The organism is Dokdonella immobilis (genome assembly GCF_900115085.1).
GTDB classification, from domain to species: domain Bacteria; phylum Pseudomonadota; class Gammaproteobacteria; order Xanthomonadales; family Rhodanobacteraceae; genus Dokdonella; species Dokdonella immobilis.
Genome location: NZ_FOVF01000006.1, coordinates 173014 through 220835, shown reverse-complemented (window position 1 = coordinate 220835; position 47822 = coordinate 173014). Strand labels below are relative to the sequence as shown.

General features: G+C 65.4%; 34 protein-coding genes. 23 read left to right on the top strand and 11 right to left on the bottom strand.

The features are described 5' to 3' along the window. Window positions 1-417: 417 nt before the first annotated feature. Window positions 418-1401, bottom strand: a complete 984-nt coding sequence (locus BM125_RS07100) for a transposase (protein WP_092406339.1) — start codon at window positions 1399-1401, stop codon at window positions 418-420. 227 nt (window positions 1402-1628) lie between these two features. On the opposite strand from BM125_RS07100, the gene BM125_RS07095 reads away from it, so the two are divergent. Further along, window positions 1629-3071 carry a hypothetical protein gene (locus BM125_RS07095; RefSeq protein WP_092406337.1) on the top strand — a complete coding sequence of 481 codons (1443 nt, stop codon included), beginning with the start codon at window positions 1629-1631 and terminating at the stop codon, window positions 3069-3071. A gap of 386 nt (window positions 3072-3457) precedes the next feature. Here BM125_RS07095 and BM125_RS07090 read toward each other — a convergent pair whose 3' ends face one another. Together BM125_RS07090 and BM125_RS07085 are read right to left on the bottom strand one after the other, a co-directional pair. Continuing rightward, entirely contained in the window at window positions 3458-6583 is a 3126-nt protein-coding gene (locus BM125_RS07090) for a WD40/YVTN/BNR-like repeat-containing protein (protein WP_217647820.1), read from the bottom strand. A 195-nt stretch (window positions 6584-6778) separates the two neighbouring features. After that, window positions 6779-7909 (bottom strand): dipeptidase, encoded by a 1131-nt coding sequence (locus BM125_RS07085; protein ID WP_175497947.1) that lies wholly within the window; start codon window positions 7907-7909, stop codon window positions 6779-6781. A gap of 323 nt (window positions 7910-8232) precedes the next feature. Between BM125_RS07085 and BM125_RS07080 the strand changes: the two genes are divergently transcribed. Continuing rightward, window positions 8233-9867, top strand: coding sequence for an FG-GAP-like repeat-containing protein (locus tag BM125_RS07080; RefSeq protein WP_092406331.1), 1635 nt, complete (start codon window positions 8233-8235; stop codon window positions 9865-9867). A 337-nt stretch (window positions 9868-10204) separates the two neighbouring features. Beyond that, complete coding sequence (locus BM125_RS07075; protein ID WP_092406385.1) at window positions 10205-10594, top strand: VOC family protein; 390 nt, start codon at window positions 10205-10207, stop codon at window positions 10592-10594. A 162-nt stretch (window positions 10595-10756) separates the two neighbouring features. Here the strand turns inward: BM125_RS07075 and BM125_RS07070 are convergent, their stop codons facing one another. The 3 genes from BM125_RS07070 to BM125_RS07060 all read right to left on the bottom strand — a co-directional run bounded on the left by BM125_RS07070 (window position 10757) and on the right by BM125_RS07060 (window position 15229). After that, window positions 10757-13258, bottom strand: a complete 2502-nt coding sequence (locus tag BM125_RS07070; protein WP_092406329.1) for a serine/threonine-protein kinase — start codon at window positions 13256-13258, stop codon at window positions 10757-10759. Further along, complete coding sequence (locus BM125_RS07065; RefSeq protein ID WP_175497946.1) at window positions 13255-13845, bottom strand: ECF-type sigma factor; 591 nt, start codon at window positions 13843-13845, stop codon at window positions 13255-13257. The genes BM125_RS07070 and BM125_RS07065 overlap by 4 nt, the downstream gene beginning before the upstream one ends. A gap of 109 nt (window positions 13846-13954) precedes the next feature. Beyond that, window positions 13955-15229, bottom strand: coding sequence for a right-handed parallel beta-helix repeat-containing protein (locus tag BM125_RS07060; RefSeq protein ID WP_092406325.1), 1275 nt, complete (start codon window positions 15227-15229; stop codon window positions 13955-13957). 158 nt (window positions 15230-15387) lie between these two features. On the opposite strand from BM125_RS07060, the gene BM125_RS07055 reads away from it, so the two are divergent. The 9 genes from BM125_RS07055 to BM125_RS07015 all read left to right on the top strand — a co-directional run bounded on the left by BM125_RS07055 (window position 15388) and on the right by BM125_RS07015 (window position 29575). Next, on the top strand, window positions 15388-16602 hold the full coding sequence (locus BM125_RS07055; RefSeq protein ID WP_092406383.1) for an MFS transporter: 1215 nt from the start codon (window positions 15388-15390) through the stop codon (window positions 16600-16602). 86 nt (window positions 16603-16688) lie between these two features. Beyond that, complete coding sequence (gene fdhD / locus BM125_RS07050; protein ID WP_092406323.1) at window positions 16689-17531, top strand: formate dehydrogenase accessory sulfurtransferase FdhD; 843 nt, start codon at window positions 16689-16691, stop codon at window positions 17529-17531. A gap of 4 nt (window positions 17532-17535) precedes the next feature. Next, window positions 17536-17751, top strand: coding sequence for a formate dehydrogenase subunit delta (locus BM125_RS07045; protein ID WP_092406321.1), 216 nt, complete (start codon window positions 17536-17538; stop codon window positions 17749-17751). A gap of 95 nt (window positions 17752-17846) precedes the next feature. Then, window positions 17847-18728 (top strand): hypothetical protein, encoded by an 882-nt coding sequence (locus tag BM125_RS07040; protein ID WP_139224891.1) that lies wholly within the window; start codon window positions 17847-17849, stop codon window positions 18726-18728. A gap of 173 nt (window positions 18729-18901) precedes the next feature. Further along, window positions 18902-20092: an efflux RND transporter periplasmic adaptor subunit gene (locus BM125_RS07035; RefSeq protein WP_092406381.1), complete on the top strand. Its 1191-nt coding sequence runs from the start codon at window positions 18902-18904 to the stop codon at window positions 20090-20092. A gap of 92 nt (window positions 20093-20184) precedes the next feature. Beyond that, complete coding sequence (locus tag BM125_RS07030) at window positions 20185-23415, top strand: efflux RND transporter permease subunit (RefSeq protein ID WP_092406317.1); 3231 nt, start codon at window positions 20185-20187, stop codon at window positions 23413-23415. A gap of 1198 nt (window positions 23416-24613) precedes the next feature. Beyond that, on the top strand, window positions 24614-27742 hold the full coding sequence (locus BM125_RS07025) for an efflux RND transporter permease subunit (RefSeq protein ID WP_092406315.1): 3129 nt from the start codon (window positions 24614-24616) through the stop codon (window positions 27740-27742). A gap of 123 nt (window positions 27743-27865) precedes the next feature. After that, the gene (locus tag BM125_RS07020; protein WP_092406380.1) at window positions 27866-28393 is read left to right on the top strand and encodes a DUF1190 domain-containing protein; all 528 of its coding nucleotides are present in this window, start codon (window positions 27866-27868) and stop codon (window positions 28391-28393) included. Further along, window positions 28394-29575, top strand: coding sequence for a glutathionylspermidine synthase family protein (locus BM125_RS07015; protein ID WP_092406313.1), 1182 nt, complete (start codon window positions 28394-28396; stop codon window positions 29573-29575). A 119-nt stretch (window positions 29576-29694) separates the two neighbouring features. Here the strand turns inward: BM125_RS07015 and BM125_RS07010 are convergent, their stop codons facing one another. The 3 genes from BM125_RS07010 to putA all read right to left on the bottom strand — a co-directional run bounded on the left by BM125_RS07010 (window position 29695) and on the right by putA (window position 34421). After that, entirely contained in the window at window positions 29695-30087 is a 393-nt protein-coding gene (locus BM125_RS07010; protein WP_092406311.1) for a hypothetical protein, read from the bottom strand. Window positions 30088-30424: 337 nt separating this feature from the next. Continuing rightward, window positions 30425-31231, bottom strand: a complete 807-nt coding sequence (locus BM125_RS20155; protein WP_092406309.1) for an SGNH/GDSL hydrolase family protein — start codon at window positions 31229-31231, stop codon at window positions 30425-30427. Between the two features lie 37 nt (window positions 31232-31268). Continuing rightward, complete coding sequence (gene putA, locus BM125_RS07000; RefSeq protein WP_092406307.1) at window positions 31269-34421, bottom strand: bifunctional proline dehydrogenase/L-glutamate gamma-semialdehyde dehydrogenase PutA; 3153 nt, start codon at window positions 34419-34421, stop codon at window positions 31269-31271. Window positions 34422-34942: 521 nt separating this feature from the next. Here putA and coxB point away from each other — a divergent pair. The 4 genes from coxB (at window position 34943) to BM125_RS06980 (ending at window position 39131) form a co-directional block, all read left to right on the top strand. Further along, on the top strand, window positions 34943-35827 hold the full coding sequence (coxB, locus tag BM125_RS06995) for a cytochrome c oxidase subunit II (RefSeq protein WP_245778832.1): 885 nt from the start codon (window positions 34943-34945) through the stop codon (window positions 35825-35827). A gap of 30 nt (window positions 35828-35857) precedes the next feature. After that, the gene (gene ctaD, locus BM125_RS06990; protein WP_092406305.1) at window positions 35858-37480 is read left to right on the top strand and encodes a cytochrome c oxidase subunit I; all 1623 of its coding nucleotides are present in this window, start codon (window positions 35858-35860) and stop codon (window positions 37478-37480) included. 122 nt (window positions 37481-37602) lie between these two features. Next, the gene (locus tag BM125_RS06985; protein WP_092406303.1) at window positions 37603-38229 is read left to right on the top strand and encodes a cytochrome c oxidase assembly protein; all 627 of its coding nucleotides are present in this window, start codon (window positions 37603-37605) and stop codon (window positions 38227-38229) included. Window positions 38230-38258: 29 nt separating this feature from the next. Continuing rightward, window positions 38259-39131 carry a cytochrome c oxidase subunit 3 gene (locus BM125_RS06980; protein ID WP_092406301.1) on the top strand — a complete coding sequence of 291 codons (873 nt, stop codon included), beginning with the start codon at window positions 38259-38261 and terminating at the stop codon, window positions 39129-39131. A 108-nt stretch (window positions 39132-39239) separates the two neighbouring features. On the opposite strand, the gene BM125_RS06975 is transcribed toward BM125_RS06980, so the two are convergent. Continuing rightward, window positions 39240-39443: a twin transmembrane helix small protein gene (locus BM125_RS06975; protein ID WP_092406299.1), complete on the bottom strand. Its 204-nt coding sequence runs from the start codon at window positions 39441-39443 to the stop codon at window positions 39240-39242. Window positions 39444-39463: 20 nt separating this feature from the next. Here BM125_RS06975 and BM125_RS06970 point away from each other — a divergent pair, with 20 nt between their 5' ends. From BM125_RS06970 to BM125_RS06955, 4 genes are read left to right on the top strand one after another with little or no spacing between them, the layout of a single operon-like run. Beyond that, window positions 39464-40213 (top strand): SURF1 family protein, encoded by a 750-nt coding sequence (locus BM125_RS06970; protein WP_092406297.1) that lies wholly within the window; start codon window positions 39464-39466, stop codon window positions 40211-40213. Continuing rightward, window positions 40213-40761 carry a hypothetical protein gene (locus BM125_RS06965; RefSeq protein ID WP_092406295.1) on the top strand — a complete coding sequence of 183 codons (549 nt, stop codon included), beginning with the start codon at window positions 40213-40215 and terminating at the stop codon, window positions 40759-40761. The genes BM125_RS06970 and BM125_RS06965 overlap by 1 nt, the downstream gene beginning before the upstream one ends. Then, window positions 40761-41909, top strand: coding sequence for a COX15/CtaA family protein (locus tag BM125_RS06960; RefSeq protein WP_092406293.1), 1149 nt, complete (start codon window positions 40761-40763; stop codon window positions 41907-41909). The genes BM125_RS06965 and BM125_RS06960 overlap by 1 nt, the downstream gene beginning before the upstream one ends. Further along, entirely contained in the window at window positions 41810-42865 is a 1056-nt protein-coding gene (locus tag BM125_RS06955) for a heme o synthase (RefSeq protein ID WP_281243933.1), read from the top strand. Before BM125_RS06960 ends, BM125_RS06955 begins: the two co-directional genes overlap by 100 nt. A 166-nt stretch (window positions 42866-43031) precedes the next feature. Here the strand turns inward: BM125_RS06955 and BM125_RS06950 are convergent, their stop codons facing one another. Continuing rightward, the gene (locus tag BM125_RS06950) at window positions 43032-44033 is read right to left on the bottom strand and encodes a bile acid:sodium symporter family protein (RefSeq protein ID WP_092406377.1); all 1002 of its coding nucleotides are present in this window, start codon (window positions 44031-44033) and stop codon (window positions 43032-43034) included. Window positions 44034-44196: 163 nt separating this feature from the next. On the opposite strand from BM125_RS06950, the gene BM125_RS06945 reads away from it, so the two are divergent. The 3 genes from BM125_RS06945 to BM125_RS06935 all read left to right on the top strand — a co-directional run bounded on the left by BM125_RS06945 (window position 44197) and on the right by BM125_RS06935 (window position 47631). Then, complete coding sequence (locus BM125_RS06945) at window positions 44197-45504, top strand: MFS transporter (protein WP_092406289.1); 1308 nt, start codon at window positions 44197-44199, stop codon at window positions 45502-45504. 7 nt (window positions 45505-45511) lie between these two features. Continuing rightward, window positions 45512-47113 carry a phytoene desaturase family protein gene (locus BM125_RS06940; RefSeq protein WP_092406287.1) on the top strand — a complete coding sequence of 534 codons (1602 nt, stop codon included), beginning with the start codon at window positions 45512-45514 and terminating at the stop codon, window positions 47111-47113. Window positions 47114-47229: 116 nt separating this feature from the next. Continuing rightward, window positions 47230-47631, top strand: a complete 402-nt coding sequence (locus BM125_RS06935; protein ID WP_139224890.1) for a hypothetical protein — start codon at window positions 47230-47232, stop codon at window positions 47629-47631. Window positions 47632-47822: the final 191 nt, after the last annotated feature.

The window sequence follows — 47822 nt, the reverse complement described above, 5'->3', positions numbered from 1 at the left end:
TCGATCGCGAACTCGCTGGCCATTACGATGACGGCAGAGCAACTCGGGGCACAGCCATACCAGGAATGAGCAGGGGGAGGGGGTGGGCCAATTTCGGCCCCCTCCAGATTTCCCGGGCTTTCGAGCCGGATTTCATTTCCGCCCGAGACTCGAACAACCGTGATCGAAAAGGAAACAACCGGGACACGCACAACTCCAAGAAACAACCGGGACACGCACAACTCCAAGGTGATGGTTTGAAGAAGGCGAGCTGACGATCCGCGCCGCAGAGGCGAAGGGCTTCAGGCGTTGGAGGCGGGTGGGAAGTACGAGGAACGGCGACGTCGAGGCGTTATTCCTCGGATTGTAGGTGCGGTCCCGCATCCGCGGCCACGTTCAACCCCGGCCCGCGTGGCATCCAGTTTCTGGCAGATGCGATCAGGCGGTTCGATTTCGCATCAGCAGCTGGGCGCCGCCGATGCCTCTCAGCCAGGACTGTCCAATGGCTGCGGCCTTCTCCATCAGCGAGCGGGCTGAGCCGATCGCTCGCCAGTAGCGGGCTTCCGTGCCCAGCGTCTGCTGGTGCCACTGATGCTCGCTCAGGCCGAGGTTGCGAAGGATGGGCGGTTCGCTCATGTCAATGCGGCCGCTCTTGTCACCGCGGGTCAGTCTGGCAGTCCAGTCGATCAGGTCGAGATACGCTTCGGCCGTGATTGGCAGAGTGCCGGGGGCGGTCGTGTTGTTGATCGACGCCAATGGCCATTGGGCCGTGGCCGGCTCCGATCGAAGGTTTTTGATGCGTTGCACGGCGCTGGTATGGGCCGAAGTCTCGAGATTCTCCGCAATCCCAGCGCGAATCGGATTCAGGTCGACATAGCTCATGCAGGTGAGTACGGCAGTATCGTCGAGCAGGGCTTGGCACTTGTAGCGGCCCTCCCAGAATCGTCCGGTGCAGGCATCTTCCCGGTTGGCCCGACGCGCGATTGGTTCGTTGAGCGCCTTCATGAACCAGGCCAGACTGCCGAGGCGCTGGCGACACGAACTGAGCCGATCTGGATTGCCGAGCAGGGTCTGTTCCTTCAGACGACACGCCGCAGTGTCAGTCTCACCAGCCACGGTCGCCGGAAACAACCGCACCCAGCGCAGCGCCACTTCCGCATCGGACCACTTGGCCGCCGCCGTCGGATCGATGCGCAGCACGACATGTACATGGTTGCTCATTACCGCATAGGCATAGATGCCGACGGCGAAGATCTGGGCCAGCTCCAACAAGCGCTGCTCGACCCAGGCCCGGCGATGCTCGTAGGACTTTCCATCGTAAGGATCGACTCCGCATAGCCAGGCCCGCCGGACGCACCGTGAGATGCAGTGGTAGAAGCCTGGATTTTCAGGATCGACGAGCAGGTGGCGTGCCGTAGTCATGCCGCCAGCGTGCCGGGATCAGGCCGTGCTGTCTGTAGGAAAACATCGATTCGTGACGTAGGATCTTGAGGGCTTTTTGGATGTCCCGATTCGCCCTGCGATTCGCCCTTCGATCCAGGCGTCCGGTTCCCGCGTTTTCGGTGTCCAGATCCACGTAGTTCCGACTTTTCCCGGCCTCTCTCCAGTATCGGAGCTGCCAGGGTCCCGTTACGCGAGGCGATTACGCGATGCCGCTACCCAATGCCGAGAACTTCAGTTTCCGAGACGCTGCGCTGCGCATCGCTGGTCTGAAGGCCCGGATGTGGCTGGCGCGCCTGATTGGCCTCCCCTTCGCCGTGGTCGGCGGGATCATGTTGGCGTTCGCGTGGAGCGCCGTGCAGCCGTGGATCTCGGCCCTGCACGGACGCCTGGTCGCGGCGAACTCGACACAAGCCCGGATCGTCGAGTCGCGCTTCGTTTGCGAATCGTCGCAGGCGCGCCAGCTCGCGCTGACCGGCCTGGAACACGTGGTTCCGGGTGAGGCTGGCTGCGGAATGCGCGAGCAGGCGCTGCTGCGCTTCCTCGACGCCTCGGGTACACCGCATACGGTGCTGGCGACCGATCCCTCCGATCACTTCGTCGCACAGGGGCTCTCGCCCTCGTTTGCGGGTGACAAGTTTCAGCGTACCTTCGCGTTGGTCGGCCCGAAAATATATGCCGAACCGGGTGTGGAGGATTTGCTCAGGCAACTGCAGACGGATCTTCCCGATGATCTTTCGTTCGGCAGTGATTCGGCAATCAGCGCCTGGACCCAGGTCGATGCCTTGCGTTCACGCATGAACGATCCGCTGGTGAACGCGGCGTTCGCCTGGGTGCGGCCGTCGGCGTCGAGCGCGATCGAATTGCGCTATTCCGCTTCCGATCCCGAGCATGCCTGGATCGGTGCATTTCTCGACGATCCTGATGGCTGGAACCGGGTGCCCCTGATGCTCGCACTGCTGCTGGGTCCGATGGGAATCTTCGTGACGTATAAAGTAGCGCAGCTCTTCGTGGGACATTGGCATCGCCATGCACCCGTGCTCGCGACGATCTCGATCGTGCTTGGCATGCCGCTGTGGGTGCCGCACCTGTTCGACGTGATGGATCGCTTCGCCACCCGCGCTGAAGTCGTGGCGACCTTGCGCGAGGACTTCGGCATCCTTGTGCTGAGCAACGATGGTCGTGTCGAACCGCCGCCGGTCGAAACCCTGCAGGCGCTGGAGCCCGATGCGGTGACCGGGCCCCTCTACGCGCGTCTGCTCGATGGCTTGATTCCGGAGCCGCCACCGCGACCCTACAAGACCATGGGTGCGGCCTTCGACGCACTCTGCGCGGGCGTGGCCGAGCGGTTCTCGGTGCTGCCCGCAGCCGAGCGTGACGAGCGCTACCCATGGGTGTCGAAGCTGCAGGCGCGTGGCATCAGCACGCCGGGTGCCTGCCTGTTGCCGGTCGCGATCCGTGGACTTGACGAAGCGTTCGCGACCGGGGCCCCGCGCCCCTCACCCGAATACGGATTCCTCATGGCATACGTCTTTCAACCGAGGTTCGGCAGCTCCTTCGTTGCCGACTACACCCGCGCGCACGAACTGGCCGAGACTGCGAAAGAAGCCCTGAACCGCGAGATGGAGCGCAGGAAACCACTAGAGCAGTAATGCCGTCACGCCGTTTGCCCCCGAGCAACAGCAGGCAGAGAGGAAAGGCACTGAAGCCAGCGCGTCATCCCCGCGACGCCGGGGATCCAGCGACTTTCAAGGCTTTTGGAAGTGCGGAGTTCACTTGACTCCTGCCTTCGCAGGAATGACAAAAAGTGGGAATTCAGTGACAGTGCGGAACGGTTTGCTTGCGCACGGCCTGGCGCCAGTCTTCAACCATGGACTCCTGCCTCAAGCAAGCTGGAAGTTCGCAGCGCCTGGCCCATGAGCACTCTTTCGCTCACTGAAAGGAATGCGCGCGCATAACCGGCTGATGGAAATGAGTCGAGCAATGGGTTCGGGCCCCAAGGCTCGAACCCATTGCTTGCAGTCAGTCTGCCGCCTGCCTATTGCCAGATGGCGCCGTAGCCTGCCTTCCAGAGCGTGCTGTTCAGGGCCGGAACATCCTTGTCGAGCAGTTCGTCGGAGCGGGCCTTGAGCGTGGCCCATTGTGCGTCGAGCCGCTGCAGTTCTTCGAGTGTCGAAGCATTGATCTGCGGAAGATTGCTTTCGGTCTGGTTGATCAGGAACAGGTAGCTGGCGGTGAACTTGTTCGGGAAATTCTCGACATCGTCGTAGGCCTTCGAGCGGCGTTGGACCATGTCTTCGTCCCAGGCCTTGAGCTTGGCCTGCAGCGCCTCGCCCGCGGCCTTGAGCGCATTCGCCTTGTCGTCGCCGGGAAACTTGCCGAGCAGGGCCTCGAGCTGGGTCTGCTTGTCGTGCAGCTCGTTGACGCGCTGGTGCATCGCGCTGAGCGCCGCTTCCATGCGCGACATCAGCGCGTGATAGGCCTGGTAGCCGGCTGCATCGGTGCTGTAGAGCGGATTGGCGAGGATTTCGGCCTCCGTCGAAAGGGTCTGATCGCCCGACTTGAGGGTGAACCGGTATTTGCCCGGCATCGCCTTGTGGCCGGCATAGCTGGCTTCGAAATAGACGTCGGGGACGCCGGTCATGGTCGGGTAGCGCATATCCCAGACGAAGCGATTCAGGCCTTTGGCCTTGGGCAGCAGCGGGTCGGGTTTCGGACCGCCGTCCCATTTCTTCTGATCGGGCACGGCCTTCGATGAGAAGCTGCGGATGACGTGGCCGTCGGCATCGGCAACCTCCAGCGTGATGTCATCGGTCTTCTGCAGCTCCGGCAGCTGGTAGTAGACGACGATGCCAGTCGCCGGATTGACGCCATTGAAGGTGTCCGCGCCCTTGAATTCGGCATTGTCCTCGGCGTCGTGCTGGTCGAGTTCGCTGCTGCCGTTGACCAGGTAGGCATTGCCGGGCTTGTACAGCGCGAAGGCGGACCGGTCTTTCGTGTATTGGCGGATCAGGCTGAGGTCGTCGAGTATCCAGAACGATCGGCCCGAGGTCGCGGCAATGAGGTTGCCCTGGTGCACGCGCAGGTCGGTGATCGGGGTCACCGGCAGGTTCAGCTGGAACGGCGTCCAGTCCTTGCCGCCGTTCCACGACAAATAGATGCCGCGCTCGGTGCCGGCGTAAAGCAGGTCGCGGCGCACATTGTCTTCACGGACCACGCGGGTGAATGCGCCGTCCGGAATGCCCTTGTCGATCTTCGTCCAGCTCGCGCCGTAGTTGGTGGTCTTGTACAGCCCCGGTGTGTGGTCGTTGAACTTGTAGCGCGTGGTCGCGATGTAGGCCGTGCCGGGATCGAACGGCGACACCTCGATCGCGTTGATCAGGCACTCGGCCAGGCGCGGTGGTGTCACGTTCTTCCAGGTTGCGCCGCCATCGCGGGTCAGCTGCACGAGGCCATCGTCGCTGCCGGTCCAGATCACGCCCTTTTCGTGCGGTGATTCGACCACGTAGGCCAGGGTACCGTAGTTCTCGGCGCCGACCGCCTCGTTGGTGAACGGACCCCCGGGCGTGCCCTGTTTGTCCTTCTCGTTGCGGGTCAGATCGGGCGAGATTTCCTTCCAGGTCTTGCCGCGGTCGGTGCTCTTGAGCAGGTACTGAGAGCCGTGGAAGAAGGTGTCGGGTTCGTAGCGGCTCCAGACGATTGGCGCGTTCCAGTTGTAGCGGTACTTCATGTCCTTGGCGTCCATGCCGAGGTACTGGATCGGTGCGGGCATGACATTGGTGCCGGCCTTGGCCTTGGTGTCGATGACCTCGATCGTGCCCTGGTAGCTGCCGCCCATCACGTAGCGCGGGTTGTCGGGGTCGAAGGCCAGGAACGCGCTCTCGCCGCCGGCGGAAGCGACCCAGCTGTCCGGTCCGATGTGATCGCTGGCGAGTTCGCGGCTGGCGATCGAAACCGAGCTGTTGTCCTGCTGGCCGGCATAGATCCGGTAAGGGAACTGGTTGTCGACGTTGATGCGATAGAACTGGGCGGTCGGCATGTTGTTCTGCGTGCTCCAGCTTTGCCCACGATCGAAGCTGATCGACGCGCCGCCGTCGTTGGAGATGATGAAGTTGTCGGCATCGTCCGGGTTGATCCACAGATCGTGGAAGTCGCCATGCGGCGCCGACAGCCTGGCCCAGGTCTTGCCGCCATCGTCGGAGCGCAGTGCCGGCGCACTCATCACATACACGGTGTTTTCGTTCTTCGGGTCGGCGAACAGCTCGATGTAGTACCAGGCGCGCTGCACCAGCTGCGGTTCGCTGCTGACCTTGGTCCAGCGCTTGCCGGCATTGCTGGACATGTACAGGCCGCGCTCGTCCTTGATTGAGTCGGTCTCGATCAGGGCGTAGACCTTGTCCGGGTTGGCCGGGCTGACCGCGATCGCCATCTTGCCCATCTCTTCGGGCAGGCCCTCGGTCATGCGGTCCCAGGTCTCGCCGCTGTCGGTCGATTTGTAAAGGCCGCTGCCGGGGCCGCCGCTGATGACCTTCCATGGCAGCCGGCCGTGTTCCCACATGGCCGCGTAGAGAATCCGCGGGTTGCTCGCGTCCATCGACAGTTCCGCAGCGCCGGTGCGTTCGTTCACGAACAGCACCTTCTTCCACGTCGTGCCGCCGTCACTGGACTTGTAAACGCCGCGCTCTGCCGAGGGCGCAAAGGTCACCCCTTGCGCGGCGACGTAGACGAGATCGGGATCGCGCGGATCGATGACGATGCGGGCGATGTGCTGGGTCAGCTCGAGGCCGACCCGCTTCCAGGTCTTGCCGGCATCGGTGGATCGATAGACGCCATCGCCGTCATGGCTCATGACCCCGCGCATGGCATGTTCGCCGGTGCCGACGTAGATGACATTCGGATCGCTCGCGGCGACCGCGACGGCGCCGATCGTCGCCGTATTGAAATAGCCGTCCGAAACGTTGTGCCAGCTCAGGCCCATGTCCTCGGTCTTCCAGAGGCCGCCGCCGGTGGTGCCCATGTAGTAGGTTCGAGGGTCGCCGACCACGCCGGTGCTCGCATTCGAGCGCCCGCCGCGGAACGGGCCGATCGAACGCCACTGGACCGGCTTGAAATAGGTATCGAGATCGTCGTTCTGCGACGGTGCCGCGTACGCCGGAAGCTGCAATGCGAGTAAACCCAGGACAACCAGCGCAAGAAACCGTCTGCACATGTCGGACACCCCTGTTGGCACGGAAGCACCCGATTCTACACGCGTGCCGTGCGCTCCCGGTGCCATCCAACGGGACTTGCCAAGACGCAAGATCACGTGTCGGGCCATCGAGCCCGACCCGCGAGGCTCCGCCGCCCCGATGCGGCGGGTCTAGCGCCAGACCTCGGCGAAAACGCGCGCGAAGTTGCCGCCGAGGATCTTCTCGATGCGCGCATCCTTGTGCCCACGCCGGGCGAGCATGCCGGCGAGCAGCTCGAAGCGGTTGGCGACATTGAGGTCGGGGATGAACATGTAGAGATCGGCGGGTCGACCGTGCTCGAAGATGCCGTCCCCGACCATCGCCTTGACGTTCTCGCGATTGGACGCCTCGAATTGCGGCGTGCGCGCAACGGGGGCGATGCCGCCATCGGTGCCGATGCCGACATGGTCCTCGCCACAGACATCGATGGCGTGCTCGATATGGCGGACCACGTCGATCGCCATCGGCTGGGTGTCGGTGCGCAGGTACGGCCAGAAGATGATGCCGGCGACGCCGCCGCGTTCGGCCATGGCGCGCAGCTCGGCATCGCCGGTGTTGCGCGGCAGGTCGGCGAGCGCGCGGCAGCCGGTGTGGCTGATCAGCACGGGCGCCCTGGACGCCGCGATGCCTTCGGCCATCGTCCGCTGCGAGCCATGCGCCAGGTCGACGACGACGCGTTCGTGATTGAGCCGCTCGATCAGCGCATGGCCGAAATTGCTGAGGCCTGCATTGCCGGGCTCGGTCGAACCGTCACCGGCGAGGTTGCGACGGTTATGGGTGATCTGCACGACGCGGATGCCGAGCGTGCGGAACAGCGCCACGCGATCGAGGTCCTCTCCGATCGGTTCGCTGCCCTGGAAGCGCGGTATCAGGCCGAGTTGATGATCGGCGTGTGCACGTTGCAGGTCGGCCGCCGTGTCGATCAGGCGGAACGCGTCCGGACGGGCGGAAACAATGCCGCGCACGCGAGCCAGCTGCGCCTTCATCTTTTCGAATTGCGCGTCGTTGTTCCAGTAACGCCCATTCGGGCCGATCGACAAGAGCACGGCGCTGAGGCCCGAGGCGCGCGCAGCCGCGAGCTCGGCGGGGGTCTCCGTCGGGTCGGCATCGGATCCGAACAGGAAGAGTCCGCTCTCGCCATCGATCGCGATCGTATTGCGGTACGGCGGCCATGCCGGGACGTCGGCTGCATGCAAGCGGGCGGTCAGCGATGCGGCCGTCGCGGCTCCCGCGGCGATCAGAAACTCTCGGCGGTCAAGCATGGCATTTCTCGAGATGGGCGGGCGAACGAAGCAAGGCTTCTTGGTTGGCCAGGCCTTGTCAAGGTACCGGCCGGCGGGGAAGCCGAGCCTCGCTGGGCACTCTCCTGCGCCTCGATATTGGCCATCGCATGGGCAAGGCGCAAGCGGGCGCATCTGCGCCATTTCGGCGTGGCGGCCTGAACCGTTTCGAAACCTGCCGACCCATTTGGCCGAAAAAAGAACGAAGCCTAAACCGGGTGACGGGAGGGGGCTGTTTCGTTAATTGCGGCTCATGAAGTGCCAATCAGTATCGGGAGCACTCAACGAGGGCGAGGTAGAAGTGCATGAACACGCAGACGGAAATCAGTCGCAAATCGGTACCCCGGTCTTCTCACGTTCGCCGGCGCGCGCTCGTGATCCTTGCATCGATGCTGCTCGCCGGCGGCGCCGCCGGCCAACAGGCGTTCGCGCAATCCTATCCATCGGTATTGGCATTGGGCAGCCTGGATGGAAGCAACGGGTTGCGCCTCGACGGCGGCAAGCCCGGGGATTTTGCCGGCTTCTCGGTCAGTTCCGCGGGTGACGTCAATCACGATGGCATCGAGGATCTGATCATCGGCGCGCCCGGCTATAGCGAAGATGCAGGTAGCACCTACGTGGTGTTTGGCCGAGATACCGGGTTCACTTCACCCATCAGACTCGACGACCTCGTGGATTCCGGTTTTGCGCGCGGATTCCGCATCGACGGCAATGCCCATTCCTATCTGGGCTATTCCGTCGCCGCGGGCGGCGACCTGAACGGCGACGGAGTCGATGACCTGCTCGCCAGTGCCACCAACGAACGGGCGGCCGGCTCCGCCAGCGCCGGCAGCACCTATGTGATCTACGGAAAGCAGTGCGCCCGCGCCGCATGTTCGTTCCCGACCAGCGCGAGCCTCGTTGCCGACAGCACGGGACTTCGCATCGACGGCGCCACGGCGAACGACAACTCCGGAATCGAAGTCGACGGTGCCGGTGACATCAATGGTGATGGCGTGGGGGACCTCATCATTGGCGCGAATTTTTCGCAACCGGGTGGAATCTTCAATGCGGGAAGCAGCTTCGTCGTCTACGGACGTCCCGATCTTGCGAAGAGCGGACCGAATTCCCTGGGCGAACTGGGTTCCGCAAAGCTCGGTGGCTATAGAATCGACGGCTACGCGGAGCGCGCGGAGGCTGGCTACTCGGTGAGCCGCGCGGGCGACGTGAACGGCGACGGAATCGACGACGTCATTGTCGGCGCCTGGACCGAAAACGGCGGGCAGGGCGCGGCGTATGTCGTCTTTGGTAGACGTGACAGCGATCGGTGGCCGCCCGTTTCGCTGGCAATGCTCGATGGCGTGAATGGTTTCCGGCTCGCCGGCAGTCCCACCGAACGTGCGGGAAGCTCGGTCAGTGGCGCGGGCGATGTGAACGGCGACGGATACGACGACATCATCGTCGGCGCGATGTTCGCAAGTCCGAACGGGCAATACACCGCGGGCACCAGCTACGTCGTCTTCGGGCACGGCGGCAATTTCGAGCCGTCGCTCGTGCTCGCCAACCTCGATGGAACCAATGGCTTCAGGATCGACGGAGTCCATGCGGGTGATTCGACCGGGGCGCGCGTCAACGCCGCCGGAGACGTGAACGGTGACGGCTTCGCGGATGTGGTCATCGGCGCCGAATACGCCAACTACGGTGCCGAGGGCAGCGGATCGAGCTACGTCGTATTCGGCCACGGAGGAAAATTCCTACCGGCGTTTTCGCTTGGCGCCCTCGATGGCCGCAACGGATTCCGCATCGACGGTGAGGCCCAGGAGGATTATTCCGGCAACTCGGTCGCCAGCGCCGACATCAACCACGATGGTCTCGACGACCTTGTCATCGGCGCCCAGCAGGCCGATCCCGAAGGCAATGCGGATGCCGGCAGCGTGTATGTGATCTTCGGTCGGCGCTGAGAGGGACAGGGGCCAGACCGCCGCAGCGGGTGAGGGCACTCAGCTGTATTCCAATTTGCGCCGCCGTTCCTGGCTCGCGGATCGATGATCAGGCGACGACCGGCGCCGGGATCGGTCGGGCTGCTGCGCTTCAGGACCACCGCCAGCCTGCGGTGATGCACCAGCGGGAGTCGGTGCGAAGCGTACTTGTTCCGGAGGAGGATCGAGTCCGGATTCCCTGCGAGCATGATCCGCGGATGCTATCTGCGTGCCGGCTCGCGATAGGCTTGGACGCGACGATGCAGCCATTCGCGGCATGACCGGTAGCTGTCCGCCCGTCAAGCAGGAGGATTTTTCCATGAAGCGCACCTGGACCATCATAGGCGTGGCCGACGTGGCCCGCAGTTGCCGTTGGTATCAGTCGCTGTTCGGCCAGCCCGAGTCGGCGCCTGCCCACGACTATTTCGGACAGGTTCTCGACAGTGATGGCACGGTCTTGCTGTGCCTGCACGCGTGGGGCGCGCACGACCACCCGACGCTGTCCAGTCCGGAGCGCGCGGAGCCGGGCAATGGTCTGCTGCTGTTTTTCCGCGTCGACGATTTCGAACAGGCGCTGTCGCGCGCCAGGGTGCTGGTCGACCGGCTCGCGGAGGAACCGAACACGAACCCGGCCACCGGAACGCTGGAGTTCGCCTTGCGCGACCCGGATGGGTACTACGTCATGGTCAGTGCGCTTGACCCGTTCTGAGCCGGTGCATGAACCGAGCTGCGATCGATCGAATCCTGCGCAGCGGTCGACCAGGATGCATACGGACACTCGAATCCAGCCACGGAGGGAAGCTCGACGGGCGCTCCGGTTTGCGCCTGGAGCGCGAGCCGCCGCAGTCCGCGCAACAGGGCCTTTGATGGTTCAGCGCCGCTTCGCATTCGCCGAGGGCGACGCGGTGTCCGCGCCACCGCGGGCTTCATCGAGCGATTCTCGATAGCGGTCCGGCACCGGCGCGGCCTGGGCGAGCAGGATCGGTCCGATCTGCTCGAGCTGGGCCAGGGCGCGATCGCGCCGATCGAGATGTAGCCAGGCGCGGGCCTGGATGCGCCGCGCTTCGGCGATGCGCCAGTCGTCCTGTTCGAAGTGCTTGCCGAGGATGCCGATCGCTTCGCCAATCAGCGATTCGGCTTCGGCTGGACGATCGAGTTCGACCAGGGTCTCGGCGTAGCCCATCTGGTTCTCGGCGATGCGCTTGTGGTCGGCTGGCAGCTTCTCGCGCATCACCGCGAGCGCGGCCGAGAAGCCCTGTTCGGCCTCCGCGAGTTTGCCGCGTTCGGCGAGCACATAGGCCAGCCGTGTGCGATCGATGGCGACGTCGGGATGGGCGGCGCCGAGAACCTCGGTCTCGGCGGCCAGGACGCGGCGGAAATGCGTTTCGGCATCCGCGAACTTGCCGCGTCGCTCTTCGAGGCGGGCCAGGTTGTAGAGCAGGGCGGTGACCTCGGGATGGATGTCGCCGAGCCGCGGCGAGAGTACGGAAATCGCTTCTGAGAGTCCGCTCTCGGCCTCGTCGAATCGACCATCGGTCAGGTCGATCGCGGCGCGATTGCCCTGGGCGACGGCGATGCGCACGGGATCCGGAGTGGGCCAGGCGCGATAGGTCGCGATGGCCTGGTCGAGGGATGCGCGGGCGGCGCCAAGATCCTGGTCGTGCATGAGCAGGCCGACCCCGAGCACATTGAGGGCCAGCGCGCGCGCATGCAGGTCGCCGCCGGCCAGCTCGCCGGCCTCTCGTGCGAGCGCGATGCTTTCCTCGAGGTGGCTGTCGTCGCGTTCGATCGCGGCCAGCTCGCTGAGGCTGCGCGACAGGTCGACGCGGGCTTCGGGCCATTGCCGGCGCAATGCGACCGCCTGGCCGACCAGGTCACGGGCGCGGGCGTGGTCGCCGAGGCCGTGCCAGGCCGTGCCGATCGTGTGCAGCATTTCGGCGCGCACGCGCGGCTGCTCGGCGAAGCCATCGGCAATGCGGGCGCTGCCTTTTTCGAGGACGGCACCGACGCTGAGCTTTTCGCCGAGAGCTCGCGAAGGATCCGCCTCGCTGAACAGATCGAGCAGGAAATCGCGCACGGCGGACGCCTGCGCGGCGGCATCGCGGGCATGATCGCGCTGTTCGGCGACGAGCCGGTTCTGGTGGACCAGCAACGCCGTGTAGATGACGCCCATCAGCACGGCGGCGGCGATCGAGGCGGCGGCCAGACGATGCCGCGCGGTCCACTTGCGCAAGCGGTAGCCCAACGCGTCGCCGCGCGCGGAGACCGGGCGACCCGCGAGCCACGCCGCGATATCGGCGTCGAAGCGTTCCACCGAGGAATAGCGCGAGGCCGGATCCTTGCGCAGGGCGAACAGGATGATGCGATCGAGGTCGCCGCGCAGTTCGCGCGCCTGGACATCGGCGGCCGCACCGGGGTTCTCCGCGAGGCGACGGGCCAGGGCCGCGCTCGGCAAGGGTGCCTCCCGTTCGCGCAGGGCCTGCTCGTGCAGGAACGGGTCGTCCTCGAATTCGACGAATGGACGACAGCCGACGAGCAGCTCGTAGAGCAGCAGGCCGAGCAGGAAGACGTCGGTGACCGTGGTCGCCGATTCGCCACGCAGTTGTTCGGGGCTGGCGTGGTGCGGGGTCAGCAGGCGGCTGCGGGTGCTGTCGCCGTCGCTTTCGGCAATCGGTTTGGCGATGCCGAAATCGAGCAGCTTGACTTGTCCGTCGAGGCTGACCAGGACGTTTGACGGCTTGATGTCGCGGTGCACGATCAGGTGCCGATGGGCATGCGCGACGGCGCCGCAGACTTCGCGGAACAGCGCCAGACGCGCCCGCAGCGGCAGCAGGTGGGCCGTGCAATACGCGTCGATCGGCAGGCCTTCGATCGGCTCCATGGCCAGCCACGGACGCCCGTCCTCGGCAATGCCACCGTCGAAGTAGCGCGCGATGCGCGAATCGGTGAGTCGCGCCAGGATGCTGCGCTCGCGCTGGAAGCGTGCATGCATGTCGCTCGAGCCGAGACCGCGGGCCATCAGTTTCAGTGCGGCGCGCTGGGTCACGCCGTGGTTGTCGCGCTCGGCCAGGTAGACCTCGGCCATGCCGCCGGCACCGATGCGCCGGAGCAGTCGCCAACCGGCGATCGTTCCGGCAGCACCGGGCAGGGCATCGAGGGCGTCGATCACCGCGTTCGACTCGCCGACCCGCTCCAGCGGTCCGGCCTTTTCCGCGTAGGCGACCAGCCGGCGCAGGTCGTTGGCGAGGTCCGGGCGACCCTGAAAGCGTTCCTCGATCCATTCCTCACGCGCGCCGGCGTCGATATCGAGCAACTCACGCAAGGCTTCGTCGAGTTCGCGCCAGTGCTCGGGATCGGGCAGATGCCGGCTCATGGCGCCGTCCCGGCTTCCTCGTCGAGAGCGAGCGCCTGGCCGATCCAGGCCCGCGCGCGCAACCACTCGAGCTGGATGCTGCGCGGCGTGAGTTCGAGCAGATCGGCGATCTGTCGCGTATCGAGCCCGCCAAAGACGCGGTACTCGATGATGCGTACGAGCCTCGGATCGCGCTCGGCCAGCGTGGTCAGCGCCTCGTCGAGGGCGACGATGGTCTCCGGGCGCTCGGCGGCTTGCGCCTCGACCCCGGTCAGCGACATGGCGACCTGTTGCCCGCCGCGCTTCTCGGCCTGGTGCCGACGCGCATGGTCGACGACGATCTGGCGCATGGCCCGTGCGCACAGGGCGAACAGGTGCGAGCGATCGTTGAGGGCAAGGTCGGTGTGACCGGCAAGCTTGAGATAGGCCTCGTTGACCAGGGCTGTGGTCGACAGGGTTGCGCCACCGCTCGCACGCAACAACGCACGATGCGCAATCTGCTTGAGTTCGGCATAGACCAGCGGAAACACGCGGGCCAGCAAGCCGTCGTCGTCATCGCCGCAGGCTGCGATGAGCTGGGTCACGCTCGGGTTGCCCGATTGCTGCATGCGCGCATGCCCCATGCCAGGAAGGCCATGGGACCAAGGCTGGCGCGGGCGGTGGCTATTTGCAACCGCGCCGCGCCAAAACCGTGGGCAGGTGCACGGCATTCGCTGTTCAGAGGCGGTCGAACGGGTCGTGGAAGATCACATCGGAGTCGAGTTCGACCGAACCGACATCGCAGCGGGCATTGCCATTGCCGTCGAAATCCACCGGGCGGTCGAGGAATTGCTGATCGTCGGCCTCGCAGCCGATGCTGCCGATGACCGGGTGGCCCTGGTCGATCAGGGGGCTGTTGGTCAGCGGCCAGCTGACATGGGTAAAGCCGCCGTGGCGGGCGAGCGGTGTCAGCCGCGGATTCGTGTTCGGATAGTTCGACGTTCCCGAGGCGAGGCCGCAGGTGTTGTCGGAGTCGAGATTGTAGCGATCGAGGCTGAGCGTGCCCGGTGCGCCGGTGAACACGCAATCGGTCGCGCCGTTGCGTGCGATCACGCTGACGCGCAGGAACAGCGACGGATCGACTCCCGCAAGGCGCAGGCCGACGCCGGTATTGCCGACGATGGTCGAATTGCGCACGGTCAGGTTGCCCTCGTCCTCGCTCCACAGGCCGACGCCGATGTTCTCGGCGATCGTCGAGTTCGAAACGACCATGTTCGGCACGCCAACGTTGGGCGGGCGGTTGGAAACGGCAATGGCATTGTTTCCGCCGACACCGGAGTTGGCGAAGATGCTCGAGTATTCGATCGTGATCGAACCGCGATTGTGGATCGCGCTGCCGATGCTGTCGGCGAAATCGTTTTCCGATTCGTTGTCGAAGAATTCCGAAGAGCTGATGGTCGTGCTGTCGCCATCGTTGTAGACGGCACCGCCGAAGTTGGCGCGATTTCCGTAGAAGCGCATGAAGGAGATCTGCACGATGCCCGAGGCGAAATTGAGAGCAACGCCGCCACCGCTCTGATCACCCGCCACGGTGGCGTCGCCGCCCGTGATGTCGAAGCCGAACAGGGTCAGGTTGGCGTCGTTGAGCACTTCAAAGGCGCGTTCGCGACCATTCACGTCGACGACCGGACGCGCACCCGAGGCGAGGAACAGGATCGTAACGTCGTCGGTGATGTCGAGGTCGCCATTGCCCGCATTGTCGTCCTGGCCGGCGCGGGTCAGCGTGTAGACCTGGCCGGCCGTGAGGAAGATCGTGTCGGAGCCCGCGTGCGCATTGGCTTCCTGGACCGCGGCGCGCAGCGTGCAGACGCCGGGCAGTCCGAGGATCGCATGGCAGACATTGTCGCCGAGGTTGTCGTCGCCGACGTCGGCCTGGCTATTGACCGTGAACGAGGTCGCGAGGGCGGGCGAAGCGAGCAGCAGGCTGAGCAGCAGCGGGATCAGGGGGCGCATGGTCGGACTCCTTGTGGGTTGCGTCTGGTCCCTAGAACGCAGTCCGGCGGGCGAAACGAAATGGCGATCGCAAGATTCCGGCCGTGACGTTTTCGCCCGGACTGCCTACGATCACGGCATTGCCGACCGTCCGGGCCGGCCACGAGGAGAATCGGCAGATGGCAACATCGGGTTCCGGCCGGCCACGCATCCCGGGCAGCGTCTGGGCGCTTGGCTTCGTCAGCCTGTTCACCGACGTCGGCTCGGAGATGGTGCACAGCCTGTTGCCGGTGCTGCTGGCCGGTGGCCTCGGCGCCAGCGCACTGACCATCGGCCTGATCGAGGGGGCGGCCGAAAGCCTGGTCCTGATCACCAAGGTGTTTTCGGGTTACATCAGCGATGCCTTCGGCAAGCGCAAGCCGCTGGTGCTGTTCGGCTACGGCCTTGCCGCGGCGGTCAAGCCGCTGTTTCCGCTGGCCGGATCGATCGGCACGATCGTCACCGCGCGACTGCTCGATCGCTTCGGCAAGGGCGTGCGCGGTGCGCCACGCGATGCCCTGATCGCCGATGTCACTCCCGAAGCCGTGCGCGGTGCCGCGTTCGGCCTGCGCCAGTCGATGGATACGGTCGGTGCCGTGGTCGGACCTTTGCTCGCGGTCGGCCTGATGGCCCTGCTGCTCGGCGACATCCACGCCGTGCTCTGGTTCGCGGTGCTGCCTGGCCTTGTTGCCGTCGCCCTGATCGTCCTTTTCGTGCGCGAACCGTCGACCCCGCACCGCGCGGCGCGTTTGCCGATCACGCGCGCCGGCCTGGCCAGCCTCGGCGCGCCGTTCTGGAAGGTCGTGGTCGTGGGCGGGTTGCTCTCGCTGGCCCGCTTCAGCGAGGCCTTCCTGATCCTGCGCGGTGCCCAGCTCGGTTTGTCCAATACCCTGGTGCCGCTGATCTTCGTGACCATGAGCGTGGTCTACACCGTATCGGCGTGGCCGGTCGGCGTGCTTTCCGACCGCTGGTCGCGTCGCGGCCTGTTCGGCACCGGTCTTCTGGTGCTGGTCGCAGCGGATGCCGCATTGGCGATGGCTGGCGGACCGCTCGGCGCCTTTCTCGGCGCCGCGCTTTGGGGCCTGCACATGGGTATGACCCAGGGGCTGCTTTCCGCCCTGATCGCCGATACCGTGCCGTCGAGCTGGCGCGGCACCGGATTTGGGGTCTTCAGTCTCGTTTCGGGCATCGCCCTGCTCGTCGCCAGCATTGCCGCCGGCGCGCTCTGGGATGCCTATGGTTCGAGCATGACGTTTCTGGCCGGAGGCGTGTTTGCCCTGCTCACCCTGGCCGCCTTGCTGATCCTCGGGGTCGGCCGGCGCCCGCCGCTGTCATCGATTCAATCGGCGCAGTGAACGCGTACGCAGCTACGCGGTGCTGGCCGCGGCCCGCCGCGTGGGCTAGTGTTCGGGCTGGTCTCCTTGCCCTGGCGGCATACGGCATGGCGCTGAAGGTGCAATCCGCGAAACCGGTCGCAAGCGCGGCGCCGAGCGTGCAGCGCCGGGTCGGGCGCTTCGCCAACGGTCGGCTCGAACAGGTCGAGGACTGGATCGCCAGCGAAGTGCCGGTCGCGCTGCACTACAACGGTCGCCCGTACGCGGTGATGCTGGCGACGCCGGCCGACCTCGACGATTTCGCGCTCGGATTCAGCCTCAGCGAGGCGATCATCGGCGTCGCCGACGAACTGGAATCGGTCGAAACCCGCGTGCGCCTCGAAGGCATCGAACTGGACTTGCGTATTCCGACGCAGCGCGCCGAGGCCGTCGCGACACGCCAGCGCAACCTGGTCGGCGGCAGCAGTTGCGGCCTGTGCGGAACGCGGCAGCTCGAGGACGTCGTGCGTCACCCCCCATCGGTCGGGCCAGGTCCCCGGATCGATGTGGAAGCGCTGCATGACGCGCTCTCCGCCCTGCATGCGGCGCAACCGCTGAACAGCCAGACCGGGGCGACCCACGCGGCGGCGTGGGCGAATCGCGCCGGCGAACTGCTGTGCGTGCGCGAGGATGTCGGTCGGCACAACGCGCTGGACAAGCTGATCGGTGCGCTGGCCTGCGCGCACGCCGACCCTGGCCAGGGCTTCCTCGTCCTGACCAGCCGGGCCAGCTACGAGATGGTGCAGAAGGCGGCGACGCTCGGCATGGCGCTGGTCGCGGCGATCTCGGCACCGACCGCGCTGGCCATCCATCTGGCCGAATCGACCGGAGTCACCCTGGTCGGATTCGCCCGGGATGCCACGCATGTCGTCTACACTCATGCGCATCGGCTCGTCATGCCGAGGGAATGATCCAATGGATGCGCAGCGCCTGGTCGCCATGGCCAACGACATCGCCCGCTATTTCGCGTCCGAACCCGATCGCGACGCCGGGATCGCCGGCGTCGCCAATCATCTCGAGAAGTTCTGGGATCCGCGCATGCGACGACAGTTGCGCGCCTATCTCGAAGCGGGTGGCGAAGGCCTCGGCGATCTCGCCCGCGCCGGCGTCGAGCGCTTGAAGGACGCCTGAGCGATGGCGGTCGGCTCGGCCTGTGGCGGGCCGCGCAGAACCGGTCAATGATGCGGATTGCCGCGCCGGGGACGTCGGGGCATCGGAGAGATCGCATGAAGCGAGGTACGAAACGCAGAGCGGATGCCCAGGCCTCCTCCGCAGCCATGCGCAAGGACGCCAGGGACTATCTGCGCCGGTTCCCGCCGCAATCTGCGTTCAGCACGGTCCTGAACATCGCGATGGTGCTGGTCGGTAACGCACTGGTGTTCTGGTTGTTGTGGAACGATGGATTGCGGGCCGCGCATCTGGTCGCCCTGGTCATGCTCGAGACTGTGCTGCTGTTGGCGATCAGTTGGCTCCTGCAGCGCGCGGTCCCGCGCAAGGACTGGCTCGAGCAGCCCAAACCCTGGCGCGAGAAGCTGCCGATCGTCCTGTTCGTGCTGTTCTGGCTGGCCGGTGCCTACGGCATCACCCTGGCCATGATCAACGGCTATCCCGATTTCATCGCGCTGCTCAAATCGCCGCGAAGCTGGATCGAGACCCGGCTCTACATTCCGCTGCTCTACACGCTCGGCCTGGCCCTGGTGCATGCCGTGGCCGACCTGCGCCACTACCGTCGCCTCGGCGGGCCGTTCGTTTCCGAAGTTGGCCACGACGCCATGGCCCGTTACCTGACCCTGATCCTCGGCGGCATTCCATTCGCCATGCCGTTCTTTGCCGCGGCCATCGGCGGCTTCAAGGGCATCGAGTATGTCGCCGGCAAGGCCCGCGTCGACCCGGCCCGGTCGACGCTCGCCGGCGCGGCCATGCTGGTGGTCTTCAGCGCCAGCTTCTGGCTGGTCGAAGGGCTGGTGGATTCGGGCGTGCACGGCTGGGCCATCGGTTTCGTGTTCGCCAAGCTGATCGCCGAGGTGCTGATCGTCTGCATTCCGCTGGTCATGGTCCAGATCGTCCGTGAAGGGACGCCGGGGCAGGCGCCGGCGAGCGTGTCGTGACGCCATTTGCAGACCCGAATGGGTCGATCTTCGCAATTTGTTCATGATTGGGCGGGAATCTTCTTGGCATGCTGCGACTCCCAGTCGCGCAGCGCGCCGGCCTGCGCGACGGCTATGATCGACCCTCGGCGAGCCGTCGCCTGCCGAACAAACCCCGGAAGAAGGATGTGCGGATGTCGCGTGGGAAGCTGATTGCCATCGTCGTGGTTGCCGGTCTGGCCATCTTTGTCGGCTGGCGTCTGTTCGGTCAGGGAGCGGCGGACGAGGGCCGGCGCGGTGGCGAAGGCGAGGATTCGCCGATCCCGGTGACCGCGGTCGCGGCGAGGACCGAGGATGTTCCGCTGTACCTGACTGCGCTCGGTACGGTCCAGGCACTGAACACGGTAACGATCAGCGCCCAGGTCAGCGGCCAGCTGCAGGCGGTCCATTTCGCCGAAGGCCAGGAAGTGAAGAAGGGCGACCTGATTGCCGAGATCGATCCGCGCAGCTACCAGGCCGCGCTCGACCAGGCCCTGGCCAAGAAGAAGCAGGATGAGGCGCAACTGGCGGCCTCGCGCAGCACGCTCAAGCGCTACGAGGACCTGATCGACAAGAACTTCGTCTCGGCCCAGGACCTGGAAAACCAGCGCCAGACCGTGCGCCAGCAGGAAGCCCTGATCGCCGGCGACATCGCCGCGATCGAAAATGCCCGCACCCAACTGAGTTTCACGAAGATCACGGCGCCGATCGACGGCCTCGCCGGCATCCGCCAGGTCGATGTCGGCAACCTGCTGCAGGCCAACGGCAGCTCGATCGTGACCCTGACCCAGACCCGCCCGCTCAACGTCATCTTCAACCTGCCGCAGCAGGACATGGCCAAGGTGCGCGAAGCCGATGCGACGCCGCTCAGGGTCACCGCACTGTCGCGCAACGACTCGACGCCGATCGCCGAGGGCGAACTCAAGGTCATCGACAACTCGATCGACACGAGCACCGCGACCTTCAAGCTCAAGGCCGAATTCCCGAATGCCGACCACAAGCTGTGGCCGGGCGAATTCGTCAACGTGCGCCTGGCCGTGCGCACGGTCGAGGACGGCATCGTGGTACCGGCGACCGGCGTGCAGCAGGGACCGGACGGCGAATACGCCTGGGTCGTGTTGGGCGATTCGACGGTGAAGATGCAGACCGTGGTCACCGCCGGCACGGTCGATGGGGGTGGCGTGCTCGTCGCCAGTGGCCTGGCTGCGGGCGACCGCGTCGTCACCGAAGGCCAGTTCCGGCTCAAGTCCGGGATCAAGGTGGCGGCAATGGCGCCTGGCGAGGTTGCCGCGCCGACGCCGGTCCCCGAAGGCGAACGCAAGCGCGGCCGCAGCGGGCGAGGGTGAGCGGTGATCAGGCTTCGCGCCCGGTCGTGAAGAGGATGCCGCGCAGGAATTTGCCGTTCGCAGCGGCCATCGCACACAGGAACGCCTGAATCGTGGGATTTTCGACGATCTTCATCCGCCGCCCGATCGCCACCTCGCTGCTGATGGCCGGCGTGCTGCTGCTCGGCATCCTCGGCTATCGGCTGCTGCCGGTGTCGGCGCTGCCCGACATCGACGCGCCGTCGATCCAGGTCACGACCCAGTATCCGGGGGCCAGCCCGAGCACGATGGCCTCGCTCGTGACGACTCCGCTGGAACGCCAGTTCGGCCAGATTTCCGGCCTGCGCATGATGACCTCGGATTCTTCGGCCGGACTGTCGACGATCCTGCTCACCTTCAACATGGATCGCGACATCGATGCCGCCGCGCAGGACGTGCAGTCGGCGATCAACGCCGGGCGCGGCACGCTGCCGAACAACCTGCCGTATCCACCGGTCTACAACAAGGTCAATCCGGCCGATGCGCCGATCCTGACCCTGGTCATGAGCTCCGACGCGCTGCCGTTGCGCGAGGTCAACAACTTCGCCGATTCGATCCTGTCGCAGAAACTTTCGCAGGTCGCTGGCGTCGGTCTCGTCAGCATCGCCGGCAATGTGCGCCCGGCCGTACGCATCCAGGTCGATCCGGCCGCCATCGCCAACCAGGGCCTGACCCTCGAAGACGTCCGTTCGGCGCTGACCCAGGCCAACGTCAACGGACCCAAGGGCACGGTCGATGCCGCTTCGCAATCGTTCACGATCGGCGCCAACGACCAGCTCAGCGATGCCGAGGGCTACCGCAACACGATCATCAGCTACAAGGGCGGCGCGCCGGTGCGGCTCGGCGATGTGGCCAGGGTCGTCGACGGGGTCGAGAACGACCAGCTCGCGGCCTGGGCCAACGGCAAGCCGGCGGTCCTGCTCGACGTGCGCCGCCAGCCCGGCGCGAACATCGTGCAGACCGTCGACAGCATCAAGAAGCTGCTGCCCGAACTGCGCGACCTGCTGCCGGCCAATGTCCATCTCGATGTGTTTGCCGACCGCACAGTGACGATCCGTGCCTCGGTCGAGGATGTCGAATTCACCTTGATGCTGACCATCGGTCTCGTCATCGCGGTGATCTTCGTGTTCCTGCGCCGGCTCTGGGCGACCATCATTCCGAGCGTAGCCGTTCCATTGTCGATCATGGGCACGTTCGCCCTGATGTCGTTCGCCGCGTTCTCGCTCGACAACCTGTCGCTGATGGCGCTGACCGTGGCCACCGGGTTCGTCGTCGACGATGCGATCGTGATGATCGAGAACATCGTGCGCTACATCGAGAAGGGACGCGAACCGAAGGACGCCGCCGAAACCGGCGCCAAGGAAATCGGCTTCACCGTGCTGTCGCTGACGGTTTCGCTGGTCGCGGTGTTCCTGCCGTTGCTGCTGATGCCTGGCGTGACCGGGCGCCTGTTCAAGGAGTTCGCGATCGTCCTGTCGATCGCGGTCGGCATCTCGATGATCGTCTCGCTGACCCTGACCCCGATGATGTGCGCCTACCTGTTGCGTCGCGAAAACGTGCCGCATGAGGACGCCGAGAGTACCGGCAAGGCGGCGGGTCGGCGCGACTGGTGGGATCGCCTGGTCGGTGCCTATGCGCGCAGCCTCGACTGGGTGTTCGGCCACCAGCGGCTGACCATGCTCGTGCTGACCGCGTCGGTCGCCCTGACCGTGCTGCTGTTCGTCAGCATGCCCAAGGGCCTGCTGCCCGAGCAGGACACCGGCATGATCACCGGCGTCGTCCAGGCCGACGAGACGATCGCCTTCGAGGCGATGCTCGAACGCACGCGCCGGGTCGCCGAGGCCCTGCGCGCCGATCCGGCGGTGAGCGGCGTCGCCGCCTTCGTCGGTGCCGGCTCGATCAACCCAACGCTCAACCAGGGCCAGCTCAGCATCGTGCTCAAGCCGCGCTCGCAACGCGAGGGCCTGGCCGAACTGCTGCCGCGGCTGCAACGCACGGTCGAGCGCATTCCCGGCGTCGCCCTGTTCCTCAAGCCGGTCCAGGACATCGCCCTCGACAACCGCGTCGCCCCGACCGAATACCAGTACGCGCTGACCGAGGTCAACGAGGAGGAGCTCGGACGCTTCGCCGAGCGCATGACCGCGGCCCTGCAGGCGCGCCCGGAACTGGCCGACGTCGACAACAATCTGGCCGCCGCCGGCCTGCAGTTGAACCTGACCATCGATCGCGACCAGGCCAGCCGGCTCGGCGTGCCGATCCAGACCATCGACGACACCCTCTATTCGGCCTTCGGCCAGCGCCAGATCTCGACCATCTTCACCCAGCTCAACCAGTATCGCGTGGTCCTCGAAGTCGATCCGAAATTCCGCACCAGCGCCGACCTTCTCAATCGGCTCAGCGTGCGCGGCAGCGGCAACGGCGTGCTGACCGGGAGCAACGCGACCACCTTCGGCCAGGCCACATCGAGCAATTCGGCGACGCCGAGTGGAATCGGTTCGCAGGGCAACACCGGCATCGCCATCGGCGCCGGCGGCACGATCCCGATGGCGTCGCTGGTCGATGCGAAGGTGATCAATGCGCCACTCGTGATCAGCCACCAGAACCAGCTGCCGGCGGTGACGATTTCATTCAACGTCGCCAATGGCTACTCGCTGTCCGACGCGGTCGAGGCGATCAGGGAGGTCGAAAGCACGATCGGCATGCCGGCGCAGATCCGCGGCAGCTTCATCGGCAAGGCCGCGGAATTTTCCTCATCGATGCTCGACGAGGTGCTGCTGATCCTGGCATCGCTCGTGGTCATCTACATCGTCCTCGGCGTGCTCTACGAGAGCTACATCCATCCGATCACGATCATCTCGACCTTGCCTCCGGCCGGCGTCGGCGCCTTGCTCGCCCTGACCCTGTGCGGATTCAGCCTGTCGATCGACGGCATCGTCGGCATCATCCTGCTGATCGGCATCGTCAAGAAGAACGCGATCATGATGATCGACTTCGCCATCGATGCACGCCGCGAGGGCATGGGCGCGCACGCTGCGATCCGTCGCGCGGCACTGCTGCGCTTCCGGCCGATCCTGATGACCACGTTCGCGGCCATGTTCGGTGCCTTGCCGCTCGCGTTGGGCACGGGCATCGGTTCGGAATTGCGCCAGCCGCTCGGCGTGTCGATCGTTGGTGGCCTGCTGCTGTCGCAGCTGATTACCCTGTACACGACGCCGGTGTTGTACCTGCACATGGAGCGTTTTTCGGACTGGCTTGCGGGCCAGCGCGGGCGGCGGGGGTTGGTGGCTGATCGGGGGATGGCGTGAACTTGGGCGGTCGCGATCGTCAGCGCCCGAGTGGCTTTGCTGGTCGAGTTGGTTGCGCTGTTCGACTTCGCTTGGCGGCGCATTCTTGGGGCAGAAGCAGAGCCATCACTCGCCACGGGCGAGCGAGTCAATCGGATTCCACTGTAGGAGCGCCTTCAGGCGCGATGCTTTTCCGCACCGTTCTACATCGCTTCGCGGCGCATTCTTGGGTTTGGAGCGGAGCTTTCACTCGCCTTCGGCGAGCGACCTACTTTCTCTTGCGTGGCCAAGAGAAAGTAGGCACTGCGCTGCAGGAGCAGCGCGAACGGCGTAGCCGGCCCGAAGGGCGAAGGGCAGGAGCCCGGAGTCAAGAGAAGGCCACCCCAAAGCGGTGGTCTGCGGGCATCCTGCCCTGCGACTGCGCGGCCGGACTACGGGGGTTCGCTGACAGCACCTCCGTGTGCTGGCAGCGAACTGGGCGCATTCCATTGCGCCCACCCTGCGGGCCTTTCCTTCGCCCGGCCGCCACCGCTTACGGGGCCCGGGTAGCGCGCATCCTTCGCGCCAGAGCGAAAAGCAACAGCAACAGCCAAAGCCAAAGCCAAAGGCAAAGCCAAAGCCAAAGGCAAAGCCCCTCATCCGCCTGCGGCACCTTCTCCCGCACGGCGGGAGAAGGAAGTTCAAGAGCAGAGACGAAGCAGCATCCGCAGGCTTGCGGAACGCTGCTTCGTCTTGGCTGCGCAGGAGGCGCAGTGACGGGGGCCCCTATGCAGTGGCGCAGTGGCGGAGAGAAGGCCCGCAGGGTGGCTCGCAGGGATGCGAGCCAGTTGGCTGCCAGTCCAGGGATGGACTGTCAGCCAACCCCGGAGCCGCTGCGCGAAGTCGCAGGGCAGGATGCCCGGAGACCACTGCATCGGGGTGGCCTTCTCTTTGGTTACTTTCTCTTGGCCACGCAAGAGAAAGTGACTCGCTCGCCGAAGGCGAGTGAAAGCATTGCTTTTGGCCCAGGAATGCGCCGCGGAGCGATGCAAGACAGCACGAACAATACAAGTCGCTGGATCCCTGCCTGCGCAGAGACGACGGGCTTCTGCGGGCTGGGAAATTCACTTACTGCGCGATTGCAAGAATTTCCGAATGGACGTTCTTTCCGCAATCGGCGCGCCCGAGACTTCGATAGCGAGCGACAAGCCAGGCGCGCCCTCCGCGCAGGAACCCCGAGATGAACCTCTCCGCCCCCTTCATCCGTCGCCCGATCGGCACCCTGCTGCTGGCCATGGGGGTGTTCGTCAGTGGCGTGATCGCGTATTTCCAGCTCGGTGTGGCGGCGCTGCCGAACGTCGAGTTTCCGGTCATCTTTGTCGTCGCCAACCAGCCCGGTGCGGATGCCGAGAACATGGCCTCGACCGTGGCCGCGCCGCTCGAGCGGCACATGGGCCAGATCTCGGGCGTGGATTCGATGGGCTCGCACAGCAAGGAGGGGCGCTCGTCGGTGATCCTGTTCTTCGATTTCGACAAGAACATCGACGGTGCGGCGCGCGACGTGCAGGCGGCGATCAATGCGTCGATCCCCGACCTGCCGAGCGGCCTGACCACGGCGCCGATCTATCGCAAGGCGAACCCGAACAATGACCCGGTCCTGCTGCTGTCGTTGACTTCGAAGTCGCGCACCGCGGCTGAGCTCTACAACATGGCCGATTCGCTGCTGTCGCAGCGCGTACGCCAGCTCCCCGGCGTGGCCGATGTGACTCTGGCCGGCGGAGCCACCCCCGCCGTGCGCGTCGACGTGAACCTCGGCCTGCTGAACTCGATGGGCATCTCGGCCGATCAGGTGCGCAATGCGATTGCCGCGGCCAACGTGACCTCGCCGCAGGGCTTCCTCAGCGATGGCCAGCGCACGATGACGATCGCGGCGAACGGGGCACTGACCGAGGCCAGCCAGTTCGCCGACCTGATCGTCGCCGTGCGCAATGGCGTGCCGGTGCGCCTGCGCGATATCGCGACGATCGGCGATGGCCAGGAGAGCAAGGACCAGGCGGCCTGGTTCAATGGCCAGCGCGCGATCCTGATGGCGATCACCAAGCAGTCGACGGCGAACGTGATCGACACGGTCGACAGCGTTTACGCGCAGTTGCCGCTGATGCGCAGCTGGTTGCCCGAGGGCGTCGAGCTGACCCCGTTCAATGACCGCACGGCGACCATCCGGGCCTCGATCCACGAGGTCCAGATCACGATGCTGATCAGCATGTGCCTGGTCATCCTGACCATGCTGCTGTTCCTGCGCCGGATCGCGCCGACCGTGATCGCCGGCCTGTCCGTGCCATTGTCGCTGTCGAGCGCGTTCATCGTCATGTATGCGTTCGACTTCACCCTCGACAACCTGACCCTGATGGCCCTGGTCATCTCGATCGGCTTCGTCGTCGACGATGCGATCGTCGTCATCGAGAACGTCGTGCGCCACCTCGACATGGGCAAGTCGCGCCTGCAGGCGGCGCTCGATGGCGCGCGCGAGATCGGCTTCACGATCGTCTCGATCACCGCCTCGCTGGTCGCCGTGTTCCTGCCGCTGCTGTTCATGGGCGGTTTCATGGGCATGATGCTGCACTCGTTCGCGGTGACCATCGCGGCGGCGATCGCGATGTCGGCGATCGTCTCGCTGACCCTGACCGCGTCCTTGTGCGGCAGTTACCTGCAGGCGCACAAGGAGGAAAAGCCCTCGCCGCTGGTGCAGCGCATCGACCGCATGCATGCAGGCATGCTGCGTGCCTACGCGCGGGCGCTGGACTGGTCGCTCAGGCATCCGCGCACGATGAGCCTGCAGCCGCTGGTCCTGGTCATCCTCACGATCTGGCTGACCACGTTTCTCAAGTTCGGGTTCGTGCCCGAGCAGGACACCGGCATGATCCAGGGCACCACGGTCGCCAGCGCGTCGATTTCCTACGACGCCATGGTCGACCTGCAGCGCAAGGTGGCCGACGTGATCGCGGCCGATCCCGCGGTCGACAGCCTCGGTTCCTCGCTCGGCGGCGGCGGCTTCCGCTCGGGCAGCAATCGCGGCAGCCTGTACATCAACCTGAAGCCGCTCGGCGAAGGTCGCGATGTGTCGACTTCGAAGGTCATGCAACGGCTCGCCGACATGACCGACAACATGCCAGGCATCCAACTGCGCCTGCGCCCGGTGCAGGACATCGGTGGCGGCGGTCCGCGTGGCGGCGACTCCGAATTCACCTACTCGCTCAAGGGCAGCAACTACGGCGACCTGGTGGTCTGGGGGCCGCGCCTGGCGGCCGAGCTGCGCAAGCTGCCGCAGTTTACCAACGTCGGCACCGAGCTTGACGATGGCGGCGTCGAACAGAACCTCGTCATCGATCGCGATACGGCGGCCCGCCTTGGCGTATCGATCGGGGCCATCGACAGCACCTTGTACAACGCCTTCGGCGAGCGCCAGATCTCGACCATCTATTCGGACCTGAACCAGTACAAGGTCGTGCTCAATGCGGTCACCGGTGCGACGCCCGGGCTCGACACGCTGAACGCGCTGCATGTGCGCGCGAGCAATGGCGCCATGGTGCCGCTCAGCGCGGTGACCCGGGTCGAACCGGGCACCGCGTCGCTGGCGATCCAGCACGACTTCCAGTTCCCGGTGTTCGACATCAGCTTCAACCTCGCCCCGGACGTCAGCATGGGCGAGGTCAAGCCGCTGATCGACCAGGTCGTGCGCAACATGCGCATGCCCGGCGACATCAAGGCCGAGGGTTCGGGCAATTTCCGCCGCTTCCAGCAGCAGCAGTCGGGGCAGGGCCTGCTGATCCTGTTCGCGATCATCGCCGTGTACCTGGTGCTCGGCATTCTCTACGAGAGCCTGATCCATCCGGTGACGATCCTCTCGACCCTGCCGGCGGCCGGCGTCGGTGCCTTGCTCGCGATGCTGGTGACCAATACCGAGCTGTCCGTCGTTTCGATCATCGCCATCGTGTTGCTGATCGGCATCGTCAAGAAGAACGCGATCATGATGATCGACTTCGCCCTCGGTGCCGAACGCGAAGGCGGCAAGACGCCGATCGAGGCGATCCGCGAGGCCTGCCTCGTCCGCTTCCGGCCGATCATGATGACCTCGATGGTCGCCATCCTCGGCGCCTTTCCGCTGGCGATCGGATTCGGGGTCGGTTCGGAGATGCGCCAGCCTCTCGGTATCGCGATGATCGGCGGACTGCTCGTTTCGCAGAGCCTGACCCTGTTCTCGACGCCGGCGCTGTATCTGGTGTTTGCGCGTATCGCGCAGCGACGCCGGGAGCGCAGGATCGCGCGGCGCTCGCTGGGCTCGCCGCTGGCGCCGACCGCGGTGGGGTGATTGGCCACGGCGATGGCGCGATCGCGCCAGTCGTCTGAGACGGAATCCGCGGCGGTTCGGAAGATTCCATCCAGCAGGAAATCCGGGCATTCTTGGCGTCCGCCCCGCATGGACGCCGATTGCATGAAACGATCCCGAACCGCGGCGCTGGTGCTGATGAGTGCCGCACCGCTGCTGCTGACCGCCTGTACCGAGGAGACGACCCGCGAGGGCCTGTACACCTCGATCGACGAATGCGCCGGGCAGGTCGGCGATCTTGCCGCCTGCGAGGAAGCCTTCGACAAGGCGCGGCGGGAGGCCGAGCTCAGCGCACCGCGCTACGCCTCGTTCGACGAATGCGTCGCCGAGTACGGGACCAACCGGTGCACGGCGCGCCGTGATTCGAACGGACATGGCTATTTCATTCCGTTGATGACCGGCTACCTGATGGCGCAGATGTTCCGCGGCGATCAGCGCGCGGGCCTGAGCGGCAGTCCGGCATTCCGCGACGGCAACGGCAACTGGAAGCGCCCCGCACCGGGTTCCGGTGGCGTCTACAGCAACGGCGTGGCCCGTACAATGCTGGCGATTTCGGCCGAGCCGAATCGTGCGCCAACGGTCAAGCGCGGCGGATTTGGCTCGTCAGGCAGTCATCGCAGCGCCGGTTCCTGAATGCGCAGGGTGCCGATTGCCGAGCGCGCAAACTGGCGCGACCGTGCCGCGCAGGCGGGCTTCGACTTCCACACGATCGACGGCGATCGCTACTGGGACGAATCGGTCTTCTACGCCTTCAGCCTGGAACAGATCGAGTCCGATATCGAGGCGCCGACCGAGGAACTGCATGCCATGGCCATCGACATGCTCGATGGCATCGTCGGCAGCGAGGAGCAGCTGAGCCGGCTCGCTATTCCCGAGCCGTTCTGGGACCTTGTCGCACATAGCTGGCGCACCCGCCAGCCTCACCTGTATGGCCGCATGGACCTGGCCTATTCGGGCCGGGCCCCGGCCAAGTTGCTCGAGCTCAACTACGACACGCCGACTTCCTTGTTCGAGGCGGCGTTCTTCCAGTGGCAGTGGCTCGATGACCAGCAGGGCGAAGGTCGCTTGCCGGCGGCCGCCGACCAGTTCAACTCGATCTACGAGAGTCTCGTCGAGGCGTTCGCCACGCTGGCCCCGTCGTTGCCGAGGCCGTTCCACTTTTCCGCCGTGCGCGATTCGACCGAGGATCGCGGCACGGTGAACTACCTGCGCGACTGTGCGATCCAGGCCGGCATCGACTGCGGCTTGCTCGACATCGAGGACATCGGCATCAGTGCCGACGGTCGCTTCACGGATCTCGAGGATCGCGTGATCGGAACCCTGTTCAAGCTTTATCCGCTCGAAGACCTGTTCCGGGAGGAATTCGGCCGCTACCTGGCCGACGCGGACACGCTGCTGCTCGAGCCGCCGTGGAAATCCGTGCTCAGCAACAAGGGCATCCTGCCGCTGCTTTGGGAGAAGCACGAAGGGCATCCGAATCTCCTCGCCGCACGGTTCGACCCGGGTGGTGAGGATCTGCCTCGGGGCTGGGTCCGCAAACCCTTGCACTCGCGCGAAGGCGCGAACATCGAGATGCACCATGAGGATGGGCGCAGGGAGCGGACCGATGGCCCCTACCGCGGCCCGGGCATCCTTCAGGCCCTGCATCCATTGGTCGAGTTCGGTGGCCGTTTTCCGCTGGTCGGCAGCTGGGTCGTCGGCGATCGCGCCTGCGGCATCGGCATCCGCGAAGACCGAAGCGCGATCACGCGTGATTCCGCGCGCTTCGTACCGCATGCCATTCTCGATGAAGACGTCGGCGTGCTGATCGCCTGACGCGCTCGTCGCTCCTTCAGACCGGTAGCACTTGCGCCCGCACGCCCGCCTGCGGGTACGGCGCCGGTGAGAGGGTGCCTGCGCGTGCGGTCAGGCCGCATGACACCGGCTGCCGTCGTCTACTTGGCCAACTGGAACGTCGTGTAGCCCGGCATGGCCGCCGCGGCGAGCACGATCGGCTGGTCGACCTGGTCCGCCTCGACGGAGGCATACACGGTGACGGTCGGCAGGACGGTCACGGCGAGGGCCTCGACGTCCGCGCTTACGGTCAGGGTCGGCATCAGGGTCACCGGCAGCGGTCGTGTCGATGCAAGGCGCCAGCGCGGTGCCGCATGCGGATTCGCCAGGCTGGCCGTCACTTTCATCTCCGGCAGCAAGGTCGCCTGCACCGGGGCACGGGAATCGAGCGTCGCCGACGACTGCGCGGCGGCAGTGATGGAAAACAGCGCGAACATCGTGCCGATCAGGACGGTCGATTTCGCGGCGGTCGGTTTGAATCTGCGAGCGTTCATTTCTTTCTCCTGCAGCGGATGTCACAAACTTCGTTGAGCAAGCACCATGCCACTCGTGAAGTTCGCCTCGCTTGCAGGAAATCAGATGCGCTATCAACGACTTTGGTTGCTAGGACAGAAGTCATGCTCGTGCAAGTGGACACTCTGGCGGACAGCTTTTCATGTCCGTGGACACTGCAAGAGGGATCGGAGGAGGTGATCTGGCCCATGTCCCGCGCACATGTGCGCGCAGGTGCAGGGCGTGCCCCTGGCTGGATCCTGCCGTCATGTGGGGCGGATCGAGGGCGCCGACTCGAGACAACGTTTGTGGCTGCTGCCGCAAACGATCCGCGGCGGGTCAGTCCGGATTCCTGCCGGCAATAGCTAGGGCCAGCCTTACATCGGTGGCCGGGTAGATATGGGAGCGCGGGCCGCGCGCGGTCGGATCGGGCAGAAACGTATTCCGTACAACCGCCACCGGGAACCGGGTGTCCGGTTCGTGCATCGGCGCCGAAACCCGCAGTGCGCCATTCTTCGGGCTCTCGCCGAACAAGGTCCGATAGAGCGCAATGGCTTCGAGCAGGACCAACTGGTGCCCCGGGTGCATGTGGTCCGCGTGCAGCCATCGGACCGAAGGCGCGGCCTGGATGCCGGCCTGCAGGCGATTCGAGATCGAGACGTAGGGGATACCGTTGGCCGTTGCCGCCGCTGATTCGGCCTCGACGATCGCCCGCGAAGCCCGTGCGGAACCCTGATAGGTTCCGAGCAGCAGCGGCTTTGAGTCGCGAGATCTCGCCATGTTTGCGAGGCGTTGCAGCGACACCGCGGCGCGCTTGCAGGAATCGGCGCCGAGCGTGCAGAGGAAATCCCCTCCGCGCTCCTGCAGGACCACATGGTCGTATTTCACCGTGGCCAGAGCACGCTCGACCGATCCATCCTCGAGCCGATCGGACAGGGTCGCTCCACCCTTGACCAGCATGTCGCTGTGGACGGATCGGCCGTTGCGTCTGGCCAGGGCGTCGAACACGGCCGGCAGATTGCCCACGTAGACGAGGCTGTTACCGACAAAGAGCACCCGCAGCGCCGGCGGGTCGATTCGCTCCCTGGCCCAGCCAGCTGCCGGCGTGGCCAGCGCCAGCACCAGCAGCGTCCACGCCACGCGCATCAGATTTGATCGACCGGGTCCGCTGTTCGCATCGCGCCTACTCCGCCAGGGTCAGCAGCGAAGCATTGCCGCCGGCCGCGGTGGTGTTGATGGTGACCGTGCGCTCGGTGGCGAAACGCAGCAGGTAGTGCGGGCCGCCGGCCTTGGGCCCGGTGCCGGACAGGTTTTCGCCGCCGAAGGGCTGCACGCCGACGACTGCGCCGATCTGGTTGCGGTTGACGTAGCAGTTGCCGACCCTGGCCCGCTTGACGATGTGGTCGATGGTGTCGTCGATGCGGCTGTGGATGCCGAGGGTGAGGCCATAGCCGGTGGCGTTGATCGCGTCGATGACCTTGTCGAGCTGGTCGGCCTTCCAGCGCAGCACGTGCAGGACCGGCCCGAAGATCTCCTTGTGCAGGATGTCGAGGCGCGGGATCTCGTAGGCGCGCGGAGCGAAGAAGGTGCCGTGCACGGTGCTCTCGCCAGCGGCGACCTGGCCGATCAGCTTGGCCTCGCGGTCCATGCGTTCGGCGTGCTCGCTCAGTTCCTTGTGCGAGGCTTCATCGATGACCGGACCGACGTCGGTCGAGAGCAGACCCGGGTCGCCCATGGTCAGCTCGGCCATGGCCCCGGTCAGCATCGTGATGACCTTGTCCGCGATGTCTTCCTGCACGAACAGCACGCGCGCCGCCGAGCAGCGCTGCCCGGCCGAGTCGAAGGCCGAGGCGCAGACGTCCTTGACCAGTTGCTCGGGCAGGGCCGAGGAATCGGCGATCAGGGCGTTCTGGCCGCCGGTCTCGGCGATCAGCGCGGCGATCGAGGAATCGCGCGCGGCCAGGGTACGGTTGATCGTCCAGGCGGTTTCGGTCGAGCCGGTGAAGCAGACGCCGGCCACGTCGGGTCGGGTCAGCAGCGAGTTGCCGAGCACCGAGCCCTTGCACGGAACGAATTGCAGCACGTCGGCCGGCACGCCGGCCTCATGCAGCAGCTTGACTGCGGCGTAACCGACCAGGGTGGTCTGGTCGGCCGGCTTGGAGATCACGCTGTTGCCGGCAGCCAGGGCGGCGGCGACCTGGCCCATGAAGATGGCCAGCGGGAAGTTCCACGGGCTGATGCAGACGAACACGCCGCGGCCATGCAGGAACAATTCGTTGGATTCGCCGGTCGGGCCGGGCAGGACTTCGGGCTGGGCGAACAGCTTGCGTGCCATGGCGCCGTAGTAGCGGCAGAAGTCGGCCGCCTCGCGCACTTCGGCGATCGCCGCCGACATGGTCTTGCCGGCTTCGCGCACGCACAGGGCGATGAATTCGGCGCGCCGGGCCTCAAGCAGGTCGGCGGTGTGTTCGAGGATCTTGGCCCGGCTCGCCGCCGGCAGCGCGTCCCAGCCCGGTTGGGCGGCGACCGCATTGGCCAGCGCCTTGTCCAGGGTCGGCACGTCGGCGCCACGGGTCTGGCCGATCACGCGGCGGCGGTCGGCCGGATCGGTCACATCGCGAAACTCGCCGGCATTTTTCACGCCGGGCACCAGCGGTTCGGCCAGCCACGGCTTGCGTGCGGCATTGACGCTGGCAGCCAGCGCGTTCAGTTCGTTGTCATTGGAAAGATTGACGCCCATGGAGTTCTTCCGTTGCTCGCCGAACAGTGCGATCGGCTGGGGGATGCGCGGGTGCGGCTTGGAATCGAGTTGGCGGACCAGTTCGCACGGATCGGCGACGAGGTCGCGGATCGGCACGTCCTCGTCGACCACGCGATTGACGAAGCTCGTGTTGGCGCCATTTTCGAGCAGGCGACGCACGAGGTAGGGCAGCAGGTCCTCGTGGCTGCCGACCGGCGCATAGACGCGGCAGGGCACGTTGAGGTTGTCCTTGCCGATCACCTCTTCATACAGGTCCGCACCCATGCCGTGCAGGCGCTGGTGTTCGTAGGGTCGGCCGCGCGCGTAGTGGTGGATCGCGGCGATCGTATGTGCGTTGTGGGTGGCGAACTGCGGGTAGATCAGCTCGGCGCCGGCCTCGAACATCTGCCTGGCGCAGGCCAGATACGAGACATCGGTATTCGGCTTGCGCGTGAACACCGGATAGCCGGACAGGCCGAGTTCTTGGGCGCGCTTGATCTCGGAATCCCAATAGGCGCCCTTGACCAGGCGCACGCACCAGCGCCGGCCGGCTTTGCGCGCGGTCTCGGCCAGCCAGTCGATGACGAACGGCGCGCGCTTCTGGTAGGCCTGCACGGCCAGGCCGAAGCCGTTCCAGCCGTCCAGGGATGGATCGGCGAAGACCTCGCCGAGCACGTCGAGCGAGAGCTCGAGGCGGTCCGCTTCCTCGGCGTCGACGGTCATGCCGATGCCCTGGGCCTTGGCCATCTGCGCGAGTTCGAGCACGCGCGGGGTCAGCTCGGCGTGCACGCGGGCGCGATTGGCGACGTCGTAGCGCGGGTGGATCGCGGAGAGCTTGACCGAAATCGATGGTGCGTCGAGGACGTCCTTCCACGGGCCGCGCTTGCCCAGCGCCAGGATCGCGTCGCGGTAGGACTGCATGTAGCGCTCGGCATCGTGCGCGGTCAGGGCGGCCTCGCCGAGCATGTCGTAGGAGTAGCGGTAGGCCGCGTTCTCCTTCTGCACCGAGCGATCCTGTGCCTCCTTGATCGTGCGCCCCATGACGAACTGGTAGCCCATGATGCGCATGGCCTGGCGCACGGCCAGGCGGATCACCGGTTCGCCGGCGCGGCCGACCAGCCGGCGCAATGCGCCGACGAAATTGCTGCGTGTTTCCTCGGCCAGCTGGACCAGGCTGCCGGTCAGCATCAGGCCCCAGGTCGAGGCGTTTACGAACAGCGATTCGCTGGCGCCGACGTGCTTCTTCCAGTTGGCCTCGCCGAGCTTGTCGCGGATCAACTTGTCGGCGGTTTCCGAGTCGGGTACGCGCAGCAGGGCCTCGGCCACGCACATCAGCAGCACGCCCTCCTCGCTGGAGAGGTCGTATTCGCGCATGAACGATTCGACTGCCGACTGGTTACCCGCCTTGGCGCGTACGCGGGCCACCAGCTCCGAAGCCCGGGCCAGCACCGCTTCGCGTTCCGCCGCTGTCATGCTGGCCTGGCTGAGCAGTTCGTTGACCGCCTCGGTTTCGTCGCGAGACCACGCCGCGGTGATGCGGGCGCGGGCCGCATCGGCCGTTGCGGGAAGTTCGGGGGACAGGATTTCGCTCACGATGTGTGGGCTCTCGGAGGTTGGCGCAGGGGCGACGGCACGCGTCGCTGCGGGTTGCCCGGGCCGCGAGGATGTCGGTTCGCTGTCATCATCGCGCCCTGGCTGGCTGATCGGGTTCTGGACCGTCTGGTGGTGCGGTGCATCGTTGCTGATCTTCCGGCGCCCCTTGGCTGGGAATCCGGATGCCCCGGAACCTGCGCCGGACTGTTCCGGCCCGGCTCCCGCGGCCCGCTAGTGTAAAGAGCACGGCGGCGGCGGCCAAGCACCCGCACTTGCACGGATGCGACCTATTGACGCGCGCCGAAAGCGCCCGTGCCGGGCTTTTTCCTTGCCGCTCCCGCGCCCACTCCACTATCATTCCGAGGTTCCCTGCATATCGTTTTCACGGACGATGCGCGTCCGGCCCGGTTTGTGGCCGGATCCAGGGCCCGGATTTCCGTATCGGCCGCCAAGGTGGCCGGCATTCGGTTCAAGTGACTTACGTATTCAAGGTGATGGCAATGATGTCAGTTGGGATCTCGCGAATGCGCCGTGCGCTGGCTGCGCCGGCTCTGATCATCCTCGGCATGCTCGCGAGTACCGCGGCCAGCGCCAACCCGCAGCCGTGGCAGCTCAACATGACCCGCGGGGCGACCGAAACCTCGGCCCAGGTCCACGACATCCACATGATCATGTTCTGGATCTGCGTGGTCATCGGCGTGGTCGTCTTCGGCGTGATGTTCGTGGCCATGTTCCGCTTCCGCAAGTCCAGGGGCGCGGTCGCCGCGACCTGGAGCCACAGCACCAAGCTCGAGGCGGCCTGGACGATCATTCCGATCCTGATCCTGATCGGCAGCGCCTGGCCGGCGACCGCGTTGCTGCTGCGCATGGCCGACACCTCCGATTCTGAGATGACCATCAAGGTCACCGGCTACCAGTGGAAGTGGCGCTACGAGTACGTCGACTACTTCGGCAAGCAGCCCGGCATCAATTTCGTCTCGAGCCTCGAAACGCAGTCGAACCGCACGCGCCAGCTCGATTCCGGCCTCGATCCGGCGGCGATCAAGGTCGATGGCGTTTCCACGTATCTGCTCGATGTGGACAAGCCGCTGGTGCTGCCAGCCGGGGTCAAGGTCCGCTTCGTGGTCACCGCCGACGACGTCATCCACGCCTGGTGGGTCCCCTCGCTCGGCTGGAAGCAGGACGCGATCCCCGGCATCATCAACTCGGCCTGGACCCAGGTCGACCAGCCCGGCGTCTATCGCGGCCAATGCGCCGAACTCTGCGGCCGTGACCACGGCTTCATGCCGATCGTGGTCAAGGTGCTGCCGAAGGCTGAATTCGAGCAGTGGATGACCGACCAGGCCCCGGCGCCGGCGGTCGAAGCCACCGCCATCACACTTGCTCCGACGACAGCCCCGCAGGGCTGATTTCGCAACAGAATTCTCGAGGTAGAGGCCATGGCCCACGCTGCCGTCCACGACACCCATCACGACGCCCACGATCACAAGCCGGAAGGTTTCCTGCATCGCTGGCTGTTCACCACCAACCACAAGGACATCGGTACCCTGTATCTGGTGTTCGCGCTGACCATGTTCTTCGTCGGCGGTTCGATGGCGATGATCATCCGCGCCGAACTGTTCCAGCCAGGCCTGCAGCTGGTCCAGCCCGAATTCTTCAACGAGATGACCACGATCCACGCCCTGGTCATGATCTTCGGTGCGGTCATGCCGGCCTTCGTCGGCCTCGGCAACTGGATGATCCCGCTGCAGATCGGCGCGCCGGACATGGCCCTGCCGCGCATGAACAACTGGTCGTTCTGGATCCTGCCGTTCGCCTTCACCCTGCTGCTGTCGACCCTGTTCATGCCGGGCGCCGGCCCACAGGGCGGCTGGACCCTGTATCCGCCGCTGTCACTGCAGGGCGGCAACAGCGTCGCCTTCGTCATCTTCGCCATCCACATGATGGGCATCAGCTCCATCATGGGTGCGATCAACATCATCGCCACCATCCTCAACATGCGCGCGCCGGGCATGGACCTGCTGAAGATGCCGATCTTCACCTGGACGTGGCTGATCACGGCGTTCCTGCTGATCGCGGTGATGCCGGTGCTGGCCGGCGCGGTGACCATGCTGCTGACCGACAAGTTCTTCGGCACCAGTTTCTTCAATGCCGCCGGCGGCGGCGACCCGGTCATGTTCCAGCACATCTTCTGGTTCTTCGGGCATCCCGAGGTCTACATCATGATCCTGCCGGCCTTCGGCATCGTCAGCGAGATCATCCCGACCTTCGCGCGCAAGCCGCTGTTCGGCTACCAGGCGATGATCTATGCGGTCGCCTCGATCGCCTTCCTCTCGTTCATCGTCTGGGCCCACCACATGTTCACGGTCGGCATGCCGCTCGGCGGCGAGCTGTACTTCATGTACGCGACGATGCTGATCGCGATCCCGACCGGGGTGAAGGTGTTCAACTGGGTCACCACGATGTGGGAAGGCTCGATGACCTTCGAGACGCCGATGCTGTTCGCGATCGCATTCGTCATCCTGTTCACGATCGGCGGCTTTTCGGGCCTCATGCTGGCGATCGTGCCAGCCGACTTCCAGTACCACGACACCTACTTCGTCGTCGCCCACTTCCACTACGTGCTCGTGACGGGTGCGATCTTCGCGATCATGGCTTCGGTCTACTACTGGCTGCCGAAGTGGTGCGGCAACATGTACAGCGAGCGCTGGGGCAAGATCCACTTCTGGATGAGCGTGATCTCGGTCAACGTGCTGTTCTTCCCGCAGCACTTCCTGGGCCTGGCCGGCATGCCGCGCCGCATTCCCGACTACAACGTCGCCTTCGCCGACTTCAACATGATCAGCTCGATCGGTGGCTTCTGGTTCGGTGCGAGCCAGTTGCTGTTCGTCGGCGTCATCGTGCATGCCGTCTTCTTCTCGAAGAACCGTGCAACCACGCGGGTCTGGGAGGGCGCGCGCGGCCTCGAATGGACGGTGCCGTCGCCGGCGCCGCATCACACTTTCAGCGAGCCGCCGGTGATCGATGATTCCATGCTTGCTCATGGTGATGTTACGCATTGAGGCTTTGTTTGGCTTGTTTGTTTCTTGCGTTCATCCTTGAACGCAGAGCGGAGAGAAGAAGCAGCCATCCATGGCCGCACTCTTCAAGTGAAGCAACTATTTCTTTGGGTTTTGCGGTTTAGATGAAGAGCGATTCCGGCCAGCACGAATCCACTCCGCGCGCGGCGCGCGTGAAGCATGACGCGCGCGGTATCGCGAAGACGGCATTGTTCGTCGTTGGCGCGTCGTTCCTGTTCGGGTTTGCGATGGTTCCGATCTACCGGATCGCCTGCGAGCACGTGCTCGGCATCAAGCTGTCGGGCGAGGCGGCGGATGCGGCCACGGTGGCGATGATGAAGGTCGACGAGTCACGTACGATCGCGGTCGAATTCGTGGCCAGTGTCAACAGCAAGCTGCCGTGGGCGTTCAGTGCCGAGAAGGCCCGCATCGAAGTGCATCCCGGCGCGCTGACCGAGGTCTGGTTCGATGCGACCAATGAGTCGGGTGCGGCGATCGTCGGCAATGCTGTGCCGAGCGTGGCGCCGAGCGAGGCCTCGCCCTATTTCAACAAGACCGAATGCTTCTGCTTCACCGAACAGACGCTGGAAGCCGGCGAATCGCGGCGCATGCCGGTGCGTTTCGTCGTCGATCCGCAGCTGCCCGCCGGCGTGAAGACGCTGACGTTGTCCTATACCTTCTACGCGAATGAACTGGCCACCGGCCGCCTCGGGCTCGTGTCCGGGTCAGCCAACGGCGTCGCGAAGAACTGACCCATCCTTGAGTCCGGGGTTCCAAGATCATGGCGCATACACAAGGTGCTTACTACGTTCCACACGGCAGCCACTGGCCGATCATCGGCTCCATCGGCCTGTTCAGCACGGTCATTGGTGCGGCCAACCTGTTCAACGGGGGCAGTGGCATCACCTCGACGCCGCTGATGTTCCTCGGTCTCGCCATCATCATCTTCATGATGTTCGGCTGGTTCGGTACGGTGATCCGCGAGTCGGTCGCCGGCACCTACAACAACCAGGTCGACGTGTCCTTCCGCATGGGCATGATGTGGTTCATCTTTTCCGAGATCATGTTCTTCGCGGCGTTCTTCGGCGCGCTGTTCTACGCCCGCATGTATTCGGTGCCGTGGATCGGTGGCGAAGGACACGGTGGATTGACCAACTACTTCCTCTGGCAGGGCTACACGCCGACCTGGCCGACCAATGGTCCCGGCAATATCGGCGGCAACTTCGAGACGATCCCGGCCTGGCACCTGCCGCTGGTCAATACCCTGCTGCTGCTCAGCTCGGGCGTCACCATCACGTTCGCCCATCACGCACTGCGCGCCGGTTATCGTCGCGCCCTGCTGGTCTGGCTGGGCGCCACGGTCGCGCTCGGCGCTGCCTTCCTGTACTTCCAGGCCACCGAGTACATGGAGGCCTATACGCATCTGAACCTGACCCTGCACAGCGGCGTCTACGGGTCGACCTTCTTCATGCTGACCGGCTTCCACGGCCTGCATGTCACCCTCGGCGCGATCATGCTGACCGTGATCTGGTTCCGTTGCGCCAAGGGCCACTTCACCAAGGACAACCACTTCGGTTTCGAAGCGGTCGCCTGGTACTGGCACTTCGTCGACGTGGTCTGGCTCGGCTTGTTCGTTTTTGTTTACGTGCTCTGAGAGCCGGGATTGGGGATTGGAGATTCGAGATTCGTAAGAGCGGGATTTTCGCGATATGCCGTCTTTGGCTTTTGCGAATCCCAAATCCCGAATCCCGAATCCCGTCGCCTAAAGGCCGTGCGGCTGGATGTAGCCGGTCAGCATGCCGATCATGATCAGCACGATCAGCAGGACCGAGATGCCGATGCGTCGGGTCAGGGCCTTGACCGTGCGATCGGTGCCACCCTTGTCGGTCATCATGTAGTAGAGGCCGGCGCCGAGATTCCAGACAATGGCAATCAGGAATACGACGATCAGGATCTTGCTGGTCATGTTCGATTCGTCCGTTCGCGATGGTGGCCAGTATAGTCCCGACCGTCGTGGCTAGACGCTGGGTCAGGCCATCATGGTTCGCGATCCTGCTGACCGTGGCGGGTGGCGCGGCCTTTTCAACCCTGGGGTTCTGGCAGCTGCAACGCGCAGCGGACAAGGAATTGCTGCTGGCCGCATTCGCCGGCGCGTCCGCGCAGCAAGCCGTCACGCTGGACGAGGCGCGACGACACGCCGCAGCCGGTTTGTATCCACACGTGCGCGTCCGCGGTTGGTTCGATACGACCCATACCTATGTACTGGACGACCAAGTGCGCGATGGGCGCCAGGGTCGTTTTTCGTTCGCCATCTTCATGCCGGAGGACGGCGCCGAGGCGCTGCTGGTCAATCGAGGGTTCCTGCCACGCGCCGAATCGGAATCGCAGCCGGACTTGCCGGATGGAGAAGTCGAGTTGAGTGGCTTGTACGCACCCGCTCCGGGTTCGGGACTGCGTCTCGGTGGCAACGCCCTGCCGCATTCCAGCCGCTGGCCGAAGCTGACGATCTACATCGATCCGGCCGAGATCGCGCAGGATGCCGGTCGGCAGCTGGATGACCGGGTATTGCTGCTCGACCCGGATCCGGCGTCGGCCTTCGTGCGCGAATGGACGCCGCAGATCATGCCGCCGGAGCGCCATCGAGGCTATGCGTTCCAGTGGTTCTGTTTCGCCATCGCCTCGCTCGTGATTTTCGTCGTGCTGCATTGGCGACGCCAGAAACCCGGATTGAACTGATGCAAACGAGAAACAAGAAACGCCTGCAGCTGGTCCTGCTCGCCTCGCTGTTCGCGATCCCGGTACTGCTTGCGGTAGTGCTCGCGAACAGCGGCTGGGTTCCGGGTGCGCGCAGCTACGGCCAGGGCATCGTTCCGCAGCGCTCGGTCGAGGACGCCGTGGTCAGCCTGGCTGATGGTTCGCGCCTGGACTGGCACGATCCGGACTGGCGCTGGAGCGTGGTCGCGATTCCCGGTCGCCAGTGCGCCGAGCAGTGCGCGCGCCAACTCGACCTGATCCATCGCGCGCGCATTTCGCTGAACCAGAACTCGCGTCGGGTTCGCCTGGTGCTGCTCGGCACGCCACCGATCGGGCCCGGGGCCGATGAGTTGCTCAAGGTCTGGCAGGTCGGCAGCGATGTCGAAAACCGCTTCGCCGAGTGGAAGCCCGATGTCGAGGACGGTGTCGCGGTGGTGCTGGTCAAGCCGGACGGCATCGCCCTGACCTGGTACGCGAACGGGTTCGATGCGAGTGGACTGCGCAAGGACCTCGCCAAGGTGACCAAGTGATGGCCCGGATTTCGTCGTGGTCCTGGCCGGCCCGTCTGGCCGCGATCGCGGCCGCACTGGCGTTCTGCGTGATCGTGTTCGGCGCCTTCGTACGCCTGACCCACGCCGGCCTGTCCTGTCCGGACTGGCCGACCTGCTACGGCAAGGCGACCTGGCCCGGCCATGAACAGGAAATCAGCGCGGCCAACCTGGCCTATCCCGAGCGTCCGGTCGAAAACCACAAGACCTGGCGCGAACAGGGCCACCGCATGGTCGCAGGCTCGCTCGGCGTGCTGATCCTCGTGCTTGCCCTGAGCGCAGTCTGGCGGCGCAAGGCGATGCGCGCTGCGTTGATCGTTGCGGCGATCGCGGCGGCGATCGGCGTGGTCGGCTACATCAAGGGGCTGCACGGACTGTCCGCCGCGTGCTCGGCACTGGCCCTGGCCTTGCCGCTGGTCGTGGCGGCGCGGCTGGATCGACCGGCTCCATGGCGCGTCGCGGTCGTCATCCTGTCGGTGGTGATCTTCCAGGCCATGCTCGGCATGTGGACGGTGACCTGGCTGCTCAAGCCGATTGTGGTCATGGGTCATCTGCTCGGCGGCCTGACCACGTTCTCGCTGATGAGCTACGTCGCCTTGCGCCTGGCCGGTGTCGGTGCCGAGATTGACGCCGCCACCTCGACTCGTCGGGCCATCGGCGTGGGGTTGTTCCTGCTCGGCCTGCAGATCGCACTGGGCGGCTGGACCAGCGCCAACTACGCCGCCTTGACCTGCGGCCTCGATTTTCCGACCTGTCAGGGCCAATGGTGGCCCGCTACCGATTTCCACGAGGGTTTCATTCTCTGGCGCGGCATTGGCATCGACTACGAAGGCGGCGTGCTCGATGTTGCCGCGCGCAACGCGATCCAGATGACGCACAGGATCGGCGCGCTGGTCGTATTCTGCTACCTGGGCTGGCTCGCCCATCGGCTGGCCCGGCGCGGCTTGCGCGGGCCGGCCATCGCGCTCGGCCTCGGCCTGCTCGTCCAGGTCAGCCTCGGCATCGCCAACGTCAAGCTCGGCCTGCCGCTGTGGGTGGCCCTGGCACATGTCACCGTGGCCGTGCTGCTGCTGTTTACGTTGATACTTTGCCTCGCGCGCTCGCAGCAGCGCGTGACGGCGCGCGGCTGAACCGCTACCGTGACGGCCCATTCGAATTTTCCAGACGCCCATCGCGCATGTCCTCGATCGCACACCAGTACCTGGAGCTGACCAAGCCGCGCGTGGTTGCGTTGATCGTGTTCACCGCGATCATCGGCATGTTCCTGGCCGTGCCGGGCTGGCCGCCGCTGCGCCAGTCGGTGGCCGGTTTCATCGGCATCTGGCTGGCCGCGGCCTCGGCGGCGGCGATCAACCACCTGATCGACCAGCGCATCGACCGCCTGATGGCGCGCACCTCGCACCGACCGCTGGCAACCGGCTCGCTGACCCCGATCCAGGTGCTGAGTTTCGCGATCATCCTCGGCGGGCTGTCGATGGCGATCCTGATCGGCCTCGTCAATGCCCTGACCGCTGCGCTGACATTCGCCTCGCTGATCGGCTACGCGATCATCTACACGGCTTTTCTCAAGCGCGCGACCTCGCAGAACATCGTCATCGGCGGCGCTGCCGGCGCCGCGCCGCCGCTGCTGGGATGGGCGGCCGTGACCGGTGAAGTGCACCCCTACGCGCTGCTGCTGTTCCTGATCATCTTCGTCTGGACGCCGCCGCATTTCTGGGCCCTGGCGATCTTCCGCGTCGAGGACTATTCGCGCGCCCAGGTGCCGATGCTGCCGGTCACCCACGGCGTCACCTACACGCGCTGGCACGTGCTTGCCTATACGATCCTGCTGCTGATCGTGACGATCCTGCCCTACCTGACCGGCATGAGCGGCCTGTTCTACCTCGGCGGCGCGCTCGTTCTCGGTGCAGGCTTCCTCTACTACGCGATCCGTTTGCTCAACCCACCCGATGAGCTGTTCGCGATGAAGGTGTTCAATTACTCGATCGTCTACCTGATGGCCCTGTTCGCCTTCCTGCTGGTCGACCATTACCTGATGCCAATGCCTCCTCCCGCCACGGGCAGCCTGATTTTCAAGCCTGTTTGAGTCGGGAATGGGGAGTGGAGAATAGGGAGTAGGGGAGCGGAAAGCGGGATGACCCGCCGTTCGGCCGTTGAAAATCGGGATTCGGGATCGGGGATTCGCCCGAATCGTGCAGGTGGGGCCAACATGCCCCTTTGTGCGTGCTGCACGTCAGCAAAGGCTTCGCGGCTCAAGCCGCTTCCTGCTTCAGCGTCGCGGCCTGATCGCTCCTGCGTGCATAGTGCTGGGCCAGAACCGCGCAGACCAGCAGCTGCAACTGGTGGTAGATGAGTACCGGCAACACGATCATGCCGAGTGCCGGACTGCCGGCGAACAGGATCCTCGCGATCGGCACGCCACTGGCCAGGCTCTTCTTGGAGCCGCAGAAGACGATCGCGATTTCATCCTCGCGGCCGAAGCCGAAGCGACGGCTGAGCCAGGTCGTGGCAAGCAGGATGAATGCGAGCATGAGGGCGAGCAGAGCGAACAGGACGCCGAGCGTCGGCCATGGCACGTTGTGCCACAGGCCTTCCACCATCGAGGCACTGAAGGCGACGTAGACGACCAGCAGGACCGTGCCGCGGTCCGTATACGCCAGCAAACGGCGGCTGCGCTCGACCCGGCGCCCGATCCACGGCCGCGCCAGATGCCCGGCCACGAATGGCACGAACAGCTCCAGCACGATCTTGCCAATCGAGCCGGAGCCTGAAACGCCTGCAGCGGATGAGTGCAACAGCAGGGATACCAGCATTGGGGCCAGGAAAACGCCAAGCAGGTTGGACAGCGAGGCGCTGCAGACCGCCGCAGCGACGTTGCCGCGTGCGATTGCCGTGAATGCGATCGAAGACTGCACGGTCGAAGGCAGGGCGCACAGGAACAGGATGCCGACGACCAGGCCGGATGGCAGCAGCGCGGAGGGCAAGAGGGCCTCGATGCCGACCCCGATCAGCGGAAACAGCAGATAGGTACTGGCCAGGACCAGCAGGTGCAGGCGCCAATGGACCAGTCCGGCGATGACCGCGTCGCGTGAAAGGCGTGCACCATGCAGGAAAAAAAGCAGAACGATGGCGATCGTGGTAAGCGTTTCGAAGGCGGCGGCGAAAGCGCCCCGGCACGGCAAAGCTGCGGCCAGTGCCACGGTCGCCAGCAGGGCCAGGGCATAACGATCGAATGTCGGAACCAGTCGCTTCATTGTTTCCTTGAAATGCAGGTCCAAGGCTAGCGCCGACCACGCAGGAAGGCGATCGGAAGCCATGCCACCGGCACGCCGTATTTCAGGCAGCGCCGCAGACAGATGCGGGAATGCGGCGACCGATGGTATATGTTTGTCTTCCCGCAACCCAGAACGGCGGCCCATGCGCGACATCCCGAACAGCACGCTGAGCAGCCGCGACGTCCGCACGCTCATGCTCGCCGCGCTTGGCGGTGCACTCGAGTTCTACGACTTCATCATCTTCGTGTTCTTCACGGCGGTCATCGCGCAGTTGTTCTTTCCACCCGACATGCCCGAATGGCTGCGCCAGTTGCAGACCTTCGGCATCTTCGCCGCCGGTTATCTGGCGCGCCCGCTCGGCGGCATCGTCATGGCCCACTTCGGCGACCGCATCGGACGCAAGCGCATGTTCATGCTGAGCGTGCTGCTGATGGCGGTGCCGACGCTGCTGATGGGCCTGCTGCCGACGCATGCCAGCATCGGCATCGCCGCGCCGATCCTGCTGTTGTTGTTGCGCGTGCTGCAGGGGGCGGCGGTCGGCGGCGAAGTGCCCGGTGCCTGGGTCTTCGTCTCCGAACATGTGCCTGACTCGCGCATGGGCTTTGCCTGCGGCACGCTGACCTCGGGCCTGACCTTCGGCATCCTGCTCGGCTCGCTGGTCGCGACCTGGGTCAACACGAGCTGGACGCCCGACGAGGTGCTGGCCTGGGCCTGGCGCTTGCCTTTCATCCTCGGCGGCCTGTTCGGCATGCTCGCAGTCTGGCTGCGGCGCTATCTCGAGGAGACCCCGGTCTTCGAGGAACTGCGCCGGCGTCGCGAGCTGGTCCGCGGCCTGCCGCTGAAAATCGTCCTGCAGGGCCATGGCGGCGCCGTGGTCCGCTCGATGCTGATCACCTGGATGCTGACCGCCGGCATCGTCGTGGTCATCCTGATGACGCCGACCCTCGTGCAGAGCCTGTTCGCGGTCGCGCCAGCGACCGCGGCCGAAGCGAGTTCGCTGGCGACCTTCGCCCTCTGCGTCGGCTGCGTGCTGTTCGGCATCGCGGTCGATCGCTTCGGCGTCGAGCGCGTGCTCGTGGCCGGCGCGATCGGGCTGGTCTTGGCGACAGCGGGCCTGTACCGCACGCTGGCGGTTGCGCCGGAACACTTCACCCTGGCCTACACCTTGACCGGCCTGTTCGTCGGCGTCACCGGCGCGATTCCGAGCCTGATGGTGCGCGCCTTCCCGGCAGCCATCCGCTTTTCCGGCATTTCCTTCGCCTACAACGTTGCCTATGCGATATCGGGCGGCCTGACCCCGCTCGTGGTCAGCCTGTGGATTCGCGCCGGCGAACCGAACGCGCCGGTCTACTACGTGGCCGCGGCCTGCCTCGGCGGTATCGTCGCCGCGCTGTGGGCCCGGCGTGGCGTCATTGCCGCGCAGCGGGCCGAAACTCCCACGCAGGCATGATGCAGCGATGAATCGAGAGAGCGGCAGGCGCGACGCGCTGATCATCGGTGGCGGCCACAACGGTCTGGTCTGCGCCACCTATCTGGCCCGGGCAGGTCTGCAGGTCACCGTGCTTGAACGCCGCGATGTGGTCGGTGGCGCGGCGGTGACCGAGGAATTCCATCCGGGGTTCCGCAATTCTGTGGCGTCGTACACGGTCTCCCTGCTGCAGCCGAAGGTGATCCGGGATCTCGACCTGCACGCGCATGGCCTGCGCATCGTCGAACGCCGGCTCGGCAATTTCCTGCCGTTGCCGGACGGCCGTTCGCTGCGCGTCGGTGCCGGCCTCACCCAGGCCGAGGTGGCCAAATTCTCGAAGCGGGATGCCGAACGCCTGCCTGAGTACGAGAGGCGGCTCGAGGCGATTGCCGACGTACTGCGCGCCCTGGTCCTCGAAGCGCCGCCCAACGTCAGCGACGGTGGCTGGTGGAAAGCCTTGCCCGAACTGTTGCGGGCCGGTCGGCTCGGCCGGCGGCTGCACTCGCTCGATCCAGGCCTTCGCCAGGAGCTGCTCGACCTGCTCAGCATATCCGCGGCCGAATACCTCGACCGCTGGTTCGAGAGCGAGCCGATCAAGGCCGTATTCGGATTCGACGGCATCGTCGGCAACTACGCCAGTCCCTACACGCCAGGCAGCGCCTACGTGCTGCTGCACCACGTGTTCGGCGAGGTCAACGGCGTCAAGGGCGCCTGGGGCCATGCGATCGGTGGCATGGGCGCGATCACCCAGGCCATGGCCAAGGCTGCCGAGGCAGCCGGAGTCGAGATCCGGACCGGCTGCGGCGTGCGCGAGGTGATCGTCGAAAACGGTCGCGCCGTCGGCGTGGTCAGTGAAACCAGCGACGTGCTGCATGCGCGGGCGATCGTCGCGAACGTCAATCCCAAGCTGCTGTACGAGCGACTGATGGCGCGCGACGTGGTTCCGCAGCCGACCCGCGAACGCATGGCGAACTGGCGCTGCGGTTCCGGCACCTTCCGCATGAACGTGGCCTTGGCCGAACTGCCGAGTTTCACGGCCTTGCCGGGGCCGGGCGATCACCTGACCGCCGGCATCATCATGGCGCCAAGCCTGGCCTACATGGATCGCGCCTACACCGATGCATTGGCCACCGGCTGGTCGCGTGAGCCGATCGTCGAGATGCTGATTCCCTCGACGCTCGATGACAGCCTTGCTCCGCCGGGCCGGCACGTGGCGAGTCTTTTCTGCCAGCAGGTCGCGCCGCAACTCTCCGATGGGCGCAGCTGGGACGATCATCGCGACGCGGTCGCCGACCTCATGATCGCGACCGTGGATGCTTACGCGCCAGGCTTCAAGGCGTCCGTGCTCGGACGCCAGGCACTGACCCCGTTTGACCTGGAGCGCACCTTCGGTCTGGTCGGTGGCGACATCTTCCACGGCGCGCTGAGCCTCAACCAGCTGTTCAGCGCGCGTCCGATGCTCGGCCAGGCGAACTATCGCGGCGCACTGCCGGGACTTTATCTCTGCGGTGCAGGCACCCATCCCGGAGGCGGCGTGACCGGTGCGCCGGGACACAATGCCGCGCGTGCGATCGTCGCCGATCTGAAATGAGCGAGCCATCCTGCATGCACGGAATGCAGGATGGCTCGCGCGAAACCCGGCGCGCTCGTTGCAGTTGTCGGCCCAATACGTCATCGTGAGCGGTCAACTCAAAACGGTCCACCGCCATGGCACACGTTCACGCTCCCGGTCTCGTCCTGCGCATGGATCCCGACGAACTGCGCAAGCAAGCGGCTACCTGCAGTTGCGCCGAAGACGACGCCGTCTACGCCCAGCACTATTTTCTCTGCATCAACAGTGACGCCAGTGGCGGCCTCTGGGTGCCCCTGTTCACCGGCGCACGGGTAGGCACGCGCGAGTTGCCGAGATCGGCGCAGACCGGCGACCCGCGCTGGATGGGCATGTCGGCGCACTACGATCCGGCGCAGGTCTGGAAGGCCACGCACAAGGCCGTGCAACGCGCGGCAACGGTCGCCAACGATCGCTCGTCGGCGAAGCTGCCGAATCGGGTCAAGCCGGAATTCGTGCCGGACGTAGCAGAGTTTCCAATCGACGCGCTGCAAAAATAGTCGGTCCAGGCAGCGTTCCGCGCCTGCCGCGCGTGTCGCGCGGAGCGCACGTCCGGATGGCTATCGATGCCCGAGGGGAGGGGTTTCGCCGCACTTGTCGTTCGCGGCCTCGGCGCAGTCGTTGCGATGCGCACTGACAGGCATCTCGTCGCCACGGTCCGTGCCGATGGTCCGCCCCGTGGTCCTTGCGT

What these genes read in the sequence shown, in the direction of transcription:
- BM125_RS20155 (WP_092406309.1), bottom strand. Translation starts at nt 31,231, where the DNA reads ATGCGCGTGGCGTGGACGCTGCTGGTGCTGGCGCTGGCCACGCCGGCA.
- BM125_RS06950 (WP_092406377.1), bottom strand. Translation starts at nt 44,033, where the DNA reads ATGAAGCGACTGGTTCCGACATTCGATCGTTATGCCCTGGCCCTGCTG.
- BM125_RS07015 (WP_092406313.1), top strand. Translation starts at nt 28,394, where the DNA reads ATGCGCAGGGTGCCGATTGCCGAGCGCGCAAACTGGCGCGACCGTGCC.
- BM125_RS06965 (WP_092406295.1), top strand. Translation starts at nt 40,213, where the DNA reads ATGCAAACGAGAAACAAGAAACGCCTGCAGCTGGTCCTGCTCGCCTCG.
- BM125_RS07075 (WP_092406385.1), top strand. Translation starts at nt 10,205, where the DNA reads ATGAAGCGCACCTGGACCATCATAGGCGTGGCCGACGTGGCCCGCAGT.
- BM125_RS07070 (WP_092406329.1), bottom strand. Translation starts at nt 13,258, where the DNA reads ATGAGCCGGCATCTGCCCGATCCCGAGCACTGGCGCGAACTCGACGAA.
- BM125_RS07010 (WP_092406311.1), bottom strand. Translation starts at nt 30,087, where the DNA reads ATGAACGCTCGCAGATTCAAACCGACCGCCGCGAAATCGACCGTCCTG.
- BM125_RS06960 (WP_092406293.1), top strand. Translation starts at nt 40,761, where the DNA reads ATGGCCCGGATTTCGTCGTGGTCCTGGCCGGCCCGTCTGGCCGCGATC.
- BM125_RS07045 (WP_092406321.1), top strand. Translation starts at nt 17,536, where the DNA reads ATGGATGCGCAGCGCCTGGTCGCCATGGCCAACGACATCGCCCGCTAT.
- BM125_RS07060 (WP_092406325.1), bottom strand. Translation starts at nt 15,229, where the DNA reads ATGCGCCCCCTGATCCCGCTGCTGCTCAGCCTGCTGCTCGCTTCGCCC.
- BM125_RS07100 (WP_092406339.1), bottom strand. Translation starts at nt 1,401, where the DNA reads ATGACTACGGCACGCCACCTGCTCGTCGATCCTGAAAATCCAGGCTTC.
- BM125_RS06970 (WP_092406297.1), top strand. Translation starts at nt 39,464, where the DNA reads ATGGTGGCCAGTATAGTCCCGACCGTCGTGGCTAGACGCTGGGTCAGG.
- BM125_RS06935 (WP_139224890.1), top strand. Translation starts at nt 47,230, where the DNA reads ATGGCACACGTTCACGCTCCCGGTCTCGTCCTGCGCATGGATCCCGAC.
- BM125_RS07025 (WP_092406315.1), top strand. Translation starts at nt 24,614, where the DNA reads ATGAACCTCTCCGCCCCCTTCATCCGTCGCCCGATCGGCACCCTGCTG.
- BM125_RS07085 (WP_175497947.1), bottom strand. Translation starts at nt 7,909, where the DNA reads ATGCTTGACCGCCGAGAGTTTCTGATCGCCGCGGGAGCCGCGACGGCC.
- ctaD (WP_092406305.1), top strand. Translation starts at nt 35,858, where the DNA reads ATGGCCCACGCTGCCGTCCACGACACCCATCACGACGCCCACGATCAC.
- BM125_RS07020 (WP_092406380.1), top strand. Translation starts at nt 27,866, where the DNA reads ATGAAACGATCCCGAACCGCGGCGCTGGTGCTGATGAGTGCCGCACCG.
- BM125_RS06980 (WP_092406301.1), top strand. Translation starts at nt 38,259, where the DNA reads ATGGCGCATACACAAGGTGCTTACTACGTTCCACACGGCAGCCACTGG.
- BM125_RS07035 (WP_092406381.1), top strand. Translation starts at nt 18,902, where the DNA reads ATGTCGCGTGGGAAGCTGATTGCCATCGTCGTGGTTGCCGGTCTGGCC.
- BM125_RS06985 (WP_092406303.1), top strand. Translation starts at nt 37,603, where the DNA reads ATGAAGAGCGATTCCGGCCAGCACGAATCCACTCCGCGCGCGGCGCGC.
- BM125_RS06945 (WP_092406289.1), top strand. Translation starts at nt 44,197, where the DNA reads ATGCGCGACATCCCGAACAGCACGCTGAGCAGCCGCGACGTCCGCACG.
- coxB (WP_245778832.1), top strand. Translation starts at nt 34,943, where the DNA reads ATGCGCCGTGCGCTGGCTGCGCCGGCTCTGATCATCCTCGGCATGCTC.
- BM125_RS07065 (WP_175497946.1), bottom strand. Translation starts at nt 13,845, where the DNA reads ATGCAGCAATCGGGCAACCCGAGCGTGACCCAGCTCATCGCAGCCTGC.
- BM125_RS07080 (WP_092406331.1), top strand. Translation starts at nt 8,233, where the DNA reads ATGAACACGCAGACGGAAATCAGTCGCAAATCGGTACCCCGGTCTTCT.
- BM125_RS06940 (WP_092406287.1), top strand. Translation starts at nt 45,512, where the DNA reads ATGAATCGAGAGAGCGGCAGGCGCGACGCGCTGATCATCGGTGGCGGC.
- BM125_RS06975 (WP_092406299.1), bottom strand. Translation starts at nt 39,443, where the DNA reads ATGACCAGCAAGATCCTGATCGTCGTATTCCTGATTGCCATTGTCTGG.
- fdhD (WP_092406323.1), top strand. Translation starts at nt 16,689, where the DNA reads ATGGCGCTGAAGGTGCAATCCGCGAAACCGGTCGCAAGCGCGGCGCCG.
- BM125_RS07040 (WP_139224891.1), top strand. Translation starts at nt 17,847, where the DNA reads ATGAAGCGAGGTACGAAACGCAGAGCGGATGCCCAGGCCTCCTCCGCA.
- BM125_RS07055 (WP_092406383.1), top strand. Translation starts at nt 15,388, where the DNA reads ATGGCAACATCGGGTTCCGGCCGGCCACGCATCCCGGGCAGCGTCTGG.
- BM125_RS07095 (WP_092406337.1), top strand. Translation starts at nt 1,629, where the DNA reads ATGCCGCTACCCAATGCCGAGAACTTCAGTTTCCGAGACGCTGCGCTG.